Raw genomic sequence first — 56,852 nt, forward strand, 5'->3', positions numbered from 1 at the left:
GCTGGGCGGCCGGCCCGACACCGCCTCGTAGGCGTAGAACACAAGGTGGCCGCCATCCAGCACCGGAACCGGAAAGAGGTTCAGCAGGCCCACGGCGGTGGACAGCACCGCGATGAACCAGATGAAGCTGGCGGTGCCCTGGCTGGCCATGTCGCCCGAGGTTTCGGCGATGCCGATGGGTCCGGACAGGTTGCAGGTGCTGATCGCGCCGGTGGCCATGTGCCACAGGCCCGAAAGCGAGCCTTCGATGATCCGGCCGACCTGGGTGAACCCGCCGCCGAGCGCGTCGAGAAAGCCCATCGACTCGGTCGCCGGCTCAAAGGCGACGCCGCCGACGATGCCGATGCGGTACACGGTCTGGAACCCGCCGCCGTCGACCGGCTCGTCGATGCGGCGCGGGGTCATTTCCTTTTGCAGGATCTCGCCGTCGCGCCAGACGGTCAGCGCCAGCGCGGCGCCGTCCGACCCTTCGACCTTTTCCTTGAGCTGTTCAAAGGCATGAATCGGCGCACCGTCGACCTCGATGATGACGTCGCCCGCCTGCAACCCGGCATCCCCCGCGGCTGAGCGCGGCGCGATCTGGGTCGCCAGCGGCGGATAGGTAAAGGGACCGGCGACGGTGATTTCCTGCCCGTCCCGTTCGACGGTATAGTCCAGCTGCGCCTGCCGCGGCAGGGCGGCGAAATAGGCGGTCAGCGTCTGCTGGTCGTCCGAGCCGGGCAGCGCCTGCCCCTCGATGCCCAGGATGCGGTCGCCAGGCCGGATCTGCTGTTCCACCGGCAGCGGGCGCAGTTCGCCCACGGTCAGCGGCTCGGCCATCTCGCCGCGCACCATCATGACGCCGGCAAAGATCGCGATGGACAGGACAAAGTTGAACAGCGGACCGGCGGCAACGGTGGCGGTGCGCGCCCAGAGCGGCGCGCCCGACATCGTCGAGCGTTTCTGACGCTCGTTCAGCCCGGCCAACGCCGCCTCGTCGATCCCGCCCGAGGCATTGGCGTCACCGCGGAACTTGACGTAGCCGCCAAAGGGAATCGCCGCGATCTGCCATTTCGTGCCGTCGCCGTCGACGCGCGACCAGATCACCGGCCCGAATCCCAGCGAAAAGACCTCGGGGAAGATGCCGGATTTCTTGCCCACGATGTAATGGCCGTACTCGTGCACGGCGATGATCACCGACAGGGCGATCACGAAGGCTACAACGGTCCAGAGCGCGCCGCCGAACTGCGGAATCAATGACAGTGGGTCCAAGGCTCGCGTGCCCCCTCTATTTTTTCGTTAACCGAGAATGCTCCGGTCGGCCTCTCCCCGAGCCAGATGGTCTGCCTGGGAGACCATATCAAGGGTAATCCCGGCAGCATTGTGACCCGCCTGCGACGAAAGGCGTGAGAGCACCTCCTCGACGACACCCGCCATGCGGGTAAACGGGATGCGCCCCTCGATGAAGGCATCGAGCGCGCGTTCCTTGGCGGCGTTGAACACCGCGCCCATCAAACCGCCCGCCGCCATGACCTCGCGCGCCAGCCGCAGCGCCGGCCAGCGCGTCTCGCACGGGGCGCGAAAGGTCAGCTGGCCCAGCTTGACCAGGTCCAGCCGTTCCACCGGCAGCGGCTTGCGGTACGGGTGATGCAGGGCAAAGCCGATGGCGTGGCGCATGTCCGGCGGGCCGACATGCGCCATCAACGCCCCGTCCGTAAAGCCCACCAGCGCGTGGATCATTGATTCGGGATGTACCACGGTCTCGATCCGGACCGGGTCGAGACCAAAGAACTCTTTGGTCTCAATCAGTTCCAGCGCCTTGTTGAACATCGACGCAGAGTCGATGGTGATCCGCTGCCCCATCGCCCAGTTGGGGTGCGTGGCGGCCTGCGCCGGGGTCGCCCTGGCCAGATCCTCCAGCGGCCAGTCGCGAAAGGCGCCGCCGCTGGCGGTGATGATGACCCGTTCGACCGCGGCGATATCCTCGCCGATCAGCGCCTGGAAGACGGCGGAATGTTCGCTGTCCACCGGCAGGATCGTCGCATCGTGGGCGCGCGCCGTGCGCAGCATCAGCGCCCCGGCGCAGACCATGCTTTCCTTGTTGGCCAGCGCCAGGGTCGCGCCCTGCTCCAGCGCGCGCAATCCGGGCTCCAGCCCCGCCGCGCCGACGATGGCCGACATCACCCAGTCCGCCGGGCGGGATGCCGCTTCGATCAGCGCGGCGCGGCCTGCCGCCGCCTCGACGCCCGATCCGGCCAGCGCCGCGCGCAGGTCCTCCAGCCGGGTGTCGTCCGCCGTCACCGCCAGCCGGGCGTTCAGCCGCCGCGCGTCCCGCGCCAGTTGCGCCACGTTGGCGCCGCCCGTCAGGGCGATCACCTCGTAGGCGTCCGGGTCGCGCGCGATCAGGTCGATGGTGTTCTGCCCGATCGAGCCGGTGGCGCCAAAGATCGAGACCCGCCGCCTGCCCGCCGTCATCCCGCCCCCGCCGGGAACCCGGTCACCTGGCCGGCGATCACGATGAAGACCGCCGCGCCGAGCATCCCGTCGAACCGGTCCATCAGCCCGCCATGGCCGGGCAGCAGGTTGGAGCTGTCCTTGACCCCGGCCCGCCGCTTCAGCGCGCTTTCGGCGATGTCGCCGATCTGCGAGGCCATGCTGACCGCGATCGACACGCCGATCAGCCCGGCCCCCTGCGCGGTGAACCCGGCAAAGATCGCGCCGACAATGGCCGCGCCGATCCAGCCGGCCACCGTGCCGGACCAGGTCTTTTTCGGGCTGACGCGCGGCCAGAACTTCGGCCCGCCGATCAGCCGTCCGGCGAAATAGCCCGCCACGTCGGTGACCACCACGGTCACGATCAGCCACAGCATCCAGACCAGGCCGAAATCGTCGCGCAGCCCCATCATGGCGTAGCCCGCCAGCAGGATCAGCGCCGCGTAAACGGCATAGGTCACGCCCTTTTCGTGGATCTGCGTCAGGCCCAGCAACGGCACCAACAGCAGCAGCGGCAGCGCAAAGGCCGGCGGCAGCTCGATCGCCAGCATCGCCACGACGAACCCCGCGGCGCCCAGCAGGATCGGCGTGCGCGGCGTGCCGGGGTCGCAGAGGGTGACCAACTCCCAGATCATCACGCCGCAGACCGCGGCAATGGCAAAGTGGAACCACAGCCCGCCCAGCCAGAGCGTCAGCGCCGCCACGCCGATCATCGCGACCGCCGACAGCAGCCGCGGGGCCAGATCGTCCCAGACGCCCGCGCTCATGCCTTCACGGCCCCATAGCGCCGGTCGCGGCGCCCGAAGGCGGCGCAGAGCCGTCCCATTTCCTCGGCCGTGAAGTCGGGCCAGAGCGTGTCCACGAACTCGTACTCCGAATAGGCGGATTGCCAGAGCAGGAAGTTGGAGATCCGCGCCTCGCCGCTGGTGCGGATCACCAGGTCCGGGTCGGGCAGCACGTGGGTGTCGAGGTAGCGCGGCAGGGTTTCCACGTCGACCTGCGCCGGATCCAGCTTGCCGGCCTGCACGTCCTCGGCCAGCCGCCGCGCGGCGCGCGCCACCTCGTCCCGGCCGCCGTAGTTCAGCGCGATGGTCAGGTTGACGCCAGTGCAATGCTTGGTGAAATCCTCCGCCTCGTCCATCAGCGCCTGAAGCTTGCGGTCCAGCCGCGGCCGGTCGCCGATGAAGCGGACGCGCACGTTCTCCTTCACGAAGCCTTGCATCTCCTTCATGATGTAGCGTCGGAACAGGCTCATCAGCCCGGCCACCTCGACCTGCGTGCGCTTCCAGTTCTCCGTCGAAAAGGCGAAGATGGTCAGGTACTTGACGCCGAAGTCGGGGCAGGCCTCGACGACCTCGCGCACCCGGCGCGCGCCGGCGTGGTGCCCGAACAGGCGGGGCCGGCCGCGCATCGTGGCCCAGCGGCCGTTGCCATCCATGATGATGGCCACATGCTTCGGGCCCGCGATGTCAAGGATGGGGCGGGTCATGCATTTCCTTCCGAAGCGACGCGCGCGGTCACGCCATGACTAGCTGAGCACGACCCGCGGTCCAAGGCAATCGTCTCACATAAAGGCATAGTCGAAGATGGCAATAAGCGAAAGCCGACCGGCGCAAAGCCGCGGGCGGCTGCCGCGGCCCCGCTCCGTGACGTGCCGGGTTTCAGACCTGCATGATTTCCTGCTGCTTGGCGTCCAGCGCCTCGTCCACCTTCTTGATGAACCTGTTGGTCATGTCCTGGACCTCGGTTTCCCAGAGCTTCTGGTCGTCCTCGGACATGCCGTCGGCCTTGGCCTTCTTGATCTGGTCCATGCCGTCGCGGCGGATGTTGCGGATCGACACGCGGGCGTGCTCGGCATATTGCGCGGCGACCTTGGTCAGTTCGCGGCGGCGCTCTTCGTTCAGCTCGGGAATCGGCAGCATGATGATGGTGCCGTTGAGCTGCGGGTTGATCCCCAAGCCCGACTCGCGGATCGCCTTCTCGACCTTGCCCACCAGGCCACGGTCCCAGACGTTGATGGTGACCATGCGGGGTTCGGGGACGTTGACGGTGCCCACCTGGTTGATCGGCGTCATCTGCCCGTAGGCGTCGACCATGACCGGCTCGAGCATCGAGGCCGAGGCGCGCCCGGTGCGCAGCGAGGCGAATTCGGTGCGCAGACTGGCCATCGCGCCATCCATGCGGCGTTCAAGATCGTCGGTATCCAGTTCGAAATCGGCGGACATCTGGGGGCCCCTCTTTGATAAGCTGTGCTCGGGTAGCACTGGTTAGCCCGACCTTTAGCGCAGATCAATCGCGATTGGCCAGAGGGCCGGCCGCCGTGCGCCCCTGTCGGCCGCTCGTCCCGCCCGGTTTCTCTGGTCTGAAAATACCCCGGGGAGTCGCCGCAGGCGACGGGGGCAGCGCCCCCGCGCCCTGTCGGCCGGCGTTTCAGGTGCGCGCGGGGCCCGGGCGGTCGAGGTGCGGGCGCGGCGCATCGCCGGACACGCGGGTATAGGTCCCCTTCCCGGCCAGGATGCCGCGAAAGCCGCCCGGTTCGTCCAGCGAAAAGACGATGATCGGCAGGTCGTTGTCGCGCGCCAGCGCGATGGCCGAGGCATCCATCACCTTGAGGTTCTTGCCCAGGCAGTCGTCGTAGGACACCCAGTCGTAACGCACGGCGTCGGTGTGCTTCATCGGGTCCTTGTCGTAGACGCCATCGACCTTGGTGCCCTTGAAGATCGCCTCGCAGGCCATCTCGTTCGCGCGCAGCGTGGCGGCGGTGTCGGTGGTGAAATAGGGGTTGCCGGTGCCGGCGGCAAAGATGCAGACGCGCTTTTTCTCCAGGTGGCGCACCGCGCGGCGGCGGATGTAGGGCTCGGCCACCTCGTCCATGCGGATTGCGCTGATCACCCGGGTGAAGACGCCCAGTCCCTCCAGCGCCGACTGCATTGCCAGCGCGTTCATCACCGTGGCCAGCATGCCCATGTAGTCGGCCGTGGTCCGCTCCATCCCCTGCGCGCTGCCCGCCAGCCCGCGAAAGATGTTGCCGCCGCCGATCACCATGCAGATCTCGACGCCCATGTCGTGCACCGATTTAACCTCGCGCGCGATGCGCTGCACTGTCGGCGGGTGCAGGCCAAAGCCCTGGTCGCCCATCAGTGCCTCGCCCGAGATCTTGAGCATCACGCGATTGTAGGTGGACTTCGGGGTACCGGCCTCGGTCATGTTGCGCTCCGTCACGGGGGGGATATGATCGCGGGCATATGTGGCGGAAAACCGGTTGGGCTGCAACGCCCGATCGGCCGCCCAAGAGGCAGCACCCGGGACAGGCCCTGCGCATGACGGACACCACGGCGATCGCGGCATGCCTCGCGGCCTGCGACCCGGCACGCCCCGTGCTGATCGCCGGGCCCACCGCCTGCGGCAAGTCGGCGCTGGCGCTGGCCATCGCCGAGGCGCAGGGCGGCGTGATCGTCAACGCCGACGCGATCCAGGTCTATCGTGACTGGCGCGTGCTGACCGCCCGCCCCACGGCAGCGGACGAGGCGCGCGCGCCACATGCCCTCTATGGCCATGTGCCAGGCGACCGGGCCTACAGCGTGGGCGACTGGCTGCGCGATGTGGCGCCGCTGCTGTCGGGTGACGCGCGGCCGATCATCGTCGGCGGCACCGGGCTATATTTCACCGCGCTGACCGAAGGCCTGGCCGAGATCCCGCCCACCCCGCCGGCGATTCGTGCCGAGGGCGAAACCCTGCTGGCGACGCGCGGCCTGCCCGCGCTGACGGCCGAACTGGACCCGCTCACCGCCGCCCGCATCGACCTGAACAACCCCGCCCGCGTCGCGCGCGCCTGGGAGGTGCAGCGCGCCACCGGGCGCGGCATCGCCGACTGGCAGGCCGACACGCCGCCGCCGCTGCTGCCGCTGTCCCGGGCGACCGCGCTGGTCGTCGAGGCGCCCAAGGCCTGGCTGACCCCGCGCATCGAGACCCGCTTTCGCGCCATGGTGGCGGGCGGCGCGCTGGACGAGGCGCGCGCCAACCGGCCCGGCTGGACCCCGGACCGCCCCTCGGCCAAGGCAATCGGCGCGGCCGAGCTGATGGCCCACCTGGACGGAGAGATCACGCTGGAGGAGGTTATCAGCCGCGCCACGATCCTGACCCGGCAATTCGCCAAGCGCCAGCGCACCTGGTTCAAGGCTCGCATGTCGGCCTGGCAGCCGGTCCAGGCAGAGGCGCTGGCGCGATGACCCGGCCCGGTTTCCTGCGCAACCCGATGCCGCCCGCCCCCGCGCGGCCCAAGGGCGTTGTGCGCTGCGGCTCCTACGGGCTGGAATTGCAGGGCGCACCGTGGAAATTCACCCTGCTGCACGACCGCGAGGAAGACGTGCTGATCTGGGTCACGCGCGGCCAGGGCAAGGTGATCGTGAACGGCATCCGGCGCGGGTTTTCCATGAACAACGCGCTCTATCTGCCTGCGGGAACACTGTTTTCCGTCGAGACCCAGACCGGGACACAGGCGCTGATCCTGCGCAGCCCGCAGGGCATGAACCCGCACCAGCCGCAGTCGCCCCTGCTGCTGCGGGTGCGCGAAAGCCATGCCCAGATGGAACTGACCGGCCACATCGACAACATGAGCCGCGAGTTACACGGCACGCGGCCGCTGGCGCAGGAGGCGATCGCCGCGCATGTCGCACTGGTCGCGGTCTGGTTGCAGCGGCAGGTCCGCGCGGGGGCCGCCGACACGCCGCCCGAAACCGCGGCGCAACGGCTGGTGCGGCGGTTCGCCGAGGCGGTGTCGCGGGATTTCCGCACCCCCGCGCCGATGGCGGACTATGCCGAGGCGCTGGATGTCACGCCGACCCACCTCAGCCGCACCTGCCGCATCTGCTGCGGCAAGACCGCCGCCGACATCCTGACCGAACGCAAGCTGCACGCCGCGCGCATCGCGCTGGAAAGCCCGCGCCCGGCGGTCAAGGATGTCGCGCTGTCACTCGGCTTTTCCTCGCCGGCCTATTTCACCCGCTTCATCCAGACCCACACCGGGGCCTCGCCGTCCGCCCTGCGGGCAGCGGCGCAGCCCTCTCCGACCCGGCCCTGAACCCGTTACGACGGGGAATGTCATGCGGAAGTGACTTGCATCCCGGGCCGTGTCGCTTTTGAATGCTGAAACTGTCGGTTTCGGTTCACAATACGGCGAAAGCGGACGTTGACGGAACAGGCCATCTCGTGCGGAATGGCCATCAACGAGAGGCGGTGTCCGGCAACGCGGACCGGACCTCTCGATCACACCGGGGCCCTCGCCCCGGCAAGACAACGATATGTCACAGGGAGAAACGAATGACATCGATGGACAACATGCGGCCGGTGCATCCGGCGGCAGAAATGTACGCGCGCGAATTCAAGCAGGGCCTGATGGACCGCCGCGAATTCCTGACGCGCACCACCGCGCTGGGCGTCACCGCCGCCACGGCCTACGCGCTGGGCGGTCTCGGCAGCCCGGCGCAGGCTGCGGCACATGCCCAGGCAGGCGGCACCTTGCGCATCCAGCAGGAAGTGCGCGCGCTCAAGGACCCGCGCACCTTTGACTGGACGCAGATTTCCAACGTCACCCGCGGGTGGCTGGAATACATGGTCGAATACAACCGTGACGGCAGCCTGCGCGGCGTCCTGCTGGAAAGCTGGGAAGCCAACGACGACGCCACCGAGCTGACGCTGAACGTGCGTCCCGGCGTGACCTGGAACAACGGCGACGCCTTCACCTCGGCCGACGTGGTGCGGATGTTCGAATACTGGTGCGACAAGAACGTCGAGGGCAACTCGATGGCCGGCCGCATGGCCACGCTGATCGACCCGGAGACCAACAAGCTGCGCGAAGGCGCGGTCACGGCCACCGACGACCTGACCGTCAAGGTCATGCTGCCCAACTCCGACATCACCATCATCGTCGGCATGGCGGACTACCCGGCCGCCGTGGTGCACGGCTCGCATGATCCGGCCACCATGCTGGACAACCCGATCGGCACCGGCCCCTACCTGCCCGAGACCGTCGAAGTCGGCGTCAAGGCCGTGCTGGTCAAGAACACGAACCACAGCTGGTGGGGCGCCGAGGCCGAGGGCTTTGGCGGAGCCTACCTCGACCGGATCGAGTTCATCGACTACGGCACCGACCCCGCCTCGTGGATCGCGGCGGTCGAATCCGAAGAAGTCGACATGCTCTATCAGAACGTGAACGAGTTCATCGAGATCGGCGACGCCATCGGCTGGGAGAAATCCGAGGTCGTGACCGGCGCCACCGTCGTGCTGCGCTGCAACCAGCAGACCCCGGTCGGCGACATCGTCCCCTATGCCGACGTGCGCGTGCGCAAGGCACTGCAGATGGCGGTCGACAACAGCGTCTGCCTCGAGCTGGGATATGCCGGCCTGGGCGTGGTGGCCGAGAACCACCATGTCGCCCCGGTGCACCCCGAGTACGCCGACATCGGCCCGACCGAGTTCAATCCCGCGGGTGCCGCGGCGCTGATGGCCGAGGCCGGCATGGCGGACTTCGAGCATGAGCTGATCACCCTCGACGACGGGTTCAACAAGAACACAGGCGACGCGGCGGCGGCGCAGATGCGCGACGCGGGCCTGAACGTCAAGCGGACGGTCCTGCCCGGCTCGACCTTCTGGAACGACTGGGCCAAGTATCCGCTGTCGATCACCGAGTGGAACCACCGTCCGCTGGGTGTGCAGGTGCTGGCGCTGGCCTATCGTTCGGGTGAGGCCTGGAACGAAGCCGGCTATGCCAACCCCGAGTTCGACACCAAGCTGAACCAGGCCATGTCGATCGCCGACGCCGACAAGCGGCGCGAGGTGATGGCCGAGATCGAGAAGATCATGCAGGACGACGCGGTGATCATCCAGCCCTACTGGCGGTCGCTCTACCGCCACTACCGGCCGGGTGTGATCGGGGCCGAGATGCACCCCTCGTTCGAAATCCACGTCTACAAGCTGGGCCTCGCCGCCTGAGCCGATGACGCCGGGCCGCCGCGATGACGCGGCGGCCCTTTTTTCCGGACACGTCCGGACCGGCAAGAAGACGGGGTCCACCCCGCTTTGAGAACGACAGGGGCTGACATGGGACTGTTCATACTCCGGCGTTTGTGGGTCATGCTGCTCACCGCGCTGTGCCTGACCTTCATCGTCTTCTTTCTGACGAACCTCTATCCCAACCTCGAGAAACTGGCGAAATCCGAAGGCAACTTCCGGATGACCGACGAACAGGTGGAAACCTGGCTGGGCAACCGCGGCTACACCGCCAACGTCTTTTCCAAGTACGGCCAGTGGCTGGGCGTACTTCCCGGCTACGTGATCGAGGGCACGGACGGCACGGTGCGGGCGCGCTGCCAGGTGCCGGGCGAGCCGGTCGAGGAGGCCCCGACCTTCTGCGGCGTGCTCCAGGGCAAATGGGGCCTGTCGACAGTGTTCAAGGTCTCGGTCGGCCAGAAGGTCGGCGAAAGCCTGGCCCTGACCGGCAAGCTGATGTTCTGGGTCATGGTCCTGATGGTGCCCTCGGCGCTGATCCTGGGTGTCCTGGCCGGGATGCGCGAGGGATCGGCCACCGACCGGGCGCTGTCGACCGTGGCGATCACCACGACGGCGACGCCGGAATACGTCTCGGGCGTCATCTTCATCGCGGTCTTCGCCTCCACGGCGGTGGGGCTGCAATGGTTCAAGGCCACGGCCACCTCGGCCATGGACAGCGCCAACTTCGAGAACTTCTTTCTGCCGGTGCTGACCATCTCGCTCTACGGGATGGGCTACATCGCGCGGATGACGCGGGCCTCCATGGCCGAGGTCATGACCGCGCAATACATCCGCACCGCGCGGCTCAAGGGCGTCAGCTTTCGCAACATCGTGGTGAAACACGCGCTGCGCAACGCGCTGATCGCGCCCTTCACCGTGATCATGTTGCAGTTTCCCTGGCTGCTGAACGGCGTCGTCATCGTCGAGACGCTGTTCAACTACAAGGGCTTCGGCTGGACGCTGGTCCAGGCCGCGGGCAACAACGACATCGAGCTGCTGCTCGGCGTGTCGGTCGTGTCGGTCTTTGTCGTGCTGATCACCCAGCTGATCTCGGACATCGGCTACGTCTATCTCAACCCGCGCATCAGCGTCAGCTAAAGGGAGGCCGACATGGAAGAACTCTCCTGGGGGGCCATCATCCTCCGCGTCCTCGCCCAGTTCACGCCTGTGTGGATCTCGCTGGTGCTGGTCTTCGTCGTCTCGATCATGTTCAAGCGGCGGCTGGGCCTCTACGGCAAGCTGTTCGACAGCCTGATCGGCATGATCGGCTTTGCGCTGGTGATGTTCTGGGTCTTTGCAGGCGTCTACGGCGCCTTCGACCTGATCGTCACACACGACAGCCTGAGCCAGATCGCCGGGATGAAGAACAAGCCGCCGGGCACGCCGATCTCCGGCGCGGCCGAGGGGCTGTATCCCTATTACCTGCTGGGCGGCGACAACCTGGGCCGCGACGTGTTCTCGCGCATGGTGGACGGCGCCTGGGTTGTGGTGCAGATCGCGCCGCTGGCCACGGTCTTTGCCTTCATGGTGGGGATCACGCTGGGCCTGCCGGCCGGCTTCTACGGCGGCAAGCTGGACACGGCGCTGAGTTTCCTGGCCAACCTGATCCTCGCCTTCCCGGTCATCCTGCTGTTCTACCTGCTGGTGACACCCGAGATCATCGCCACCGGCATCCCCAACTACATGGCGACCTTCCTGTTCGTCTTTCCGCTGATCTTTGCCGCGGTCATGCTGAACTCGCGCTATCACACCCGTCCCCGGCTGCGCACGCCGCTGATGATCGGCGTGCTTGGCACGCTGGGCTGGCTCTACCTGTCGCTGGTGTCCGAGGTGGGATCGAAGGTGCACCTGATCCCGGGCTTCGCCGACCTCTTTGACGTGCCGGGCGGGATCCTGGTGGTCTTCGTCTCCGTGGTCTTCGTGAACTCGCCCACGGTGTTCCGCATCGTGCGCGGCCTGACCATGGACATCAAGACGCGCGACTACGTCGCCGCCGCGCAGACCCGCGGCGAGGGCCCGTGGTACATCATGCTGTGGGAGATCCTGCCCAACGCGCGCGGTCCGCTGATCGTCGATTTCTGCCTGCGCATCGGCTACACGACGATCCTGCTGGGAACGCTGGGCTTCTTCGGCCTGGGCCTGCCGCCGGAAAGCCCGGACTGGGGCACCACGATCAACGACGGCCGACGCCTGCTGCGCATCTACCTGCACCCGGCGCTGGTGCCGGCCTTCTCGCTGCTGACGCTGGTGCTGGGGCTGAACCTGCTGGCGGACGGGCTGCGCGAGGAATCGCTGCGCGATTGATTGACTGCGGGACCGGGGCGCTGCCCCGGACCCCGAGGTATTTTCGGCCAGAAGAAACCATCAGCGGTTCGCGGCCGCTCCGAACGGGAGAGACGACATGAAAGACGGCTACGAAGGCCCGATCCTCGAGATCGACAACCTGTCGATTTCCTTCTTCACCCGGCTGCGGGAAATCCCGGCGGTGATGGATTTCTCGGTCAGGGTGCGGCCGGGCGAGGCGGTGGGCCTCGTCGGCGAATCCGGCTGCGGCAAGTCCACCGTGGCGCTGGGGGTGATGCAGGACCTGGGCAAGAACGGCCGCATCGTCGGCGGCTCGATCAAGTTCAAGGGCCGCAACCTCAACGAGATGAGCCAGGAACAGCTGCGCCACATCCGCGGCTCCGAGATCGCCATGATCTACCAGGAGCCGATGGCCTCGCTGAACCCGGCGATGAAGATCGGCCGCCAGCTGATGGAAGTGCCGATGATCCACAAGGGATCGTCGGAAAAGGAGGCCTTTGACCGCGCGCTGCAGGTGGTCACCGACGTCAAGCTGCCCGACCCCAAGCGTATCCTGGACGCCTATCCGCACCAGCTGTCCGGTGGCCAGCAGCAGCGCATCGTAATCGCCATGGCGCTGATGGCCGAACCGGCGCTGCTGATCCTGGATGAGCCGACCACCGCGCTGGACGTGACGGTCGAGGCCGCCGTGGTCGACCTGGTCAAGGAACTGGGCAAGAAATACGGCACCTCGATGCTGTTCATCTCGCACAACCTCGGGCTGGTGCTGGAAACCTGTGACCGGATCTGCGTGATGTACTCCGGCGAGGCGGTGGAAACCGGCAGCATCGAGGACGTCTTTGACAAGATGCAGCACCCCTACACCCAGGCGCTGTTCCGCTCGATCCCGCTGCCCGGCGCGGACAAGAACGCGCGCCCGCTGGTGGCGATCCCCGGCAACTTTCCCCTGCCCCACGAACGCCCGGATGGCTGCAACTTCGGCCCGCGCTGCGACTATTTCAAGGCCGGGACCTGCGACGCCGTGGAGCGTGTCCCGATGCAGGACATCGCCGGCAACGAACGGCACCGCTCGCGTTGCCTGAGGATCGACGAGATTGATTGGAACGCGCCGCTGGCGGCGGTCAAGACCAACCTCAAGTCCGAACCGGGCCGCGTCGTGCTGAAGATCGACAACCTCAAGAAATACTACGAGGTCTCGGCCAACGCCCTGTTTGGCCGGTCCGGCGCGACCAAGGTGGTCAAGGCCAACGAGACGCTGAGCTTCGAGGCGCGCGAATCCGAGACACTGGCCATCGTCGGCGAATCCGGCTGCGGCAAGTCGACCTTTGCCAAGGTGCTGATGGGGCTGGAGACGGCGACCGACGGGCAGATCCTGCTCGACAACCGCAACATCGAACAGATCCCGATCGAAAAGCGCGATACCAAGACCATCGCCGACGTGCAGATGGTGTTCCAGAACCCCTTTGACACGCTGAATCCCTCGATGACCGTGGGGCGGCAGATCATGCGCGCGCTGGAGATCTTCGGCGAAGGCAACTCCGAGGACGAGCGGCGCGAGCGAATGCTGCGCCTGCTGGACCTGGTCAAGCTGCCGCGCGCCTTTGCCGAGCGGATGCCGCGCCAGCTGTCCGGCGGGCAGAAACAGCGCGTCGGCATCGCCCGGGCCTTTGCCGGCGGGGCGCGGATCGTGGTGGCGGACGAGCCGGTGTCGGCGCTGGACGTGTCGGTGCAGGCGGCGGTGACCGACCTGCTGATGGAAAGCCAGCGCGAGCAGAAGACCACGCTGCTGTTCATCAGCCACGACCTGTCCATCGTGCGCTATCTCAGTGACCGGGTCATGGTGATGTACCTGGGCCACGTGGTGGAACTGGGCACGACCGACCAGGTGTTCTCGCCGCCCTACCACCCCTACACCGAGGCGCTGCTGTCGGCCGTGCCGATCGCCGACACCAAGGTGCAGAAAAAGCACATCGTGCTGGAGGGCGACATCCCCTCGGCGATGAACCCGCCGTCGGGCTGCCCGTTCCAGACGCGCTGCCGCTGGAAGGACCAGGTGCCGGGCGGGCTGTGCGAAAAGGAGGTGCCGCCAGTGCGCGTGATGGCCGATGGCCACCAGATCAAGTGCCACCTGTCGGACGAGGCCATGGCCAGCATGGAGCCGGTGATCAAGGTCGCCGCGGAGTGACCTGCCGCCGCGCCTGACCGGGGGCGCGGCCCTGCACGGGCTGATCCTGGCGCTCGTCTTTTCCCGGAAGTTCCGGATTACAACCAGTTGCAGGGCAACCTGGTGCGAGAGGCGTCCGCCATCGCCAAGATCTACAACGACATCCACCGATACGATCCCGACCGGCCGGAGGCGATCCAGACCGCGCTGTCGCCCTGGGCACGGGTGGTGATCGACGAGGAGTGGCAGCAATTGTCGCAGAGCCGCGCTGAGCGGCGAAGGTTGGCGCCTGCGCGGGGTCGGGTACCTTGCCGTGCTGGACCTCCTACTGCAAGCCCCGCGCGAAGGGTCATTGCGGGCGCATATGCTGGACAAGGCGCAGAAGATCGCCGAACTGCGGCAAGAGCGCGAGAACACCGCCCCCTACCGCATCAGCCCGCTGTTCTGGTTCGCGGCGGTGACGGGCATCGTGCTGGTGACGGTGCCCTGCTTCATCTTCGCCCCGACGCGGCTGCACCTGGCGCTTGTGTCGGTCCATGGCGGGTTCGCCGGGTTGATCATGTACGTGATCTTTGCCTTATAGAACCCGTTTGGCGAGCCCGGCGCGCTGGAAACGGCCGCCTTCGAACCGCTGGAGGCGGCCGGGATCGGGATCGGGTCCTGAGGCTTTCCGGTGGCGGACCATCTTGATCCGCGCGCAGGTCGCGCCCTCGGGTGGCACAGGGCCTGATTTTCCGCCTCCCGGGTGGACGTCATGGCCCCTGCGGCCCAGCCGGCCAGCTTGTCTGGTCAGGCCCGCGCTTTTCCCGGGCGACCTCCAAACCATCGAAGCTGCGGCAGCCTCTGAGACCCGAACGGTCTGTAGTAGGCACGGCGCCTGTGACGCGTGACTGCGCCACCGGGTCTCACTGTTCCTGTCCCACGATGGAGTCCGTCACCGCCGTCCCGCCATCGCGCGACTTGCGGATGTAGTAGGGCGAAATCGTCGAATGCTCCAGCAAGGCGCGCTGCTGCTTGAGGGTCAGCGGCCGGTCGAACCGGAAATCGGTGACGGTGTCGTAGATACCGCTGCACCGCACCGAAAGCGCCGTGTCCTCCACCTCGATCCGGGCTTCGCCGCCGCGCAGGTCCGACAGCGCCTCGTCGAAGGCGACCACGTTCAGTGGATGGAACCGGCACCCGCCCTTGCCCAGGGTCAGGACCAGCCCGTCGATTCGGCGGCTGCCGACGTGCAGGCAGGCCGGAATTCGGCAGGCCTTGCGGTTGTAGAGCAGCGCCATGGCCCAGCGGTAGCCGGTGTCGATCAGCATCAGCACGGCGATGAACACCGTCATGACGGCGACGACCGCCCCGGCGGCAAACAGCTTGTCCTCCTCGGCGCGGCGCTCGACCTCGGACCAATTGAAACCCGAACCGGATAGGAACCCGCCTGTCCGGCCTTGCTGGATTTGCTGGAAAATCGCAGAGCCGGTTTCGACGCAGGCCAGCGTGCTTTGCTGGTCGAACTCGCTGAGCATGGCGCGGATCCGTGCCGGGTTGTAGCTGCCGCCGCTTCCGATACGCTCGGCCTCGGCCATCAGGTCGACGGCGATGGTCGAGACGCTGTCCAACCCGTTGTCATGCAGCGTCCGGACGACTCGGGCTTCGGACAGGCCGGCCATCTGCGCCGCCAGCCGGTCCGTCATGACGGCAGGCACATCGGCCCCTTCGGACGGCAGGGCGGCCAGCGTGCGGGCCAGCGACATAAGGTCCGCCGGGACCTGGCAGGACTGCGCCTGCACCCCACGCGGCGCGGCAAGGCACACAACGCACATCACGGCCAGCGCGGTCAGCTCGGCCCGCGCCCGTCGCCGGTACGAAGTCATGAACATGGCCGCCGCTCCCGTGCATGGGCATCACGGTGCGCAGTCTTGCAGCAAAGGCATAAGCAAAGCTTAAACGGCGCCCGAAGGCGGTGCGTCAGCCGCCCCAGATTGTCTTGACGTAGTTGCGGGTTTCACGGAAGGGCGGTACGCCGCCGTGTTTCTCGACCGCGCCGGGCCCGGCGTTGTAGGCCGCGAGCGCGAGCTTCCAGCTGCCGAATTTCTGGTATTGCTGCTTGAGATAGCGCGCGCCACCTTCCAGGTTCTGAACCGGGTCGTGCGGATCGACGCCCAGCAGGCGCGCGGTGTCCGGCATCAGCTGCGCCAGCCCGATGGCGCCCTTGTGCGACAGCGCCTTGGGGTTGAAGCGCGACTCCTGGTTGACCAGCCGCAGGAACAGGTCCTCGGGGATGCCATGCTTGCGCGCGGCGGTGCGCGCCATGTCGGCATATTGCCCCTTGTAGCGGCCCCGATAGGCCGGCAGGTCGCCGTCCGCGGTCGTGCCCCACTTGGTGGGTGTCACCACCTTGGGTGGCTGCAACCGGACCGAATCCTTGTACTGCCGGGCGGCGCGGTTATCGAGCACCTTGGTCTGGTTGGAAAACAGCAGCGCCCGGTTCTTGGTGGACAGAACCTCGGCCGCGGCGCCTTGCGCCAAGCCAACCGATAGCAGAACGATCACCGTTCCGCGCAAAAAGCCGCGTCTCATCAAACTGTCCCCGTCGTCCAATTTCCTGACTGACCCGCGCACTATACGCAATTGGAGGAAAATCGCCAGACCCACGGACCGCGACCCTTCACCGTGGTTCCATGGATGGTATAGGGTCGGCGAACACGCGCCGAAGCTGAGATTCGAAAGGGAGAGACATGGCAGGTTCCGTCAACAAGGTGATCCTGGTGGGCAACCTCGGCCGCGACCCCGAGGTGCGGACGTTCCAGAACGGCGGCAAGGTCTGCAACCTGCGGATCGCCACGTCGGAAAACTGGAAGGACCGCAACACCGGGGAGCGCCGCGAGCGGACGGAATGGCACTCGGTCGCCATTTTTTCGGAACCGCTGGCCCGCATCGCCGAGCAGTACCTCAAGAAGGGGTCCAAGGTCTACATCGAGGGCCAACTGGAAACCCGCAAGTGGCAGGACCAGAGCGGCCAGGACCGCTACAGCACCGAGGTGGTGCTGCGGCCCTACCGGAGTGAGCTGACCCTGCTCGACAGCCGCGACGGCGGTGGCGGCGGCAGCTTTGGCGGTGGCTCCTCGGGCGGCTATGACGATCCGGGCCAGGGCGGCGGCTACGATGACCGCGACTATGGCAGCAGCAGCCGGTCCGGCGGCGGCTCGGGCCCGTCGCGGGCCCCGGCGCGCGACATCGACGACGAAATTCCGTTCTGATCCCCTTGCGGGACAAGTGAAACAACGGCGCGGGCCGTCGGATCGCAGGATCCGGCGGTTCGTTTGCCTTCCAGCCGCGCCATGGGCCATCGGGCGCCCGATTGCCGCGCCCGGTAGCACCGCGCCGCGACAAGGCTTATGTCCGACACGTCACCCCGCAGACAGGAGGGCCCTGCATGACCTGGACCATTCGCCTCGGCACGCTTCTGGGCTCGGAACTGCGGGTGCACGCCACCTTTTTCCTGCTGCTGGCCTGGGTCGCCGCGGCGGCCTGGGCCGAAAGCGGCCCGGCGGCGGCGCTGGACAACACGCTGTTCATCCTGGCGCTGTTCGCCTGCGTGGTGGCGCATGAATACGGCCACGCCCTGACCGCGCGGCGCTACGGCATCCGCACGCCGGACATCACCCTGCTGCCGATCGGCGGCATGGCCCGGTTGGAACGGATGCCCGAGAAACCCGCGCAGGAGATCGCCGTGGCGCTGGCCGGGCCGGCCGTCAACGTGGTGATCTGGGCGGTACTGGTCGGCTTTGGCGCCACGACACAGCTGGAGGCGCTGGCCGACCCGTCGAACCCGCAGGACTTCCTGGGGCGGCTGGCGGCGGTGAACCTGTTCCTGGCGGTGTTCAACCTGATCCCGGCCTTTCCGATGGACGGCGGGCGGGTGCTGCGGGCGTTGCTGGCGATGGGCACGGACCGCGTGCGCGCCACGCGCATCGCCGCCACGGCGGGGCAGATCGTGGCCTTTGTCTTTGGCTTTCTCGGCCTGACCTCGGGCAACCTGATCCTGCTGCTGATCGCGCTGTTCGTCTTCATGGCGGCCCACGCCGAGGCGCGCGACGTCGAGGCGCACGACTTTGCGCGCGGCCTCTTTGTGCGCGACGCGATGATCACCAGTTTCGAGCGGCTGGCGCCCACGGACCCGATGCATGTCGCGGCGCAGACCCTGATCCGCACAACGCAGCACGAGTTTCCGGTGCTGGACCGCGACGGTCGGCTGCTGGGCTTTCTGACCCGGACGGCGCTGTTCCGGGCGATGGCCGAAGGCCACAATACCCTGCCCGTGGCCGAGGCGATGGAGAGCGTGCCCGCCCTGCCCCTGACCGCGCCGCTGGCCCAGGCGCTGGACGCGCTGCAAGGCGCGCCCGCCGTCGCGGCGACGGACGCGGGCGGGCATGTGATCGGCTATGTCACCGCCGAGAACCTGGGCGAGCTGATGCTGTTGCGCGGTCGGCGCTGACGCGCGCCATCAGCGGGCGGCCAGCTGATCCGAAAGCAGCCGCAACACGGCCTCACGCGGCACGTCGGAGGTGACAAAGGCCTGGCCGATCCCGCGCGCCAGGATAAAGCGCAGTTGCCCGTCGATCACCTTCTTGTCCTGCCCCATGAGGTCCAGCAGCGACTCGGCGCCGGGCAGATCGCCGGGGATGTCGGCCAGGTCGCAGCGCATCCCGCTGTCCTTCAGGAGTGCGCGCACGCGGCTGGGGTCTTCCTGCGCACAGAGGCCCAGCCGGGCCGACAGTTCAAAGGCCAGCGCGCAGCCGATCGCCACCCCTTCGCCGTGCAGCAGCCGGTCGGAATAGCCGGTGGCGGTCTCCAGCGCGTGGCAAAAGGTATGGCCCAGGTTCAGCAGCGCGCGGTCGCCCTGCTCGGTCTCGTCGCGCAGCACGATCTCGGCCTTCATCTCGACCGAGCGTTTCACCGCCTGTGCCCGCGCGGCCCGGTCGCCGGCGGCGATCCTCGGGGTGTTCTCTTCGAGCCAGGCAAAGAACGCCGCGTCGCCCAGCAGCCCGTATTTCACCACCTCGCCGTAGCCAGCAAGAAAGTCGCGCGGCGGAAGCGTGTCCAGCACGCCGATGTCGGCCAGCACCAGCGCGGGCTGGTGAAAGGCGCCGATCAGGTTCTTGCCCTGCGGCGCGTTGATCCCGGTCTTGCCACCGACCGAACTGTCGACCTGCGCCAACAGCGAGGTCGGGATCTGCACGAACCGCACCCCCCGGCGCAGCACGGCGGCGGCAAAGCCGACAAGGTCGCCGATCACGCCGCCGCCAAGGGCTATCACCACGTCGCGCCGTTCGACCTTCTGTTCCAGCAGCCATTCCACCGTGCGGGTGAACTGCGGCCAGCCCTTGGTGGATTCGCCCGGCGGCAGGGTCAGCGCGACGCAATCGATGCCTTCGGACGCCAGCGCGGCGGTGAGCGCGGGCAGATGCGCGCGGGCCACCGTTTCATCGGTGACCACGGCGACGCGCGGACGTTTCAGCAGCGGCGCGATCTCGGCCCCTGCCCTTGCCAGCAGTCCCTCGCCGATGCGCACATCGTATTCGCGCCCCGGCAGGGGCACCGACACCGTTTCGATCATTCCACTTTCTCCAGAACATCGGGCCGCCGCGCCAGCAGGGCCTGGGACACGCGGCGCGCCATCTGGTCCAGCGACAGGCCCGGCACCGAGACGACCTCGATATCCGCCTTGGCGTAGACCGGCACCCGCGCCTCGTAGAGCGCGCGCAGGGTGCCCTTGGGATCGGGGGTGCGCAGCAGGGGCCGGGTGTCCTTGTGCCGGACCCGTTCCCACAACAATTCAAGGTCGGCATTCAGCCAGACCGAGACCCCCATGCGCGAGATCATCGCGCGGTTGGCCTCGGACACGAAGGCACCGCCGCCGGTGGACAGCACGCCCGGTTCACCCTCCAGCAGGCGTTCGATCACCTGGCTTTCCTTGCGGCGGAAAAAGGCCTCGCCATCGCGCGAGAAGATCTCGGCGATGGTGCGGTTGGCGGCTTCCTCGATCTCGTGGTCCGAATCGCGGAACACGACGCCCAGCTGCGCCGCCAGAGTCCGCCCGACCGCTGTCTTGCCGGCGCCCATCATGCCGACAAAAACGATAGTCTTGTGCAGGATCAAACCCTTGTGAACCGCCGCGTCGGCCATCCTTCGCCCATCTCTTACCTGTTGCGTGAATGACGTGAACGCGGGAAAAAGGCTAGGTATAAGTTCAAAAAACTGAGGCAGGGGCATTCCACCATGGGCTGGTTGATCAAATGGCTGTTCTATCTGCTGATCCTGGCCGGGTTGGTGCTTGTGGCGTATGCCTATGTCGGCCCCTACTTCGGCGCCGACTTCAGCCCGCCGCAATCCGAACGCCGTCTCCCGGTAGAGCTCGATGGCGGTTGAGCGGACGCAGGGGCGCGCGACGATGACAGGCTCGGCGCTGCGACTGCTGGTCGCGGCGGCGCTTGGCATGGGGTCCATGGGTGCCGATGCACAGACCGATCCGGTTGCGTCCAGTGCCGCGCCGCCGCGGGTCGAGGCGGCCCCGCTGGAGGCGATGAACGCGGGCGCGGCGGGTCTTTTGTCGCCGCGGGTGACCGGCCTGCCCTTTTCGCTCTGGGTCGCGTCCGAGCCGCGCACGCTGGACAGCCTGACCCGGACGCTGGACCTGCCGGTCCCCGCCCTGCGCGCGCAGATGCGGGTGATGATGCTGGCCGAGGCCGATCCGCCCAGGGGCGACCGTGACCTGGCGCATCTGACCTCGCGGCTGGCCTGGCTCAAGGAACAGGGCCATGTCGAAGAGGCGCTGGCGCTGCTGGACATCACCGGGGTGCAGGATCCGCACCTGTTTGCCGCCTGGTCCGACCTCGCCCTGTTGCTGGGCCAGGTCGAGCCGGTGTGCCGCGCCCTTCAGACACAGCCCACGCTGAGCGACGACCTGGCCTTGCGCATCTTCTGCGCCGCGCGCAGCGGCGACTGGCCGCGCGCCGCGCTGACCCTGCAAAGCGCGGTGACGCTGGGCGACCTGCGCGGCCGGCAGGCGGAGCTGCTGACACGCTTCCTCGACCCGGAACTGGCGACCGATGCGCCGCTGTTGCCGCCGGTGCGGCCGACACCGCTGGAATTCCGCCTGTTCGAGGCGCTGGGAGAACCGCTGCCCACCGCCCCCCTGCCGCTGCATTACGCGGTGCTGGACCTCGGCGGCGACAACGGCTGGCGTGCGCAGGTCCAGTCGGCCGAACGGCTGGCAAGGGTCGGCAGCCTGCCGGCCAACCGGCTGCTGGGCATCTACACGCTGCGCGAACCGGCGGCGTCGGGCGGGGTCTGGGACCGGGTCGCGGCCTTGCAGGACTTTGAACGCGCGGTGGCGCGGGGCAGCGCCAACACCGGGCAGGAACTGGTCCGGGTCTGGCCACAGATGGCCTCGGGGCGGCTGCTGGTGCCCTTTGCCGAGCTGTTTGCCGAACCGCTGGCGGCGCTGCCGCTGGAGGGGCGCGCGGCGGGGCTGGCCCGGCGCACCGCCTTCCTGTCGCCCGCCTACGAGAGCCTGGCCGCCGCCATGACCGACGACAGCGCCGAAACGCGGTTCCTGACCGCCATCGCGCGCGGGCAGACCCCGGAGCGGATCGCCGACCTGCCGCATGCCGAGGCGGTGGCCGCCGCTTTTTCCGGCGCGGCGATGCCGCAGGACCTGCGCGGTTACCTCGCCGAGGGCAAGCTGGGCGAGGTCATCCTGCGCGCCATGGCGCTGTTCGGCAGCGGGGCTGCGGGCAACGGGCAGGACCTGACCGACGCCATCGCCACCTTTCGCACCCTTGGTCTGGAAGACCTGGCGCGGCGCGCCGCGCTGGAGCTGATGATCCTCGACGCCGAAAGGGCGCGGCGGTGACCCCGTCCCGCTGGGTGCCGCTGTTCCTCGAGGCGCTGGCCGCCGAACGCGGCGCCGCGGCCAACACGCTGGCCGCCTACGACCGCGACCTGGCCCATGTGCAGGACTGGATGTCGGGCAAGGGGCTGGACCTGGCGGATGCCACGCAGGCGGACCTGGAATCCTACCTGGTGTTCTGCGATGCGCAGGGCCTGTCCCGCGCCACCCGCGCGCGCCGCCTGTCGGCGCTGAAACAGTTCTACCGCTTTGCCTTCGAGGAAGGGTTGCGCGGCGACAACCCCGCCATCCAGATCACCGGCCCCGGCCGGGACAAGCGCCTGCCCAAGACGCTGTCGGTGCCGGAGGTGGACGGGCTGCTGGAGGCCGCCGAAGGCCATGGACGGACCGAGGCGGACCGCCAGCGCAACACCTGCCTGATGCAGGTGCTTTATGCCACAGGCATGCGGGTCAGCGAGCTGGTCTCGCTGCCGCTGGCGGCGGCGCGGGGCGATCCGCGGATGCTGCTGATCCGCGGCAAGGGCGGCAAGGAACGCATGGTGCCGCTGTCGCCGCCCGCGCGGGTGGCTCTCGCGGCCTGGCTGGCGGTGCGGCAGGCGCAGGAGGACGCGGCGCGCACCCAGGGCAAGCCGGCCTCGGCCTTCCTGTTCCCGTCGCGCGGCAAGGCCGGGCACCTTTCGCGCCACGCCTTCTACATGCTGATCAAGGAATTCGCCGTGGGCGCCGGGGTATCCCCGGACAAGGTGACACCACACACCCTGCGGCACGCCTTTGCCACTCACCTGCTGGCCAACGGCGCCGACCTGCGCGCCATCCAGACGCTGCTTGGCCATGCCGACGTTGCCACGACCGAGATCTACACCCACGTGCTGGAAGAGCGCCTGCGCGACCTGGTGCTGGAGCACCACCCGCTCGCGCGCGACGACTGAAACGTCTCAGGCCGCCTCGGAGGCGGGTGGCCGCACCTTCAGCTTGGTGATGCGGTTGTTCTCGCGCGCCATGACCTCGAACCGGAAGCCGTGAAAGCTGAACACCTGGCCCACGGTCGGGATCATCTGCGCCTCGTGGATCACCAGGCCGGCGACAGTGTTCGCCTCGTCGTCGGGCAGCGACCAGTCGGTCGCGCGGTTGAAATCGCGGATCGTCATCTGGCCGTCGATCAGGTAGTGCCCGTCCTCGGCCTTGCGGATCGGGTGTTCGGCATCGGGGTCGAACTCGTCGGTGATCTCGCCCACGATCTCCTCGAGGATGTCCTCGAGGGTGATCAGCCCCTGAAGCGCGCCGTATTCGTCCACAACCAGCGCGAAATGCGTCCGGCGGCGCAGGAATTGGCGCATCTGCTCGTCCAGCGCGGTGGTGTCGGGGATGAAGTAGGGCTTCATCGCCACATCGGTGATGTTGAACCCGGCTATCGCACCGGCCATGGTCTGGTCTTCGTCCACCAGCTTGTACATGGCGCGCAGCAGGTCCTTGGCGTGGATCACGCCGACGATGTTCTCCGGGTCGTCGCGGAACACCGGCAGGCGGGTGTGGCTGCTTTCAAGGCATTGCTCGAGGATCTCCTGCGGCCGCGCCCTGGCGTCGATCATCTCGATCTTGGATCGGTGCAGCATGATCTCCTCGACCGTGCGTTCGCCGAGGTCGAGCGCGCCCAGGATGCGGTCGCGGTCCTCCTTCTGCACCACGCCCTCGGAATGGCCCAGCTGCAACGCGCCTGCGATCTCCTCGCGCACGGCCAGGATGTGGCTGTCGGGGTCGGTCTTGACCCCGAAAACGCTCAGCACCGCGCGCACCAGGACCCGCACCGCCGTGACCACCGGCGAAAACACCAGCACGATCACGGTGATCGGCCCAGAGACCTTCGCGGCGGCGTCTTCGGGGTTGGTGATGGCGTAGGTCTTGGGCAGCACCTCGGCAAAGATCAGCACGACGCAGGTCATCACCAGCGTCGCCAGCGCCACGCCGGATTCGCCGAACGCGCGGGTGAACAGCGCCGTCGCCAGCGAGGTGGCGAGGATGTTGACGATGTTGTTGCCCAGCAGGACCGAGCCGATCAGCCGCTCGTTGTCCTCGGTGATCTTGAGCGCGCGTTTGGCCCCGACCGATCCCTTGTCCGTCGCGGCGCGCAGCTTGCCGCGCGAGGCGGCGGTCAGCGCGGTTTCGGACCCCGAGAAGAAGGCCGACAGCATGATGAGGCCGAGGATCGACGCGGTCGTGATCCAGAAGGCGGCGTCCAGCGTGCTTGTATCTGCTTCCATGAGATCGGGATTCCTCTACACTCCGCTGGGTTATGGGGGCCGCTGCGGCGGCATTCAAGGGGGCGGGAATGATCGTCACGGAACTGGGCGGAATCAGCGGCAGGCTGCTGGTGTTCGGAGGGGTCTACTCGAACCTCCAGGCCTTGCGCGCCTTGCGCGCCTATGCCGACGCGGCGGGCATTGCCCCGGCGCAGGTGATCTGCACCGGCGACGTGGTCGCCTACGGCGCCGATCCGGCCGCCTGTGTCGACCTGGTGCGCGACTGGGGCGTGACGGTGGTGGCGGGCAACGTCGAGCGGCAACTGGCGGCAGGCGCGATGGACTGCGGCTGCGGCTTTGACGAGGGCAGCACCTGCGACCGGCTGTCCGCCGGCTGGTACGCCCATGCGGATGCGGGTTGCGATTCGGCGGCGCGGGGCTGGATGGCGACGCTGCCCGATTTCGTGACCTTCCGGCACGGCGACCGGCGCTGCGTGGTGCTGCACGGCGGAGCCAGCGACATCGCGCGGTTTCTCTGGCCGGTGTCGCCGGAGGACGAATTCGCCGCCGAACGCGCCGTGCTGGAGCGGCTCTGCGGGCCGCTGGACCTTGTGCTGGCCGGGCACAGCGGGCTGGCCTTCACGCGGCGCGTCGGCAGCATGGACTGGGTCAACGCCGGGGCGATCGGCATGCCGCCGAACGACGGCGCGCGCGACACCCGCTTTGCCCTGCTCGACGAGGACGGCACCGTCCACCTGGAGCGGCTGGCCTACGATGCCGAGGCCGCAGTGGCGGCGATGCGGGCGGCGGGGCTGACGCAGGGCTACGACCGGGCGCTGCTGAGCGGCTGTTGGCCGTCCGAAGACGTACTGCCCGAGGCACTGCGGCGCGGCGCCGGGGCGGTGCCGGCATCCGCCCTTCCCTGACCCACCATGAAATAAAACTCAAATCAATGGCTTGTCGGCCGGTTCTCATGCCACCGGCGCGGTCCTGAACCACCTCCTCCTGCCTTGATCTGTCTCAAGGCCGCGACGCCCCTGCCTGCTACCCTGTCTGTCATCGAGGATCAGGAGACGCGCCCGGCCCGCGATGGGGGGAACCGTGAGACGAGGTTGGATCGGAGCAATGCGGCTGGCGGTGCTGAGTGCCGCACTTGGCCCGTCTAGCGCACAGGCGCAGGGGCTGGACATCAACGACCTGCTGCGCGGCGGCACCGGCGATACGCCGGAGCGCACGGTCCCTGCCCCGGTCGATCCCGGCCTGACGGACAGGCTGCGCGGCGCGCCGCCGTGGCAGGCCGAATCCGCCGCCGACTCGCCGCTGCTGCCCGCGCCGCCCGTCCTGCCCTTTGCCGAAACCGCGCTGGCCGGTCGCTGGACCGGGGTCGGCGCGCAGTGCGCCGGGCAATACCTTGACCTGACCGCCACCGACGGCGGCTACGCGGGCACTTTCCAGCGGCGGAACGCGCGCAGCGGCAGGCAGGTCGTGACCCGCATCGCAGCACAGCCCGACAAGCCCTGGCAGGGTGCGCCGCATCCGCTTCAGGACGGCGCCTTTTTCAGCTTTGCCCGGCAATACGCCGCGCAGGTCACTCCGCCCGCCAGCACCGCCCCGGTCCCCGAGGGCGGCTGGCCGCTGACGCTGATCCTGGCGCGCGAGGCCGAAACCGGCGCCCTGACCCTGCGCTTTCTCGAGCCGGTGACGGTCTGCGCCTTTGCACGGGAGGGCGGCTGATGCGGGTCTGGATGCTTTTCGGGATCGGCGCGGCGTTGGCGCTGCTGATCCTTTCCACGTCAGGCACACGGGCCGAGACGGCGGCCGAGCTTGAACGCCAGGTCAGCCAGATCCGCGCGAACCTCGACGATGCCAAGGCCCTCATGGGGGAACGCAACGTCGAGCTTTTCGCGGTCCGCGAGTTTCTCCGCCAGGCGCGCAACGACTGGATCAACGCCTGGGTCATCAACGAGGCGGCGATCCGCCGCGACCAGGCGGAAATCGAGGCGCTGCGGCGAATGGGCGTGTTCAATCAGAACTCGCGCGACCTGAACGACAAGATGCGCGCGCTGCTGGCCGAGCGTGCCCGGCTGGAGCGGCTGGACGGGCAGCGGATCGAAGAATGCGACCCGCCCTGCACCACCATGGCGGACCTGCTGCGCGCCTACAACGCGCGGCGCGACCGCGAACAGGCGCTGACCCGGGGCATCGCCGACCTCGACGACTGGCGCAACCAGCTTTTTGACGAGCTGGCGGCGCTGAAACCCCGGCTGGCGGCCAGCCGCAAGGCCGAAACCGCCGCGTTGCAGGCCGAACTGGAGCGCCTGCGCGACAGCCGCAGGCGGCAGTCGGGACTGCTGAGCGACGGGGAGACCTTCCTGCTGCCCGACCTGGACGGCACCGGCTGGCCGCTTGTCCTGACCAAGCAAGAGCTGATCCAGGAGGTGATGGGCACCTATTTCGTGACCGGCACCTCGACCGACGTCGACAGCGAGACCTTCCGCAGCGAGATCGCGGCCATCGCGCGGACCCTCCTCGCGCAGTCCGAAAGCCTGAAACGCCAGGCGCGGGCCAACCTGGCCACGCTCGACGCCGACATCGCTCAGCTTGAACGCCGCCTGGGGGGCAACGCGGACGGGCAGCGCCCCGTGGCGGCGGACGGCACGGCCACCAATTGCCCGCCGCGCAACCCGGACCCCGCCAGCCGCACCCACCGCATTCCCGCTGATGCCCGGGACAGCTACCTGTCCTGCGCCTATTTCCCCGGCGACGACGGCCCGATACAGGCGCAGGTCCGCTACGAGGACGGCAAGGAAACCGGCATCGCGGCCTATTTCAGCCTCGACGGCGGGCACCACCTCGACAACATCCACAACACGCGCGGATCGCGGCAGGCGGGCGCGGACTGCCGCTATCATTCCGCCAGCGCGATCCGCGAATATCACCTTTACGGCGATGACGGGACAGAGGTGGCAGCGTTCTGCGAACCGGACGGCACCCTGGGCCGCTGCGATTTCATCACCCATGACGGGCAGGCGCGCAACTGCCGGATGCCCTGCACCGACCAATGCGCCGATCAGCGCCGGGCGATCGGCTGGCCGCCGATGCAGTGACGCTCAGGCCCGCAGGCGCACCCCCTCCGGGTCAAACGGCGGCGCGGCCAGGATCTCGGCCCCGTGCGGGCGGCCCAGCACCATGACCTGCACCCGGTCGCCCGGCTCGGCCATGCCCGCCTTGACGAAACCCAGCGCAAGGCTGCGGCCGACCGAGTAGCCGTAGCCACCCGAACTGACGCGCCCCACGCCCTGCCCGCCGCGAAAGATCGGCTCGCCCCCGGTGGCATCGGCACCCGAGGCGATGACCGCGTCCTCGTCCAGCGCCAGGATCACTATCGTCTCGCGCGCCGGCAGGTCGATCACCTTGAGCAGCGCGTCCTTGTTGAGGAATTCCTTGTCCAGCTTGCACAGCCGCGCCAGACCCACCTCCTGCGGCCAGTACTCGGGCGAATACTCGCGGCTCCACGAGCCATAGCCCTTTTCGAGGCGCAGGCACATCAGCGCCCGGCTGCCCACCGGGCCGATGCCCATGCCCTGCCCCTCGGCCAGCAGCGCCGCGTAGAGCCGCGCCTGGTCCTGTGCCGCGCAATGCAGCTCCCACCCCAGGTCACCGGTAAAGGATACGCGGAGCGCCAGCACCCGCACCCCCGCCAGGTCGATCCAGCGTGACGCCATGAACGGAAACTCCGCCGTCGCCAGCGCGGCATTGGTCAGCCGCTGCAACACCTCGCGCGATTTCGGCCCGGCGACGTTGAAGCCGCACATCGCCTCGGTCATCGACTCGAACGTTGTGCCTTCGGGCAGCGGCACCTGCCGGAAGAACCGCGCATGGTAACGCTCGGCCATGCCCGAACCGATCACCCAGAATTCCTCATCACCCAGCCGCGTGACGGTGAAATCCCCGGCGATCCCGCCCCGCTTGCCGATCAAGGGCGTCAGACAGGAGCGGCCCACGACACGCGGCATCCGGTTGGCAAAGACCGCGTTCAGCCAGGCCTCTGCTCCCGGCCCGGTCACGCGGTACTTGGCAAAGTTCGAGATGTCGATGATCCCGCCGCTGTCGCGCAGCGCCCGCGCCTCGCGCCCCACGCTGTGCCACCAGCCCTGGCGGGTGAACCCGGCGGTGTCGGGCGTCTCGGCGTCGAAATAGGCGGGATGCTCCCAGCCGTAGTTGAGGCCGAACTTTGCCCCCATCGCCTGTTGCGTCTGATAGACGGGGCGTGTGCGGACGGGGCGGCCGGCCTCGCGCTCCTCTCCCGGGAAATGGATGGAAAAGCGGTGCGCGTACTGGTTCCTCACCCGCGCCTTGGTGAACCGGGAATCCGCCCAGGCGCCAAACCGCGCCATGTCCCAGGGGAACATGTCGTACATCATCTCGCCCTCGACGATCCACTGCGCCGCCATCAGCCCCATGCCGCCCGACTGCGAAAAGCCGGGGATGATCCCGTTGCAGCAGAAATAACCCGGCAGTTCCGGCACCGGCCCCATCAGCACGTTGGCGTCGGGCGACCAGATCATCGGCCCGTTGATCACCCGCTTGATCCCCGCCGTGCCGACCACCGGCACCCGGTCGATGGCGCGCAGCATGTTGGCTTCGATCCGCTCCAGGTCATCGGCGAACAACTCATGCGCAAAGTCGAGCGGCGTGCCGCCCTCGGCCCAGAGCCGCACGTCGCGCTCGTAGGCGCCGATCAGCAGGCCCTTGCCCTCCTGGCGCAGGTAATACTCGCCGTCGCGGTCCGCGACCGACGGCAGGCGGCGGGTCATGGCGGCGATCTGGGCAATCGTCTCGGTCACGAAATACTGGTGCTCGGTCGGTTGCAGCGGCAGCGTCAGTCCCGCCAGTGCCGCCACCTCGCGGCCCCAGAGCCCGGCGGCGTTGACCATCCAGGGCGTGGCGATGTCGCCCTTGGGAGTGCGCACGATCCACGACCCGTCCGCCTGCCGTTCGGTCGCGGTGACGGGGGTAAAGCGGTGGATCTCCGCCCCGCGCGCCCGCGCCCCTGCCGCGTAGGCCGCCGTCACGCCGGAGGGATCGACGTTGCCGCCGTCGGGCTCGTACATGATGCAGCGGATGCCGTCGAAATCCACCAGCGGGTGCAGGCGTTCGGCCTCATCCCGGCTGACCTCGTGAAAGTTCATGCCGTAAAGCTTGGCCTTGGCCGCCTGTAGCCGCAGCTGGTGCTCGCGGTTCTGGGTCTGCGCCAGGTACAGGCTTCCGGGCTGGAACACCCCGCAGCTTTGCCCCGTCTCGGCCTCCAGCTCCTTGTAAAGCCGCATGGTGTAGTGTTGCAGGCGTGAGATGTTGGTGCTGTCATGCAGCCCGTGGATGTTCGCCGCCGCATGCCAGGTCGACCCGGAGGTCAGCTCGTCGCGCTCCAGCAGGACAACCTCGGTCCAGCCGAGCTTGGCCAGGTGGTAGAGAATCGAACATCCGATGACGCCGCCGCCGATGACGACGGCCTGTGCATGGCTCCGCATGGGGTCCTCCGCAGAATTGACCTCCAGCCTGCACCGCGGCCGTGACGCCGAATTGCCCGTTCCCGACACGTCGCGTCGCCGTGGTGCAAGTCATGCGGGCTTGTTCTCTTTTCAAATACGCAAAAATCACCCCGTCGCGCAGGGAGCGCCAGCCATGAAATCCACCACCCGCGTTGTCGTGATCGGAGGCGGCGTCGTCGGCGCTTCGGTCCTCTACCACCTGACGAAACTGGGCTGGTCGGACGTGATGCTACTGGAACGGTCAGAGCTGACCTCCGGCTCCACCTGGCACGCGGCGGGCGGGTTCCACACGCTGAACGGCGACACCAACATGGCCGCCCTTCAGGGCTACACCATCCGCCTCTACCGCGAGCTGGAAGAGCTGACCGGCATGTCCTGCGGGCTGCACCATGTCGGCGGCATCACCCTGGCCGACAACAAGGACCGCTTTGACATGCTGCTGGCCGAGCGGGCCAAGCATCGCTACATGGGGCTGGAGACCGAGATCGTCGGCCCCGAGGAAATCCGCAAGATGGCGCCGATCGTCAACACCGACGGCATCCTCGGCGCGCTGTACGATCCGCTCGACGGGCACCTCGACCCCTCGGGAACGACCCACGCCTACGCCAAGGCCGCGCGCATGGGCGGGGCACAAATCCACCTGCATACCAAGGTGTTGGAGACCAACCCTCGCCCCGATGGCACCTGGGACGTGGTGACGGACAAGGGCACCATCCACACCGAACACGTCGTCAACGCCGGCGGCCTCTGGGCGCGCGAGGTCGGCGCCCTGGCGGGCGTCTACCTGCCGCTGCACCCGATGGAACATCAGTACCTGGTGACAGAGGAAACCCCCGAGATCTACGAGCGTGACACCGAACACCCCCACGTCATGGACCCGGCCGGCGAAAGCTACCTGCGGCAGGAGGGGCGCGGCCTCTGCATCGGCTTTTACGAACAGTTCTGCCGGCCCTGGGCGGTCAACGGCACGCCTTGGGATTTCGGCCACGAACTGCTTCCCGACGACTTTGACAAGATCGAGCACAGCATTGAATTCGCTTACAAACGTTTCCCGGTACTGGAGCGTGCGGGGATCAAGTCCGTCATCCACGGCCCCTTCACCTTTGCCCCGGACGGCAACCCGCTGGTCGGGCCGATCCCGGGGATGCGCGGCTACTGGTCGGCCTGCGGCGTCATGGCCGGGTTCAGCCAGGGCGGCGGCGTCGGCCTGATGCTGGCGCAGTGGATGGTGCACGGCGAATGCGAACGCGACCCGCGCGCGCTGGACGTGGCCCGCTTTGGCGACTGGACCTCGCCCGGCTACACCCTGCCCAAGGTGATCGAGAACTACCAGACGCGGTTCTCCGTCAGCTACCCGAACGAGGAAAAGCCCGCCGCGCGGCCCAACCGCACAACGCCGATGTATGACATCTTTGACCGCATGGGCGCGGTCTGGGGCCAGCAATACGGGCTGGAGGTGATCAACTACTTCGCCGAAGAGGGCGAACCGCGCTACGAAACGCCCTCCTTCCGCCGCTCCAACGCTTTCGAGGCGACGCGGCGCGAGGTCATGACCGTGCGCCAGGTCGCCGGCATCAACGAGGTGCACAACTTCGGCAAGTACCGGGTCAGCGGCCCGAACGCGCGCGCCTGGCTGGACCGGATCATGGCCGGGCGGATCCCGAAACCCGGGCGGCTGGCGCTGAACCCGATGCTCGCGCCTTCGGCGCGGATCATCGGCGATTTCACCGTCAGCTGCCTGAGCGAGACCGAGTTCCGCCTGACCGCCTCCTACGGCGCGCAGGCCTGGCACATGCGCTGGTTCCTGCAACATGCAGAGCCTGGCGTAACCATCGAGAATATCAGCGATACCTCCACCGGCTTCCAGATCGCCGGGCCGAAGGCGCGCGAGATCCTCCAGGCCTGCACGCGGGCCGATGTGGCGGCGATGCGCTTCATGGACGTGGCGCGGATGACCGTGGGCATGACAGATTGCCTGGTGCAGCGGGTCTCTTACACCGGTGACCTCGGATACGAGATCTTCTGCGATCCGATGGCGCAGCGGCAGCTGTGGTCGGTGCTCTGGGCCGCCGGCGAACCGCTGGGCATGAAACCTTTTGGCATGCGCGCGATGATGAGCCTGCGGCTGGACAAGTTCTTTGGCTCCTGGGGGCGCGAGTTCTCGCCGGACTATACCTCCGCCGAAACCGGGCTGGACCGCTTCATTTCCTGGGACAAGGCGGAGTTCATCGGCCGCGAGGCGGCGCTGGCGGAACGTGCCGCACCGCCGAAACGGACGCTGGCGGTTTTCAAGGTCGAGGCCGAGGATGCCGATGTTCAGGCCTATGAGCCGGTCTGGATCGACGGCAAGGTCGAAGGCTTCTGCACCTCGGGCGGTTTCGCGCATTTCACCGGAACATCTGTCGCCATGGCCTTGATTCCCCATGATAAAGCTCTGTCCGGCCTGGAAGCGGAGATCGAGATCCTGGGCCAGAGGCGGCGCGCGACCCTGATCACCGAACCGCTGTTCGACGGCGACGGCGCGCGGATGCGGGGGTGATGCGGCACCCGCAATGACGCGCCGCAGCATCTTGCTGGATACAGCAAATGCTGTGCGTAAAGTTGCGCATCCGGAGCAAGAAATGACACAAGGTTGCGCAACCTGTGCTATCGTCTGCGCCATGCTGGATATTGCGATTCTCATCCCCGCCGCAGGCGCCTCTTCCCGGATGCGCGGACGTGACAAACTGGTCGAGGAGGTCGACGGCACGCCGCTGTTGCGCCGCCAGGCGCAGCGCGCCATGGCGACCGGGGCCCATGTGGCCGTCACCCTGCCGGCCCATGACCATCCCCGCGCCGCTGTGCTGGCCGGTCTGCCGGTGCAGGTGATCGAGGTGCCCGACGCCGATCAGGGCATGTCCTCGTCTATCCGGCGCGGCGTCGGTCACTTGCCGCGGGACATCAAGGCGCTGCTGATCCTGCCCGCCGACATGCCCGAGATCGAAACCGCGGACATCCGCAGGCTGATCGACGGGTTTTCCGCCATGCCGATCCCGATGTTGCAACAGGCCACCGCCGAGGACGGCACGCCGGGTCATCCGGTGCTGTTCCCCAGGGATTGTTTCATGTCGCTTCAGACTCTCACCGGAGACAAGGGCGCGCGCGACATCCTGCGGGACAACGCCCACCGCGTGCGGTTTGTGCCGCTTCCGGGCCGCCGCGCGCTGACCGATCTGGACACCCCCGAAGCCTGGAGCGCCTGGCGCGAAACGCAGCAGGCCTGCCTGACCGGCTGACCACCGCCATCCGGCCGCGAGACGCCCGCCTAATGCAGGCAGGCGTGTTTCTGCACGATCCGGCGGACGGACGCGCCCACGAATTCGCGTTTCGACCAGACCTCGCAGACCTGGGCGGCCTGTGCCTTGGCGTACATGAAGGGCGAGGGAAAATCGCTGACCAGCACAACAGGAATGCGGCACATCCGGCTGTCTGCGGTCATCTCGGCCAGCAGGTCGATCCCCATGCCATCCGGCAAGGCGTTGTCGAGAAACAGGATACTGACGTTGCGCTCGGCCAGCCGGGCGCGCGCCTCGGTCAGGGTGCGGGCCACCACCAGCGGCATGTCTGGACAGGTCCTGGCAAGGACACGCCGCATCATGCGGCGGTCGAATTCCACGTCATCGACGATCAGGCAGACATTGTCCCGTGACATGCACGCACCCCAAGCAGTTTCGCCTGCACACTGGCACCGCAGGCTTACCAAAAGGTAAAGCTGCGCATTTGCCTCAAGTCGTAACCCATTCACGAAAAACATGAAAACGGGGCGACCATGGGGCCGCCCCGTTTCCGTTGTCTCCGGTCCGGGCGCAAGGGTCTTTGCGCCGGAACGGGGCTGCATATTCCGTTCCGGCAAGGCGCTCAGTTCGTGAGCAGCGCCGCCTCGTGCTTTTTCAGCGAGCGGCGGGCCGAGGCATAGGCCTTGATCCCTTCGGCGTGCTCAAGCTCGGGGAACAACTCGAGGATTTCCTGCCGCTGCGCGTTGCCGATGCCCTTGAGGCTGTAGTCGCCGGGCTGGAAGCTTTCGGTCCAGGCGCCGTTCGACAGGATCACCTCATGGCTGTCGAACATCACGTGGATGTAGGCCACGCCGTTGACCTCGACCTCGTCCACACCGTCGAGCCCGACCAGGTGCTTGGCCGCGACCAGGACTTCGCGCTCTTCGAAGTAGAGCGCGGTCTTGTCGTTGGCCACCAGCACGCGGTGGTTCGGCGACACCAGCATGTCATGCTCGGGGAGGTTGTTCCCCAGCGCGCCCTGCTGGATCAGGATCGGCTTGAAGTGCGGCTTGCGCGCCAGGTCAAAGCCGGTCAGGTCCTTGCGGCCGACCCACTTGATCTCCTGGATGCCGTTGTCGCGGGTGATCACCCGGTCGCCGACCTTGAGATCCTCGACCAGCCGTTCGCCTCCGGGGGTGGCGATCAGCGTGCCGGGGGTAAAGCAGGGCACGATTTCCTCGATTTCGAAGAAATCCATCGTGCCGGTCACGTCGCCCGCGGCGTTCAGGAACTCGATGGTGCCGTCGATGCCGTTGCCGTTGCTGTCGGTCACCGTGTTGACGATGCGCCAGTCGACGTCCTGCGCGCCGACTCCGGACAGGTCGAGGATGTCGTAGTCCTGGTTCGGCGGATCCTCGGGGTTTGCCTGATCGACGAAACCGCCCGAACCGCCGTCGACGGTGTCGCCGATCCCATGCGCCGCGCTGTCGACGATGATCACGTCGCGGTCGGACCCGCCCATGATGCTGTCCATGCCGGCGCCGCCGTTCAGGGTGTCGTTGCCCTGCCCGCCCATCAGCACGTCATCGTCGCCGCCACCCATCAGGAGGTCATCGTCGATGCCGCCGTCCAGCGTGTCGTTACCCGATCCGCCCATCAGCGTGTCGTCGTCGTCGCCACCGATCAGCAGGTCGTTGCCAAGGAAGCCCTGGAGCAGGTCGCGGTCGTTTTCGGTGTTGGGGTCGATGTCGTCGGTCAGTTCCAGCGCCGCAACGTTGGAGCCGTCGAGCGTGTCGTTGCCCTGCCCGCCGTCCAGCGTGTCCGAGCCGTGCCCGCCGATCAGCAGGTCATCGCCCTGGCCGCCCATGATGAGGTCGTCGTCGATGCCGCCGTCCAGCGTGTCGTTGTCGCCGCCGCCGTCGATGGTGTCACGGTCATCGCCCGTGGCGATGTAGTCGTTGCCCAGGTTGCCCTCGACATAATCGCGGCCGTCCTCCTGGTTCGGGTCGCGGGTAAAGCCGAGACCGTTCAGGACGGTGCCGGGCGCAAAGGCCGGATCGTCGCCTTCGTAGTCCGAGAAGGTGTCGGTGCCGGCGATGATGCTGTCGTCGCCCGAGCCGCCATAGATCGTGTCGGCGCCCTGCACGTCAAACACGGTGTCGTTGCCGCCGCCCAGGTAAACCAGGTCATTGTCGATGCCCGGCCGCACCACGTCGTCGCCGCCGCCGGCGCGGATGGTGTCGGCGTCGTCGCCGGTCTCGATGGTGTCGGCCCCGCTGGTGCCGGTGATGTCGTCGAGGTCGTCCAGCGGATCGGGATCCTCGTCAAGCCCGTCCAGCGGGTCCAGCCCCTGCAACGAAGGATCGACCGGAAACACGTCGGTGTCGATGCGCGGAACGCCGTCGTCCTCGGTCACGGTGACGGTGATCACGCCGGTGTCGCTGCCGCCGTCGGGGTCGACCAGCTGGTAGGTAAAGGTGTCGGTGCCGATGAAACCGGGGTTCGGCGTGTAGCTGACGGTGCCGTCGCCGTTCAGGACGGCGGTGCCGTTGGACGGGTCGGTGATGCTGCCCACGGTCAGCAGCGCGTTGTCGCCGTCCGGGTCGTCATCGTTGGCCAGCGGCACGATCGTGACGGTTGTGTCTTCGTCGGTGGTGGCGCTGTCGTCGAAGGCGGTCGGCGGGATGTTGGCGGGCGGCGTCACCGTAAAGGTGATCGTCGCCGTATCCGTCGAGGTGCCGTCGGTGATCGTGTAGGTGATCGTGTCGGTGCCGGTGAAACCGGCATTGGGGGTGTAGGTCACGGTGCCGTCGCCGTTCAGCATGGCGGTGCCGTTGGTCGCCGGGGTGATGCCGGTCACGGTCAGCGGGTCGCCATCCGGGTCCGTGTCGTTGCTGGTCGGGTCAAGCGTGACCGGCGTGCCGACAGTGGTGGAGACAGCGTCGTCCACCGCGTCCGGGCTGCCGTCCTCGACGTCGACGGTCGAGAACGCGACGTCGGAAATGATCACGCCCTGCTGGCTGACGCCACCGTTGGCGTGTTCGATCCGGATGCTGGACACCGGACCCGCGATCTCGACCAGGACCGAGGTGGTCGCATCCTCGAATCCGGTCTCGGCCGAGCCGGTCAGGTTGCCCGCGGTGTTCGTCACGGCCGACCCGAGCGTCAGGGTGACCGGCACCGGATTGCCGCCCGCGTCCAGTGCGACAACGCGGACGATGTCCTCAAAGCCGCCGCCGGCCTCGAACAGGTCGCCGCCGGCGCCGGTGTCGATGTCGTTGATGCGGAAGGACACGTTCTGCACGCTGTCGGTGTAGAGCGAGGAGTCGGTCGAGCGGAAGTCGAAGGTCGCAACCGAGGTGTCGGAAGGTGCGGCCTCGCCGTCGTCGAACAGCTTCAGGAAGGAGTTCGACGGAAAGGGTTCACCCGGCGCCACGTACCCCGGTGCGTTGAAGGTAAACGCCGAAGCCCCGGCCGCCAATGCGTCGTAGGAAATGTCGACGGCCACGCCGCCGGTGTCCACCGTGGCGGAAACGCCGCCGTTTCCGTCCACCAAGGTCGATCCGAACGGACCCAGTGCACCCCAATTCAATACCAGATCAGCCATGTTCGACCCTCTTTCACTCCAATATCAGGGGCATGCCCCTGCGCTTGCGCGCCGACAATGCGCGCAGCACTGCCCGTTCATCCGCGTGCCCGGCATGCCTGTCGAATTGCGAAGTGTTCGCGTCGCCTCTTGCCCACGGCTTGCGTGAACGAAGAACTCCATCGCGGCATGGACGGATTCTCCGTCCTCGCTTCACTTCGCATCTCAATGGATACGAGCTGTTCAGCGGCCGCCCCCGTGGCCAGCAGTCTTCACCCCCCAGATGGGCTTGCAGAAATTAATACTTTGAAGCCATTCGTCCGGGAAGGAGAAAATGGCATAAACGCGTCACCGGCTGCCATGTTAACGCCGGATTTACCACGAATTGTGGCACAGTCCGGCAGCCCGCAGCTGTCCATTCGGCGCGATCCGGAAACACTCTCCTGCTACATCTGGTAGGTTTTCGCCGCGTGGGCCCCACCAGAGGCAATCGCGGCAAGATGACCCACGACACTGTTCCGGATCGGGCAACAATCCCGCCCCCAACGGTTGCCCAGATTGGCCGGCCCGCGCCCGGGGGCATTGTGGCAGGAACTGTCCAAGCGCGCTCACCAATCCGGCAACCTCTGCGGGATTGGCCAAGCCAGGGACCCGAATTCGCTGAGACAATGGTGAACGGGACGCGAATCATTCGAGACAAAACCGGATCGAATCCGACGCACCCGCGTCTTTCCGGCCGCGACACAGCAATTCTGCGGAATTGCCCTAGTTTGGCGCCCGCGCATGGGTATCGTTCCGGCATGCCCTATTCCGATCTGCCGCCCCAAGCCTTCTGGCGCTCCTGCCGCGAAACCGCCGATTTCCGGCTGGACGCGCTCTATGCGCCCAGGGTGCGCCTGACGCCCGGAATGCGGCTGGCCACGGCGGGCAGCTGCTTTGCCCAGAACATCGCGACCCACGTGCGCGCCTCGTCCCTGCACCTGGTCGAGGCCGAGCCCGCCCCCGCGCTGATGCCGCCCGAAGTCGCGCGCCGATATGGCTACGGCCTCTTTTCGGCGCGCTACGGCAATGTCTACACCGCACGCCAGCTGCGCCAGCTGCTGGAGGATGCCGAGGACGCGGCCCTGCACGAAGAGGCGTTCTGGACCCGTCCCGACGGCCGCTGGATCGACGCGCTTCGCCCGAATGTAGAGCCGGAGGGCTTTGCCAGCCTCGAAGAGGCCTGCGCCTTTCGCCGCGATCACCTGCGCCGGGTGCGGGCGATGTTCGACGCGATGGATGTCTTTGTCTTTACCCTGGGCCTGACCGAATGCTGGGCGGACCGGGCGACAGGCCGGGTCTTTCCCGTCGCCCCCGGCGTGCTGGGTGGCAGCTATGACCCGGCCCGGCACGTCTTTGTCAACCAGGGGATCGCCGAGGTCCACGAGGACCTGACCGAGGCCATCGCCCGGATGCGCCGCTGGGCGCCGGGGCTGAAGGTGCTGCTGACCGTCTCGCCGGTGCCGCTGACCGCCACCGCCTCGGGACAGCACGTTCTGACGGCAACGACCTTGTCCAAATCCGTGCTGCGTGCCGTCGCGGGGGACCTGGCCGCGCGCGATCCCGACATCGACTACGTGCCCTCCTACGAGATCATCACCGGCACGCCGTTCCGGTCGCGGTTCTACAACGACAACCTGCGCACCGTCACCGCGGAGGGGGTCCAGACCGTCATGTCGGTGTTCTTCGGCGCGCATCCGGCGTTGGGGGGCGTGCCGCGTCCGGACAACCTGCACGCCCTCCCCGCCGCAAGGCTGGACGAGGACGGCGGCGACATCTGCGAAGAGGCGCTGCTGGACGCCTACGCGGAGCCGCGCCCGTGAAGATCCTCCTGATCGGCAATTCCCATGCCGCGATGCTGATCGCCGCCCACCGCGCCGATCCGCGCGGCGAGACGCTGACCGTCTTTGCCAAGCCGGGGCTGGAGGCGGACGATATCGTCCTGGACGGCCCGGTCCTGCGCGCCGCCTCACCCGAGATGACGGAGCGGCTGGTCCTGCTGGGCACGCCGCCGCAGGTGGACCTGGCGCAGGCCGACGCCGTGGTGATCGCCGGGCTGGCGCCCTCCGTCTTTGCCGCTGTACGCTTGGCGCAGGGGCACAGCGTCGTCGGCTGGCCATCGGGTCAGGCAGCCATGGCGCGCGCTTTGCAGCCCGACGTCGCGGCGCCGAAACGGCCCTTGATGAGCCGCGCCGCCTACCGCGCGGCGCTGGCGGCGCTGACGGAAACCTCGCTAGCCGCCCGGCTGTTGCGTGGCCTGAGGGCGGTTTCGGACGCGCCCGCCGTCTTTGTGCCGCAGCCCTACCCCTCCGAGGCGGTGCTGACCACCGATGGCAAGTACCCGGTGTTCCGTCGCATCGCGCAGGGCGGCGACGGCGGCGCGCTGGCCGAGGACCTGGCCGGGGCACATGCCGCCGTGCTGGGCGCCCTGCCCGGCGTCACGGTGCTGTCGCAGCCCGCCGACACACTGCGCCACGGCTGCCTGACCGCCGAGGGCTGCATGCGCGCCGCGCCCCGCCTCAGCGACAGCTCGCAGCAGGACGTGGGCGACGTGCTGCACGGCAACGCGGCCCTGGGCGCGCAGTTGCTGTCCGGGATTCGCGCCGCGCTGGACTGAGGCGTCCGCGCGCCGACATCGACAAGGCCCCTCAAATCCTCCGGAATTACCCGACCGACCCAAAGGCCGAATTAAGAAACGACCGTCACCGTCTGTCCCGTGTTAGGACAGGAGGTGGGACTTGGGCACGCCCATTGTCATTCTGGCCGGTCAAAGCAACGCTGGCCGGATCTCAAGCGAAGTCGTCGATGCGCTGGACACGGCCTACGGCGCCGGTAACTACGTGCTGGTCAAGGCCTGGGCGTCGGGCGCGCCGCTGACCAGCGCGCGGGACGGCAAGGACGACTGGGAAACGCCTGGCGAATTGCGCACGCGCATCGTCGATGACACCGCTTCGGCCTTGCGGGCCACGCCGGACGGCTATGTCGCCGGGATCATCTGGGTGCAGGGCGAAGGCGACACCGACAGTTCCGGCACGCCGTCGGACTACGTCGCCGACTTTCGCGCGCTCTTTGCCGAGGTGCGGGCCGGGGTCGCCGCGCAACTGCCCGGCCGCGCCACGGGCATCGACACCGCGCCGATCGTCATCTCGGGCCTGTCGAGCAACGCCCCGGCCGCCGCCACGCGGCAACACTGGGGCGCGATCCAGTCCGAACTGATCCGCCTCGGCGCCGAGGACCCGGGCATCGTCACCGTGTCGCCCGACGCGCTGGCCACGGCGGCGGGCCTCGCCGGCAGCCAGATGTTCACCGACGGGTTGCATTACTCCGACGCCGCCAGCATCGCCCTGGCCGAGGGGCTGGTGGCTGCGCTGCGGACGCTCACCGCGATCGGCTCTGCCGGGGCGGACAGGCTGGTCGGCACCCCCGGCAGCGATGTCTTTGTCGTCGATCACCCCGGTGACACCATCATCGAGCCCGAGAACGGCGGCATCGACCTGGTGCAGTCCTCGATCTCCTTTTCGCTGCGCGACTACGGGCTGGTGCTGGAGAATTTGACCCTGACAGGGCGCGGCAACATCAATGGCACCGGCAACGGGGTGAACAACATCCTGACCGGCAACGCCGGCAACAACCTGCTGAACGGCGCCTGGGGGGACGATGTGCTGTACGGCATGGCGGGCGACGACACGCTGCAGGACACGCGCGGCAACGACACGCTGGTGGGTGGTCCGGGCAACGATGTCTACCATGTCGACTCCGAGCTGGACGTGGTGATCGAACGGGCCGGCGAAGGGCATGACCTGATCCATTCCTCGGTGTCCTTCCGGCTCTGGGCGGACGCGCCGGAGGTCGAGGACCTGATCCTCACCGGCAGCGCGGCGATCGACGGCATCGGCAACGGTCTGGACAACCGGCTGATCGGCAACGGCGCCGCCAACCGCCTCGACGGCGCGCGCGGCCGGGACTGGCTGGAGGGCGGCGGCGGCGACGACACGCTGATCGGCCAGGCGGGTGCCGACACCCTGCTGGGTGGCGCCGGCGATGACCAGTTGCACGGCGACCAGGTGGGCGGTGCCACCATGACCTACGCCTGCGGCCAGGCCTTCCGCCTCTACCAGGCGACGCTGGACCGGGCGCCGGATGCGAAAGGTTTCTACTACTGGTCGGAGCAGCTGCAGGCGGGCGCGAATTTCTTCGACGTGGTCGGCGGGTTCGTCACCAGCCCCGAGTTTCGCGCCGTCTACGGCCCGCTCAGCGACGCCGATTTCGTCGAACTGCTGTACAACAACGTGCTGGACCGCGCCTCGGACGCCAGCGGCAAGACGGTCTGGATGGGGCACCTGGCCAATGGCCAGTCGCGCGAATACGTGGTGACCCACTTCGCCGAAAGCCCGGAATTCCGCGCCATGACGGCTGGTACGCAAGAGGCCTGGATCCGTGCGCGCGGCGTGGATGACATCCTGGACCCCGGCGCGGGCAACTCCACGCTGACCGGGGGCGAGATGTCGGACACCTTCGTGTTCCGCCCGGACTCGGACGGCAGACACGTGGTGCAGGATTTCGAATGCTGGGACACGCTGGACCTGCGCGGTTTCGGCTATGCCGACGTCTCCGAGGCGCGCGCGCATTTCCTGCAAACGGGCAATGACCTGGTCTTTGCCGACGAGGGCGTGACCGTGGTGCTGCAAGGCACCACGATGACCGAGGTGTCGGACCTCGCCCTGATGGTCTGAGCGCTGCCCCTGGTGGCGGGTGCCAAGGCCTTTCGAAAGGCCTTGGACAACGCACTTGCAAGCGCGTTTTGAAAGCGGTTTGCAAACCGCTTGACCCAAGCCGCTTCGAAGCGGCTTGGCGCCCGGTCCATCCGCCCCGCCCTGATCCGGCAGGCGCGCCCGCAGGACCTGGCGGATGCGCAGCAGATCCCTTTCGCCCGGCGACATTAGATCAGCGACATGGTCATCCGCTCGCGCGATGCGAAAGAGGACGGGGCGGTGCCAACCTGCCAATCGGTCTTCAGCCCCATCTCCACCAGCTGCGGTGCTGCCCCGCTGCCCGCACCGGGCCGCTTGAAGGTCCCCGGGCCAGCCGCAGGCGGGCGGTCTTGCCCGCGCCTCGACAAAACCGTCGAGGAATTGCGACACCCACACCTGCAGGACCGCCGCCGCGACCTCGGACAGCAGGTGGATGAGCGGGGGCTGTGCGGGCGGTGGTGTCCGGCGTGGCCGACCCGGCCGTTCACGATGCCATGTGGCAGTGCACCGCCTGCGCCGCCCGGCGTCCGCGCCGCGCGGGATGCTCACCGGCTTGTCGCAATGGCGCTTGTGCGCGCCCAGCTTGCCATTTGGGATCCTCGACCAGTTCCATCTCGGCCGCCACCTTGGACACCAGCGCCAGCGCCCTCTCGGCGGTCGTGTCGATGGCCTTGCGCTCCAGCCTTAAACGGTGATGAGGTTGCCCTGATACTCGCGCGCGGCCTTCACTTCGGCGCGCCACACCTGCCAGCTGCCGAGGCCTATGTGTCCCGGTTTCTTGACCGGCACCACGGGCAGCGGAGTCGCGTCGAATCCGGGCGTGAAGGGCATCCGCTGGTCCAGGACCTTTTCATGGATGTCGGCACGGCGGTCGATATCCTCGATCCCGATCGTTATTCGACCTGCATTCCACGATCCCGCGCCCGCAGACACAGCCGAGGGAAGGATCCCCGACGACAATCACCCGCACCCAGCCGGAGGAGCACACGTGCCCCACCGCGTGGCCAATCTGGTTGAACGGCTTTTCCAGCTTCGCCGAGGTGCTATGGACGTCACCCGCAATGCACAGCGTCATCTGTTCGCGCAGGTCCGCCGCCTTTGCGCAGGTGCAAGGCGTGTGCAGCGCCGGGACCCGCCGCAGTGCCTGCGGGCCAAAGCGGCTGCCCGGGACCGTGGCCTCAGAATCGCCCACCTCTTTCCCGTCTTCGGCGCAGGTCGCGCCGGGAAAGCTGTTGATCCCCGCGCAATGCACCAGCGCGCCCCGCGCGGAGATCGGGATAGACTTGTCCTCGATCCCGTGGGCCCCGGTCAGGCCGATGTGCCGCGCCAGCGGCGCCCCTCCTTCCGGCTGCCCTCGGGCAAGTCGACCTCGACCGTCAGGCTGCGCCAGCCTTGCCGGCGGGACAGGTCCGGATGGTGCGCGCCGCACGGTGTGGCACGCGTCCGCCGGGTGGGACCTTCTGGCGCCGCTCCCTTTTCGGGTTGGGTCAGCCCGGGGCCGCCTGCGTGGTCTCCGGCAGAACATAATGGATGCGGTGCGCCTCCCAGGCTTCGGGCGGCTCGAGCTTGCGGGCGAGATTGTCCAGCACGTCCTGCGGCACCACGGCCTCGCGGTCGCGATTCTGGCGCGACAGGCGCGTGGGCGGCACCTCCAGGTAGACGATCTCGACCCGGGCGCCATAGGCGCGCGCCAGCGACAGCGGCTTGGCGCGGACCTGCCGGGTGATGTTGGTGGCGTTCCAGACAAAGTCCCGCCCGACGCGCAGGTGCTCCCTGGCGCGTTCGCGCGCGGCCTCGATCACCGTGCCCTGATTGCCGGTTGGGCTGACGCCCATCTCGTCGCGCAGGGCATCCAGGCTGATGACCGGGACGCCGGGCATATGCGTGCCGATCCAGGTGTCCTTGCCCGATCCCGGCAGGCCCGACAGCAGCGTGACGGTGCATTTCGGCTCTTCCCAGGCGGCGAAGTGCGGATCGCGGTCGTCCCGCTCGAAAAAGGCGACGCGGCTTTCGTCGTTGGCAAAGGCGAAAGGCTGCGCCAGGCACTCCTGCTCGGCAAACATCTCGCGCGCCAGGTCCGCGTTCATCACGATGTTGTCCACGTCCTCGGCGATGCGCCCGCGTGCATCGGCCCGGGCGTGCAGGCACAGCAGGTCCGGCCGGCAACACCAGGACAGGCGGATCGCTTCGCGCGCCGGGTCGTCCCGCTCGATCAGCCAGAACGGCACCTGGTGGACGGCGATCAGACCGCACAGCGCCTCGCGCCAGTCGAACGGCGCCTCGAGGTCGCGCAGCAGGGACCGCGCCATCAGGGAGCCCCGGCGCGAATGGCCGGGGGCCTTGATGCGGCCGTCCTCGGTGACGGTGGTGCCGGGCTTGCCCACGTCGTGCAGGACGGCGGTCCAGAACAGCAGGTCCCGGTCCGGATCGGGCAAGGCGCGCCAGTCCGGATCGGCGACCAGCGCCTCCAGCACCATGCGGGTATGCGTGCCCACGTCGCCCTCGCCATGGTGGACGGGGTCCTGCGGGCAGGCATCCAGCGCCCGAAGCTCGGGCCAGAGCATGCGGATGGCGGCCCAGTCGAGCCGCCAGTCCGGCGCCGCGGGAACCAGCGACAGCAGGTCAGAGAAGACGAGACCACGCATCACACCCCCTCCGCGTCATAGGCGCCGGGCAGGCCCAGCACATCGGCAAAGATGTCGACACCCTCGGCCAGCCCGTTTTCCAGGATCGGCCGGTCATGCCAATGCCCGTCCGACGCCTCGATCGCCTGCTTGAAGCCCGCGCGCACGTATTTGTAACGCTCGGCCACCACGCCGTCTCGCTCCAGCTTGACATACAGCCCTTCGGCCAGGTCGCTGCGCTCGGTCTGCTTTTCGACCATCTCCAGCCGGCTGCCCGAGGCACAGGCCGCGCGCTCCAACGCCGCCTCCCAATCGGGCGTGCGGTAGAGCGACCGGGTGATCAACCCCTCGACCTGCTTGACGCTGTGCAACTCGCCCACGTGCAGGACCGGCACCGGCATGACCGGCAACCCGCCCAGCAGCGCGCGCCGCCCCTCGGTGGAGAGAAAGACGCCGGCGTCGCGGTCATAGACGTCGAACTCCATGAAGTAGTGCGGCAGCGCGTCGTAGAACTGGGTGTGCTTGGCCAGCAGCCATTCGCCGTACATCACGTAACGGCTGCCCAGCCGGTCCCACAGCCGGGGCGCATGGGTCGCGGCCCAGGTCTTGAACAGGCCAAAGTGGCGCTCGCGCCCGCCGCCGGTCAGGTAGTGACCGCGGCTTTGCAGCAGCAGGGTGCCGTCCCGGTCAAAGGAGACGCCGCTGTTCGCGCCGTCGACCTTTTCCTCGACGATCAGCGCCTCACCGGCCAGGTCCTTGAGAGGTTTGTCATCCGCCAGATCGCCCACCTGGAGGCGCGAGCCTTCCAGATGGCGTGTCCGCGGGTATTTCAGAATATCCATTTGTCCATGTCCTGTCGGGGCAGCGCGGGAGATCCCGCGCACCACATGCCACATCGAACCGGCACCAGCCCCCCACAGGGGCGGTGTCGCGGCGGTTCGTATCGGCGTGCGCATTACATGGCGGATCCTCCTTTCGGCCGTCATAGCCGCCCCGGCCGCTCGGGCAAAGTGGGGTTTTCCCGCCCTGCCCCGCACGGATCGGCGAGGAACAACGACTTTGGTAAGGTCTGGTACGGGGGTGCGTTGACGCGGGCATCGAAGTCACCGGGGATGGTGGCCGCGTGTTTCCCGGTGTCCGCTTCGTCCCTGGTCCGCGGCGATCGGGAACAGCCAGACCGATCCCGGCGACAGCCGCAGCGATCCCGGCAGCCGCGGCAGCACCTGCGAACGACCACGCCCAGGAACAGCCGTTGCAAGTCGGCCAGCATGTCCAGCCAGAACAGGGTGTCGCCGGACGGCTTGTCCGGCCCGGTCAGCAGCCGGACGGCGGTGTTCGGCAGGATCGAAGGCGCCGGCAACAACCGGTCCTGCGGGTGGACGGAGAGCCACCTTTCCGAGCCGACCATTTGGGCGGCCCGCGCCGCGATGACAGGCACGGCCACCAGCACCGTGGCCAGAACGGGTCCCGGCTCTTCCATGGTGGACGAGACCAACGCTGCCTCGGCGCCAAGGGCGGTGAAGGCGGCGATCATGTCGGCGTCCGAGGGGGTGATGACGGCGGACAGGCCCCCCTGCCGCAGAATTGCGCCATCCAACGCTCGCGCCAGAAGGCAATGCGGGACGGACAGTTCCAGCAGGTTGACCGGCTTGCCGCCCAGGTCGGTCAACCTGCCTTTGCCCTTGAGGATGACGGTGTCATCGCCGATGGAAAAGCCGCCGCCTCGACCGCTGGGGATCGACGCGCTGCCCCACGCGGGCTACGATGTGACGGGTTGCGCGCTGTGCGGCGCCGGAAAACCGCAGAGTCCGCCACGCCGACAGTCGTACGCCCTTGGGGCCGGCGCGATCCATGACGGGGCGCTGATCCGGGAGGGTCCCGGCATGGATGTTGCCGCCTGTGCCGACCCGCTGCCACGAGATCACCGATATGTACCTCGCGCTGTGCGAGGGTATAGGCGGACAAAGGGCCTTGGAAGGCCCTTGAAAGCGGCTTGCAAGCCGCTTGAACGCTTTTCCAAAAGCGTTCCCGCGCGGGATGGCCAGCGTCCGAAGACGTCCGCTGCATGTCAGTCCAGCGCCGCAGCGGCGGTATGGTGCGGCGGTCGGCCCGTCCCACGCTGCCGTCCCATGGACCAAAGGCATGGACCTGCAAGGACTTGCCGGGGGATCCCGGTTGCGCCACCCCGCCACCGGCCCGGTCGGACCGGTGCGCGCGCTGGACACCTCCGCCCGACCGACACCAAAGACAAAACGCCGGCCATCTCCGCCCGCAGGTGCAGCGCGGCTGGTCATTGGTGCGGTCCATAGCTGCGGGCAATCGCCAAAGTCGGGCGCCGCGGTGGTGTGCTGCGCCGGGTCGGCAAAGACCGGGACCGCCGCGCAGGTGCCGGAAGCCAGACGCACAACAGCAGCGTTCAGCCGAGCAACGGCCGCCGCGATCACCGCGCGCTTCACGACGACTTGAGCAGCGCCGGCGGGCCTGAGCTGTGGGACAGCCGGAACACCGACCTGGCGGCAAGCCAAACGCGACGGCCGCATCTGCGCCAGCAGGAACGGCACCACCCAGGGCATCAGGAAAACAGCGGCCAAAACCACGGCAGCCCCCGCCCCGGTGTCAGCCGCAACGCTGCGCGCTCGACCGCCGTCATACCATGGCCACCCTGCACGGGGTCGCCCCGGTCAGGATCAGAAAAGACGCAGCGCCTCGGGCGGCAGGCGCATTTCCTCCTGCAAGCTTTCGCGCAGCTTGGCCGTCAGCGCCGACATCTGCTCATTCATTCGAAACTTCCGGCGCCTGCGCCAACGCCCGCGCGATGGCGCGGGCAGGCGGACCGCTGACCGATGCAGCCAATCGCCTCGCCGGCCGCCTGGGTCCTGGATACGCCCGATATCTGCAGCGCATGGGCGACGTCGTCACGCACCGTCAGCTACAGAAACCTGGGCAGATTTCCGGAACACCCAGCCGAACTTGCGCCCGTGCGCGGGCAGCCCGGCAGGATCACGCCGCAGGACGGCACCCCTCGCCTCCGGATGAGCATTGCCCAGCACGTCTGGACCGTGGCACCGCCGATCCCGGGCTGTTTCGTGGTCGACATCGGCGACATCGTCGAGACCCGGCCGCGCGGGCGGTTCAGGTCCGCCCGGCACCGCGTCGCGAACCCGGGGCGGGAAAGATACCCCTTTCCCCTGATCTTCGGTCTGGACTACGGTGCCAAAGTGGAGCCGCTGGACAAGTTCCGCCCCCGAGGTCGTGGAGACATATCCGCCCATGAAAGCTGGTGAGCACCTGATGCGCATGTCGAACTATGTCATGGCGGATGCGCGGGCCAAGCGCGCGCTGACGCCCGACGACGAGGTGCCCAAGGGCAACCCCCGCAAGCGCGCCGCGAAAGACCGTGGTTAAGATGCGCGGACACCCCGATTTCGTGCCGAACCCCCTGCCCCGCAGCGCCGCGCTGCCGGGCTTTGACCTGGCGCCCCTGACCCCGGCCGAGGTCGAGGAAGATTTTGCCGCCGTCACGGGATCGGCCCACGTGCTGGAGGGGCTGTTCGGCGACTGGCCGCAGGGCCTGACGCTGGAAGACAACCTCTACGATCTCGCCTGGCACGACCGCGAATTCGATTTGGCGCGCTCCTTCGCGTGGATCGTGCGGGACAAGGACGGCACCTACCTGGGCTGCGCCTACCTCTTTCCCGAGATGGGCCAGCGTGGCACGGCCAACGGCTTTCTCTGGGTGATCGACCACCCCAACCGGCAGGTGCTGATGGACCAGTTGCAGGCCGAGTTGCTGGCCTTCTTCGCCGAACGCCTGCGCCACCCGGTCGTCATTTCCTGGCACCGCCCGCAGGTCTGACCCCCGCCGCCGCATTGCCGCTTGTTCGCCGCGCGCCCGCCTGCGAAAACCTCAGTGGACGATGGGGAGGACGGGCATGACGGATCTGGGAACCTATGACTATGTCATCGTGGGCGCCGGCAGCGCGGGCTGCGTGCTGGCCAATCGTCTCAGCGAGGATCCGGAAACCCGCGTCCTGCTGCTGGAGGCCGGCGGCAGCGACAATTACCACTGGATCCACATCCCCGTCGGCTATCTCTACTGCATCGGCAACCCGCGCACCGACTGGGGCTTCAGGACCGCGCCCTGCGAGGGCTTGCAGGGCCGCTCTCTGCTCTACCCGCGCGGCAAGGTGCTGGGCGGCTGTTCGTCGATCAACGGGATGCTCTACCTGCGCGGCCAGTCGGCGGACTACGATTTATGGCGGCAGATGGGGCTGACCGGCTGGGGCTGGGACGATGTTCTGCCCTACTTCATGAAGTCCGAGGATTACTACGGCGGCGGCGACGCGATGCACGGCGAGGGCGGCGAATGGCGGGTCGAGGAGCCGCGCGTGCGCTGGGAGATCCTGGATGCCTGGAAGCAGGCTGCCATCGCGGCGGGCATCCCCGCCAGCGACGACTTCAACCGGGGCGACAATTTCGGCGTCGGCTATTTCAAGGTCAACCAGCGGTCCGGCTGGCGCTGGAGCACGGCCAAGGGCTTTCTCAAGCCGGTCCGCAGCCGCAAGAACCTGACCGTGATGACCCATGCCCGCGCCGAACGGCTGCTGTTCGACGGCCGCCGCGCCACCGGCCTGCGGTTTCGCCGCGACAACGCCCCCTTTACCGTGCACGCCCGGCAGGAGGTGATCCTTTCCTCGGGCGCGGTGGGCACGCCGCAGATCCTGCAACTGTCCGGAATCGGTCCCGGCGCGCTGCTGCAACGGCACGGGATCGACGTGCTGCTGGACCGCGCAGGCGTCGGCGCGAACCTTCAGGACCACCTGCAGATCCGCTGCGCTTACAAGGTGCAGGGCGCAAAGACGCTGAACACCATGGCGAATTCGCTCTGGGGGCAGGCAAAGATCGGGCTGGAATACCTGCTGACCCGCTCCGGGCCGATGTCGATGGCCCCTAGCCAGCTGGGCGCCTTTGCCTATTCCTCGCCCGACGTGGCGACGCCCGACCTCGAATACCACGTCCAGCCGGTGACGCTGGACGCTTTCGGCCAGCCGCCGCATGATTTCCCGGCGATCACCGCCAGCGTCTGCAACCTGCGCCCCGAAAGCCGGGGGCATGTGCACATCACCTCGCCCGATCCGCTGGCCCACCCCGAGATCCAGCCGAACTACCTGTCGACCGAAGGCGACCGGCAGGTCGCCGCCCGCGCCATCCGTCTGACCCGACACATCATGGCGCAAGAACCGCTGGCAAAATACCGCCCCGAAGAGTTCAAGCCCGGCCCTACCTTCCAGAGCGACGCCGAGCTGGCGGAGGGGGCCGGCATGATCGCGTCGACCATCTTTCACCCGGTCAGCACCGCCCGCATGGGCACGGACGACGCCGCAGTCGTCGATGGCAGGCTGCGGGTCAAGGGGATCGACGGGCTGCGCGTGGTCGATGCCTCGGCCATGCCGCGCATCACCTCCGGCAACACCAATTCGCCCACCATCATGATCGCGGAAAAGGCCGCCGACATGATCCGCGAGGATGCGCGCTTGGCACTGATGGTCTGAAGCGCGTCAGGCGTTCCAGCGCACCTCGCCCAGGTCGGCCACGTCATAGCCGCCATAGGCCGCCGCCTTGTGGCGAAAGGCCTCGCCCTGGCAGAAGGCCATGAACCGCCGCATCGGCGGGTCGAACCAGGCCTTGCGGTCGACCAGAAGGGCAAACTCCTCCTCGACCACCGGCGCGAACTCCAGCCCGTAGCTGCGCGCCACCGCCTCCAGCCCGAAAGCCACGTCCGCCTCGCCCCGCCGCACCGCGCCCACGGCGTCATCCTCGGTGCGGGCGACGGCGGTCAGGGTGACGCGGGACAGATCCAGCCCCTCGGCGCGGGCGAGATCGGCCAGCAGCCCGTGGGTGCCGGATTCCGGCTGGCGCGGGACCATGCGCAACCCGGCCAGGTCGGCCAGCCGTTGCGGTGCCGCCCCGCCGGACGCATAAACCAGCCCCCTGCGGCGCCGGGCAAAGGCGATCAGCACGGCGTTCTGATCCGAGGCCGCCGCGCTCACCGCAGGTACGTTCCAGTCCCCGCGCCGCGCGTCGCGGATGTGCAGGCCGGTGGCCACGCCTTCGCCCCGGACAAACCGCTCCAGCCCGTCCAGCGAACCGTCGAAATAGCTGGCCATGCCGCTGCGCGATTCCCGAATGGCCCAGTCCAGCAGCGGGTCATGGCTGCCCAGAACGACGGCGGGACGATCCACCCTGGCGGCCGCACCCGGCACACCGCCGGACTGCGCCTGCGCGATCCAGGCACGGATCTCGTCCGCCGGGAACAGCAGCTTGCCGGTGGCGCGCGAACAGGGCACCTGACCCGAGGCGGCCAGGTCATAGACCTTGCGTTCCTTCAGGCGCAGCAACTCGGCCAGTTCCTTGACCGTCAGGTATTCGTGATCGGGAAAGGGGGTGTCGGTCATCGCGCTGCCTGTCTCGGGGCGGCCACTATGGGCCGCCCCGGACAGAGTATCAATCCTGCGGCGCGTTGGGGAAGAACAACTGCTGATCGTTGATCTTGTAGCCGGCGATGGCGGCCTGGCCTTCTTCGGACACCAGCCAGTCGGCAAAGGCCTGCGCCGGTTCGGCCTTGACCGAGGGACATTTGGCCGGGTTGATCGGGATCACGCCGTACTGGTTGAACAGGTCCTCGTCGCCCTCAACCGCGATCGTATAGTCCTGCTTGTTGCCAAAGCTGATCCAGGTGGCGCGGTCGGTCAGCACATAGGCGCCCATGCCGATGCCGGTGTTCAGGGTCGCGCCCATGCCCGATCCGGTCGAGCGGTACCAGTCGCCCGAGGCGGTGGCCGGGTCGACGCCGGCGGACGTCCACAGCTCCAGCTCCTTCTTGTGGGTGCCGGAATCGTCTCCGCGCGAGGCAAACAGCGCGCCACCCGCGGCGATCTGCGCCATGGCTGCCTGCACATCGGTCATGCCCGCCACGCCGGCCGGGTCACCGGCCGGGCCGACGATGATGAAATCGTTGTACATCAGGTCGGTGCGTTCGGTGCCGTAGCCTTCGGTGACGAACTTCTCCTCGGCGGGTTTCGCATGCACCAGCAGAACGTCGCCGTCGCAGTTCATCGCGTTGTTGATCGCCTGCCCGGTGCCCACGGCGACCACGTTGACGGTGATCCCGGTCTTGTCCTTGAAGATCGGCAGCAGGTAGTCGTACAGCCCCGAGTTGGCCGTCGAGGTGGTGGACTGCACGAGGATCGACACATCCTCGGCCCATGAAGGGCCGGTCAGCGACAGGGCGAGGACGACAGAACCGGCGAGTTTCTTGATCATGTGGTTTCTCCTTGAAGTGAATCGGTCAGGCATAGGCCTGTCGGGTGGCGCTGAACCGCAGGCTCTGGACGGCGGCATTCACCCCCAGCGCGATCACCAGCAGCACAAGGCCGAGGGCCAGTGCGAGAGCCAGTTCGCCCTTTGAGGTTTCCAGCGCGATGGCGGTGGTCATCACCCGCGTCAGGTGGTCGATGTTGCCACCGACGATGATGACGGCCCCCACCTCGGCCACCGCGCGGCCAAAGCCGGCCAGCGCCACGGTCAGCAGCGAATAGCGCGCGTCCCAGATCAGCGCCTGCACGGTCTGGCGGCGCGTCAGGCAGAGCGAGCGGAACTGTTCGGCGTATTCCGTGTGCAGGTCCTCCAGCACCTGCCGCGACAGTGCGGCGACGATGGGGGTGATCAGGATGGTCTGGGCGATGATCATCGCGGTCGGGGTATAGAGCAGCCCCAGGAACCCCAGCGGGCCGGAGCGTGACAGGTGCAGGTAGACCAGCAGACCAACGACGACCGGCGGCAGCCCCATCAGCGCGTTCATGAACACCAGCACCGCGCCCCGCCCCCGGAACCGGCCGATCGCCACCAGCGCCCCCACCGGCAGGCCCAGCAGCAGCGCCAGCAGCGTCGCCGTGATGCTGACCCGCAGCGACAGCAGGACAATTTCCACGAGGTCGGCATCGCCGGAAAACACCAGCGCCATGGCGAGCGAGAAGGCGTCTCCCAGACTGTGCAAAATCTCCCTCCCGCCGAAACCTGTGCAGCGCACTCTAGGCGGGGATTGGAGCGGGTTTCAAGTCATGCCGGAAAAACTTGACCCTAGACCAAAGTCTGAGGCGGACGCGTCAGGCTAGTGACTGCATAATTTTCGGAGACACACACAATAAATCGGGCCGCGCCCGGCAAACGGACGCGGCCCGCTTTTCCACTCGGCGGCAGATCAGTCCGCGCCGACCATCACGTCCGAGGCCTTGATGATCGCATGGGCCGTCTTGCCCACCGCCAGGCCAAGGTCGTCGACCGAGGCATTGGTGATCATGGCCGTCACGATGACCGCGCCGCCCAGGTCGATCTGGACGGTGGAATTCACCGCGCCCCGCTCGATCCCCATCACGGTTCCGGTCAGCTTGTTGCGTGCACTCAGTTTCATGGTCCTGCTCCTGTTCTTGTTTCAAGCGCCCTTGTCCCTCATAAGGTGGCCGGGGTCCAGTGTCGTCGCTCAGGCGCGCTCCTTTTCGTCCAGCCAGGCGCGGATGATCTGCCGGTGGCGCGCGCCGTCGTAGCTGGGAAAATGCCCGCCATGCACCACCCGCACCGGAAGGTCATGCAGCCGCACCATGGAACGGTGATAGTCGGCGGCGTCGGAATGATAGATGTCCTCGATCAGCGGGCCGTCATAGACGATGTCGCCGGAAAACAGGATGCCGGTCGCCGCCTCCCACAGGGCGATGCCGCCGGGGGAATGGCCGGGGGTGTGGATCACCTCGAAGTGCCGGTCGCCCAGGTCGACCATGTCGCCGTCCTCCAGCAGACGTGTGGCCGGCGCGGATTTCACCTCGTAGGACGCCGAGGCATAGGGCAAGGGCGGCAGGGTGTCGAAGATCCCGTCCGTGACGCAGGGATCGGCCAGCGTGGCGGCGCGGGTCGGATCGGCGAGGATCTCCGCCTCCAGCCGGTGCACGCAGCGGTCGTCGAATTCGTGGTGACAGCCGATGTGGTCGAAATGCGTGTGGCTGGCCACCGCCGTCAACGCGCGTTCGGTGACCAGCGGCACCCATTTGCGCAAGGAGACCACCCCCATGCCGCTGTCCACCAGCATGTCGCGGTCGCGCCCGCGCACGTGCCAGACGTTGCAGCGGTAGAATTCCTGGATGAACGGCTCGTCGATCAGGGTCACGTCGTCGCCTTTGCGGCGGACACGATACCAGTCTTCGGGGCGGGCGCGGGTCGTCATGGTCTGTCTCCGGGAAAAAGGCGCAGGGCATCGGGATCGGTGGCGAGCGTCAGGCGCTCACCGGGTTGCGGCAGGCGGTCGGGCGGCAGGTGCACGGTCAGCAGGGTGCCATCCTCCAGCGCCACATGCGCCCGCACATGAGTGCCGAAAAACGCCGCGTCACGCACCGTGGCGGCACCCAGGGTCACCGGCGCCGGGGTGGTGCGGATCGCCTCGGGGCGCAGGCAGAGCACGGCCGGCCCCTGCGCCAGCGCCGGGCAGGGCAAGGCGCCAAAGGGCGTATTGGCGCGATTCGCCCGCACCTGCACGGGCATGTGGTTCATCTCGCCCATGAAATCGGCGGTGAACAGCGTGGCGGGCTGGCGGTAGACACGGTCCGGCGGGCCGACATCCTCGATCGCCCCGGCGTTCATCACCACGATTCGGTCGGCGATGGCCATGGCCTCTTCCTGGTCATGGGTCACGTGCACGAACGTGGTGCCCACCTTGCGCTGGATCGCCTTCAGCTCGTCCTGCATGGCGCGGCGCAGCTTGAGATCGAGCGCGCCCAAGGGCTCGTCCAGCAGCAGCACGTCCGGCTCTACCGCCAGCGCGCGGGCCAGCGCCACGCGCTGCCGCTGTCCGCCGGAGACCTCGTGCGGGCGCTTGTCCCCTGCCCCGGTCAGCCCGACCAGCGCCAGCTTGGCCTCCGCCGCCTCACTCCGGTCGCGCCGCCCCATGCCCGCCATGCGCAGGCCGAAGGCCACGTTGTCGCGCAAGGACATGTGCGGGAACAGGGCGTAGTCCTGGAACATCGTCGTCGTGGGGCGCTTGGCCGGCGGCACGCGGGTCATGTCCCGGCCGCCGATGGTCACGCTGCCCGCGTCCGGCGCGATGAAGCCGCCCAGCACCGACAGCAGCGTGGTCTTGCCACAGCCGGACGGCCCCAGCAGGGCGATGTATTCCCCGGCGGCGATCTCCAGCGAGATGGCTTTCAGCGCGTGGTACGGGCCGAAATGGTGGTCGATGGCGCGCAGGCTGACAGGGGCGGTCATGGGCGTTTCCGAAAGACAAGGAGTTCGAGCAGGATCACCGCGCTGACCGAAACGAGGAAGACGAGGCTGCCGATGGCGTTCAGACGCGGCGACAGGCCCGAGCGCAACAGCGACCAGATCTCCACCGGCAGGGTCACGTCGAAACGGGTCAGCAAAAAGGCGATGATGAATTCGTCCCAGGACAGCGTGACCGACAGGAAGAAGGCCGCCGCCAGCGCGGGCGCCAGCATCGGCAGGGTGATCAGCGTGATGACCTGACGCTCATTTGCGCCGAGGTCGCGCGCGGCGCGTTCGGCGGACATCTGCTGCCCACCCATCGAGGCGTAGAGGATGGCAAAGGCCAGCGGCAGGTTGATGACCACATGCCCGATCCCGGCGGTCCACAGCGACAAGGGCAGGCCAGCCCGCGTCAGCACGATCAGCAAGCCCAGCCCGACGATCAGGTAGCTGACCGTCAAGGGCGCGATCAGCAGCCCCCGCACCAGCGCCGACCCCGGCAGGACATGGCGCGCGAGGCCGTAGGCCGCGAGGAACCCCAGCGCCACCGCCACCAGCGACGATCCGATGCCCACCAGCGCCGAGTTGCGCAGCGCCTGCATCATGTCGCGGTCGCCCATGATCTCGGCGTACCAGCGCAGCGAGGGGCCGTTGAAGGGCGGCACCGGCAGGCTGCCCTCCTGAAAGGAGAACAGAACCAGCGCCGCCACCGGCAGGTAGATGAAGACAAACGCAACGCCGAGGTAGAGCCAGGCCAGGTGCCTCATAGCCGGTCGATCCTCAGCCAGCGCGCGCAGGCGAGATAGGCCAGCGTCACGATCCCCATCAGCACGATCGCCAGCGCCGAGGCCAGCGGGAAATCCGCGCGTCGCCCCAGCTGCACCATGATCACCTGCGGCACGGTCAGTTCGGTGTTGCCGCCCAGGATCTGCGGCGTGACGTAGTCACCGATGCACAGCACAAAGGTCAGGAAGGCCCCGGTGACGATCCCCGGCAGGGTCAGCGGCAGGATGACATGGCGGAACGTCTGAAAGGCGCTGGCGCCCAGGTCCATCGCGGCGCGGCGGTAGTTGGGCGACAGCTGCACGAGGTTGGCGTAGATCGTCAGCGTCAGCAGCATGACGAAGAAATGCACAAAGCCGGTGATGGTGGCAAAGCGCGTGTTGGCCAGCGTGATCGGCTCCGCGATCAGGCCGAGGCCGATCAGGGACTGGTTCACCACGCCCTCCTTCGCCAGAACCAGCAGCCAGGCGTAGGAGCGCACGACGTAAGACGTCCAGAACGGCAGGATCGCCAGCAGCAGCGCCAGCCGCTGCCAGCGCTTCGGCACGCGAAAGGCGATGATCCAGGCCAGCGGATAGGCCAGCAGCACCGACACCAGGGTGACGGTCAAGGTAATCTCCAGCGAGACGACGACCGCCCGCCAGAGATAGGCCTTTTCCGCCAGTTCGGCGTAGTTGGCCAGCGACAGGCCCCAGATCACCTCGCGCCGCTCCAGCGTGGCAAGGCTCATCGCGCCCATCACCACGAAGGGCACGATGAAAAAGGCTACAGTCCATATCAGGGCCGGGGCGACATAGCCCCAGCCCCGCGCGCGGTCGCTCACTGTTGCAGCACGTCGAGCCAGAGGTCCTGCATGTCGATGTCCAGATCGGCGTCAGGCGCAGGATACAGCTGCGTGCGCGTCAGGTAGTCACCCTGCTGGTCCCAGCGCAGCGCCGCCTTTTGCGCGTCGGTCAGGAAGGCGCCCGCCTCGGCGTTGGCGGGCATCCCCCAGAAGCACGAGGAGGTCGCCAGCCGCGCCTGCCCTTCGGGGCTGACGATGTATTTGACGAATTCCATCGCCAGCTCGGGCTTTTCGGTGCCCGCGACCACGCCGATGGACTGCGCCCAGCGGACCGCGCCTTCGGCCGGGATGGTCCAGGTCAGCTCCGGCTGCTCGGCCGCCAGCACGGCGGTCAGCCATTCGCCACCGCCCACCACGATGTCGACCTCGCCGGTCGCCAGCGCAGTCTGCGCCGCCACCACGCCCGCGACCGAGGCGGCGCGCGACCGCATTTCGGTCAGCACCTCGCCGATGGGCGTCAGGTCGTCGGCGCCGATCTCGGCGGTGGGGATGCCCTTGGCCAGCGCGGCCAGCCCCATCACCGGCAGGTAATAGTCGTAGATCGAGATGCGGCCGGCGTATTTCTCGGACCAGACGGTCGACAGGCTCTGCATGTCGGCCTCGTCCACCTTGGACGCGTTGTAGGAGATGGTGTTGTAGCCGAATTTCTCGGTCACCGCGTAGGTCGTGCCGTCGACCACGTTGTTGTCCGTCATGACGACCTGCGGAAAGAAGGCGTCAATCGGCAGCTCGGCTTCGGTCAGCGGGGCGAGGTAGCCCGCATCGACCGCGCGGAACACGTCGATGCCGTCGATCACCAGCACGTCCCAGTCGCCCGGGCGCGACTGGTCCAGCAGCGCCAGCGCCGCGCCGGTGCCCTCGTATTCGCGCAGGTTGACCTTGACGTTGTGCGCCTGCTCAAAGGGCTCGATCAGCGCGGGGTCGGTGTGGTCGCACCAAACCAGCGCGTTCAACTCCTCCTGCGCCTGCGCGGTCCCCAGCGTC

At 67.8% G+C, this 56,852-nt stretch carries 53 protein-coding genes (2 of these 53 running past the window's edge); 25 read left to right on the forward strand and 28 right to left on the reverse strand.

Annotation, left to right across the window (positions count from 1 at the left end; genetic code table 11):
* The 6 genes from rseP to pyrH form a co-directional block, all read right to left on the reverse strand.
* Positions 1-1,251, reverse strand: partial view of an RIP metalloprotease RseP gene (gene rseP, locus MAA8898_RS03060; protein ID WP_094019518.1) — the 5' portion only. 93 nt of this gene lie to the left of the window's left edge; 1,251 of the gene's 1,344 nt are visible here — the first part of the coding sequence; the start codon lies at positions 1,249-1,251; its stop codon lies off the left edge, out of view.
* Between the two features lie 27 nt (positions 1,252-1,278).
* Positions 1,279-2,454: a 1-deoxy-D-xylulose-5-phosphate reductoisomerase gene (dxr, locus tag MAA8898_RS03065; RefSeq protein WP_094019519.1), complete on the reverse strand. Its 1,176-nt coding sequence runs from the start codon at positions 2,452-2,454 to the stop codon at positions 1,279-1,281.
* A complete protein-coding gene (locus MAA8898_RS03070; RefSeq protein WP_094019520.1) occupies positions 2,451-3,239 on the reverse strand; it encodes a phosphatidate cytidylyltransferase in 789 nt (262 codons plus the stop codon). The genes dxr and MAA8898_RS03070 overlap by 4 nt, the downstream gene beginning before the upstream one ends.
* A complete protein-coding gene (uppS, locus tag MAA8898_RS03075; protein WP_094019521.1) occupies positions 3,236-3,961 on the reverse strand; it encodes an undecaprenyl pyrophosphate synthase in 726 nt (241 codons plus the stop codon). The genes MAA8898_RS03070 and uppS overlap by 4 nt, the downstream gene beginning before the upstream one ends.
* A 172-nt stretch (positions 3,962-4,133) precedes the next feature.
* Positions 4,134-4,697: a ribosome recycling factor gene (gene frr, locus MAA8898_RS03080; RefSeq protein WP_094019522.1), complete on the reverse strand. Its 564-nt coding sequence runs from the start codon at positions 4,695-4,697 to the stop codon at positions 4,134-4,136.
* Positions 4,698-4,902: 205 nt separating this feature from the next.
* The gene (gene pyrH / locus MAA8898_RS03085) at positions 4,903-5,679 is read right to left on the reverse strand and encodes a UMP kinase (RefSeq protein ID WP_094019523.1); all 777 of its coding nucleotides are present in this window, start codon (positions 5,677-5,679) and stop codon (positions 4,903-4,905) included.
* A 113-nt stretch (positions 5,680-5,792) separates the two neighbouring features.
* On the opposite strand from pyrH, the gene miaA reads away from it, so the two are divergent.
* The 7 genes from miaA (at position 5,793) to MAA8898_RS03120 (ending at position 14,570) form a co-directional block, all read left to right on the forward strand.
* Positions 5,793-6,701, forward strand: a complete 909-nt coding sequence (gene miaA / locus MAA8898_RS03090) for a tRNA (adenosine(37)-N6)-dimethylallyltransferase MiaA (RefSeq protein ID WP_094019524.1) — start codon at positions 5,793-5,795, stop codon at positions 6,699-6,701.
* Entirely contained in the window at positions 6,698-7,552 is an 855-nt protein-coding gene (locus MAA8898_RS03095) for a helix-turn-helix domain-containing protein (protein ID WP_094019525.1), read from the forward strand. Before miaA ends, MAA8898_RS03095 begins: the two co-directional genes overlap by 4 nt.
* A gap of 239 nt (positions 7,553-7,791) precedes the next feature.
* Positions 7,792-9,462, forward strand: coding sequence for an ABC transporter substrate-binding protein (locus MAA8898_RS03100; RefSeq protein WP_094019526.1), 1,671 nt, complete (start codon positions 7,792-7,794; stop codon positions 9,460-9,462).
* 108 nt (positions 9,463-9,570) lie between these two features.
* Positions 9,571-10,617, forward strand: coding sequence for an ABC transporter permease (locus MAA8898_RS03105; protein ID WP_094019527.1), 1,047 nt, complete (start codon positions 9,571-9,573; stop codon positions 10,615-10,617).
* 12 nt (positions 10,618-10,629) lie between these two features.
* The gene (locus MAA8898_RS03110; RefSeq protein ID WP_094019528.1) at positions 10,630-11,823 is read left to right on the forward strand and encodes an ABC transporter permease; all 1,194 of its coding nucleotides are present in this window, start codon (positions 10,630-10,632) and stop codon (positions 11,821-11,823) included.
* Between the two features lie 97 nt (positions 11,824-11,920).
* Entirely contained in the window at positions 11,921-14,008 is a 2,088-nt protein-coding gene (locus MAA8898_RS03115) for a dipeptide ABC transporter ATP-binding protein (RefSeq protein WP_094019529.1), read from the forward strand.
* Positions 14,009-14,300: 292 nt separating this feature from the next.
* Positions 14,301-14,570, forward strand: coding sequence for a bestrophin-like domain (locus MAA8898_RS03120; RefSeq protein ID WP_141194780.1), 270 nt, complete (start codon positions 14,301-14,303; stop codon positions 14,568-14,570).
* Between the two features lie 322 nt (positions 14,571-14,892).
* Here MAA8898_RS03120 and MAA8898_RS03125 read toward each other — a convergent pair whose 3' ends face one another.
* Both MAA8898_RS03125 and MAA8898_RS03130 read right to left on the reverse strand, forming a co-directional pair.
* Complete coding sequence (locus tag MAA8898_RS03125) at positions 14,893-15,858, reverse strand: hypothetical protein (RefSeq protein WP_094019531.1); 966 nt, start codon at positions 15,856-15,858, stop codon at positions 14,893-14,895.
* An 88-nt stretch (positions 15,859-15,946) separates the two neighbouring features.
* The gene (locus MAA8898_RS03130; protein WP_094019532.1) at positions 15,947-16,558 is read right to left on the reverse strand and encodes a lytic transglycosylase domain-containing protein; all 612 of its coding nucleotides are present in this window, start codon (positions 16,556-16,558) and stop codon (positions 15,947-15,949) included.
* Positions 16,559-16,716: 158 nt separating this feature from the next.
* Between MAA8898_RS03130 and ssb the strand changes: the two genes are divergently transcribed.
* Positions 16,717-17,238 carry a single-stranded DNA-binding protein gene (gene ssb / locus MAA8898_RS03135; RefSeq protein ID WP_094019533.1) on the forward strand — a complete coding sequence of 174 codons (522 nt, stop codon included), beginning with the start codon at positions 16,717-16,719 and terminating at the stop codon, positions 17,236-17,238.
* Between the two features lie 176 nt (positions 17,239-17,414).
* Positions 17,415-18,476 (forward strand): site-2 protease family protein, encoded by a 1,062-nt coding sequence (locus MAA8898_RS03140; RefSeq protein WP_094019534.1) that lies wholly within the window; start codon positions 17,415-17,417, stop codon positions 18,474-18,476.
* Positions 18,477-18,485: 9 nt separating this feature from the next.
* On the opposite strand, the gene aroB is transcribed toward MAA8898_RS03140, so the two are convergent.
* Together aroB and MAA8898_RS03150 are read right to left on the reverse strand one after the other, a co-directional pair.
* Positions 18,486-19,598 (reverse strand): 3-dehydroquinate synthase, encoded by a 1,113-nt coding sequence (aroB, locus tag MAA8898_RS03145; protein ID WP_094019535.1) that lies wholly within the window; start codon positions 19,596-19,598, stop codon positions 18,486-18,488.
* Positions 19,595-20,167, reverse strand: a complete 573-nt coding sequence (locus MAA8898_RS03150) for a shikimate kinase (protein WP_094019536.1) — start codon at positions 20,165-20,167, stop codon at positions 19,595-19,597. The genes aroB and MAA8898_RS03150 overlap by 4 nt, the downstream gene beginning before the upstream one ends.
* 93 nt (positions 20,168-20,260) lie before the next feature.
* Between MAA8898_RS03150 and MAA8898_RS26130 the strand changes: the two genes are divergently transcribed.
* From MAA8898_RS26130 to MAA8898_RS03160, 3 genes are read left to right on the forward strand one after another with little or no spacing between them, the layout of a single operon-like run.
* The gene (locus tag MAA8898_RS26130; RefSeq protein WP_176445051.1) at positions 20,261-20,410 is read left to right on the forward strand and encodes a hypothetical protein; all 150 of its coding nucleotides are present in this window, start codon (positions 20,261-20,263) and stop codon (positions 20,408-20,410) included.
* Between the two features lie 22 nt (positions 20,411-20,432).
* On the forward strand, positions 20,433-21,896 hold the full coding sequence (locus MAA8898_RS03155; RefSeq protein ID WP_094019537.1) for a hypothetical protein: 1,464 nt from the start codon (positions 20,433-20,435) through the stop codon (positions 21,894-21,896).
* Positions 21,893-22,822: a site-specific tyrosine recombinase XerD gene (locus MAA8898_RS03160; protein WP_094019538.1), complete on the forward strand. Its 930-nt coding sequence runs from the start codon at positions 21,893-21,895 to the stop codon at positions 22,820-22,822. The genes MAA8898_RS03155 and MAA8898_RS03160 overlap by 4 nt, the downstream gene beginning before the upstream one ends.
* 6 nt (positions 22,823-22,828) lie before the next feature.
* Here the strand turns inward: MAA8898_RS03160 and MAA8898_RS03165 are convergent, their stop codons facing one another.
* A complete protein-coding gene (locus MAA8898_RS03165; RefSeq protein ID WP_094019539.1) occupies positions 22,829-24,151 on the reverse strand; it encodes an HlyC/CorC family transporter in 1,323 nt (440 codons plus the stop codon).
* A 68-nt stretch (positions 24,152-24,219) separates the two neighbouring features.
* Between MAA8898_RS03165 and MAA8898_RS03170 the strand changes: the two genes are divergently transcribed.
* The 3 genes from MAA8898_RS03170 (at position 24,220) to MAA8898_RS03180 (ending at position 27,237) form a co-directional block, all read left to right on the forward strand.
* On the forward strand, positions 24,220-25,056 hold the full coding sequence (locus tag MAA8898_RS03170) for a metallophosphoesterase family protein (RefSeq protein WP_094019540.1): 837 nt from the start codon (positions 24,220-24,222) through the stop codon (positions 25,054-25,056).
* 175 nt (positions 25,057-25,231) lie between these two features.
* Positions 25,232-25,864, forward strand: coding sequence for a hypothetical protein (locus MAA8898_RS03175; protein ID WP_141194782.1), 633 nt, complete (start codon positions 25,232-25,234; stop codon positions 25,862-25,864).
* Positions 25,864-27,237 (forward strand): coiled-coil domain-containing protein, encoded by a 1,374-nt coding sequence (locus MAA8898_RS03180; RefSeq protein ID WP_094019542.1) that lies wholly within the window; start codon positions 25,864-25,866, stop codon positions 27,235-27,237. The genes MAA8898_RS03175 and MAA8898_RS03180 overlap by 1 nt, the downstream gene beginning before the upstream one ends.
* Positions 27,238-27,240: 3 nt before the next feature.
* Here the strand turns inward: MAA8898_RS03180 and MAA8898_RS03185 are convergent, their stop codons facing one another.
* Complete coding sequence (locus tag MAA8898_RS03185; RefSeq protein WP_094019543.1) at positions 27,241-29,661, reverse strand: GcvT family protein; 2,421 nt, start codon at positions 29,659-29,661, stop codon at positions 27,241-27,243.
* 154 nt (positions 29,662-29,815) lie between these two features.
* Here MAA8898_RS03185 and MAA8898_RS03190 point away from each other — a divergent pair, with 154 nt between their 5' ends.
* Entirely contained in the window at positions 29,816-32,221 is a 2,406-nt protein-coding gene (locus tag MAA8898_RS03190; RefSeq protein WP_094019544.1) for a GcvT family protein, read from the forward strand.
* Positions 32,222-32,342: 121 nt separating this feature from the next.
* Positions 32,343-32,957, forward strand: coding sequence for a nucleotidyltransferase family protein (locus MAA8898_RS03195; RefSeq protein WP_094019545.1), 615 nt, complete (start codon positions 32,343-32,345; stop codon positions 32,955-32,957).
* A gap of 29 nt (positions 32,958-32,986) precedes the next feature.
* Here the strand turns inward: MAA8898_RS03195 and MAA8898_RS03200 are convergent, their stop codons facing one another.
* Together MAA8898_RS03200 and MAA8898_RS26655 are read right to left on the reverse strand one after the other, a co-directional pair.
* Positions 32,987-33,373 (reverse strand): response regulator, encoded by a 387-nt coding sequence (locus MAA8898_RS03200; protein WP_094019546.1) that lies wholly within the window; start codon positions 33,371-33,373, stop codon positions 32,987-32,989.
* 206 nt (positions 33,374-33,579) lie between these two features.
* The gene (locus MAA8898_RS26655) at positions 33,580-36,543 is read right to left on the reverse strand and encodes a Hint domain-containing protein (RefSeq protein WP_094019547.1); all 2,964 of its coding nucleotides are present in this window, start codon (positions 36,541-36,543) and stop codon (positions 33,580-33,582) included.
* Positions 36,544-36,687: 144 nt separating this feature from the next.
* Here MAA8898_RS26655 and MAA8898_RS25685 point away from each other — a divergent pair, with 144 nt between their 5' ends.
* The 4 genes from MAA8898_RS25685 to MAA8898_RS03220 all read left to right on the forward strand — a co-directional run bounded on the left by MAA8898_RS25685 (position 36,688) and on the right by MAA8898_RS03220 (position 41,294).
* Entirely contained in the window at positions 36,688-36,981 is a 294-nt protein-coding gene (locus MAA8898_RS25685) for a hypothetical protein (RefSeq protein ID WP_141194783.1), read from the forward strand.
* A gap of 341 nt (positions 36,982-37,322) precedes the next feature.
* On the forward strand, positions 37,323-38,384 hold the full coding sequence (locus MAA8898_RS03210; RefSeq protein ID WP_176445052.1) for a GSCFA domain-containing protein: 1,062 nt from the start codon (positions 37,323-37,325) through the stop codon (positions 38,382-38,384).
* Entirely contained in the window at positions 38,381-39,178 is a 798-nt protein-coding gene (locus tag MAA8898_RS03215) for a hypothetical protein (RefSeq protein WP_094019549.1), read from the forward strand. The genes MAA8898_RS03210 and MAA8898_RS03215 overlap by 4 nt, the downstream gene beginning before the upstream one ends.
* Positions 39,179-39,299: 121 nt before the next feature.
* On the forward strand, positions 39,300-41,294 hold the full coding sequence (locus tag MAA8898_RS03220; RefSeq protein WP_094019550.1) for a DUF4214 domain-containing protein: 1,995 nt from the start codon (positions 39,300-39,302) through the stop codon (positions 41,292-41,294).
* A gap of 702 nt (positions 41,295-41,996) precedes the next feature.
* On the opposite strand, the gene MAA8898_RS25690 is transcribed toward MAA8898_RS03220, so the two are convergent.
* From MAA8898_RS25690 to MAA8898_RS03235, 5 genes are all read right to left on the reverse strand, one after another.
* Entirely contained in the window at positions 41,997-42,272 is a 276-nt protein-coding gene (locus tag MAA8898_RS25690; RefSeq protein WP_141194784.1) for a hypothetical protein, read from the reverse strand.
* The gene (locus tag MAA8898_RS27255; protein ID WP_370738610.1) at positions 42,163-42,837 is read right to left on the reverse strand and encodes an arginase family protein; all 675 of its coding nucleotides are present in this window, start codon (positions 42,835-42,837) and stop codon (positions 42,163-42,165) included. Before MAA8898_RS27255 ends, MAA8898_RS25690 begins: the two co-directional genes overlap by 110 nt.
* Positions 42,800-43,957: an AAA family ATPase gene (locus MAA8898_RS03225; protein ID WP_094019551.1), complete on the reverse strand. Its 1,158-nt coding sequence runs from the start codon at positions 43,955-43,957 to the stop codon at positions 42,800-42,802. The genes MAA8898_RS27255 and MAA8898_RS03225 overlap by 38 nt, the downstream gene beginning before the upstream one ends.
* On the reverse strand, positions 43,957-44,778 hold the full coding sequence (locus tag MAA8898_RS03230) for an RNA ligase family protein (protein WP_094019552.1): 822 nt from the start codon (positions 44,776-44,778) through the stop codon (positions 43,957-43,959). The genes MAA8898_RS03225 and MAA8898_RS03230 overlap by 1 nt, the downstream gene beginning before the upstream one ends.
* Before the next feature lie 140 nt (positions 44,779-44,918).
* Complete coding sequence (locus tag MAA8898_RS03235; protein WP_094019553.1) at positions 44,919-45,605, reverse strand: hypothetical protein; 687 nt, start codon at positions 45,603-45,605, stop codon at positions 44,919-44,921.
* A gap of 1,363 nt (positions 45,606-46,968) precedes the next feature.
* On the opposite strand from MAA8898_RS03235, the gene MAA8898_RS26145 reads away from it, so the two are divergent.
* The 4 genes from MAA8898_RS26145 (at position 46,969) to MAA8898_RS03250 (ending at position 49,488) form a co-directional block, all read left to right on the forward strand.
* Positions 46,969-47,220, forward strand: coding sequence for a 2OG-Fe(II) oxygenase family protein (locus MAA8898_RS26145; RefSeq protein WP_176445053.1), 252 nt, complete (start codon positions 46,969-46,971; stop codon positions 47,218-47,220).
* Entirely contained in the window at positions 47,207-47,341 is a 135-nt protein-coding gene (locus tag MAA8898_RS27035) for a hypothetical protein (RefSeq protein WP_281252805.1), read from the forward strand. The genes MAA8898_RS26145 and MAA8898_RS27035 overlap by 14 nt, the downstream gene beginning before the upstream one ends.
* 1 nt (position 47,342) lies before the next feature.
* Positions 47,343-47,792, forward strand: coding sequence for a hypothetical protein (locus MAA8898_RS03245; protein ID WP_094019555.1), 450 nt, complete (start codon positions 47,343-47,345; stop codon positions 47,790-47,792).
* 76 nt (positions 47,793-47,868) lie between these two features.
* Positions 47,869-49,488 carry a GMC family oxidoreductase gene (locus tag MAA8898_RS03250; RefSeq protein WP_094019556.1) on the forward strand — a complete coding sequence of 540 codons (1,620 nt, stop codon included), beginning with the start codon at positions 47,869-47,871 and terminating at the stop codon, positions 49,486-49,488.
* Positions 49,489-49,494: 6 nt separating this feature from the next.
* Here MAA8898_RS03250 and MAA8898_RS03255 read toward each other — a convergent pair whose 3' ends face one another.
* The 9 genes from MAA8898_RS03255 to MAA8898_RS03295 all read right to left on the reverse strand — a co-directional run.
* A complete protein-coding gene (locus MAA8898_RS03255; RefSeq protein ID WP_094019557.1) occupies positions 49,495-50,391 on the reverse strand; it encodes a substrate-binding domain-containing protein in 897 nt (298 codons plus the stop codon).
* Between the two features lie 49 nt (positions 50,392-50,440).
* Complete coding sequence (locus tag MAA8898_RS03260) at positions 50,441-51,259, reverse strand: ABC transporter substrate-binding protein (RefSeq protein WP_094019558.1); 819 nt, start codon at positions 51,257-51,259, stop codon at positions 50,441-50,443.
* Between the two features lie 25 nt (positions 51,260-51,284).
* Positions 51,285-51,992, reverse strand: coding sequence for an ABC transporter permease (locus tag MAA8898_RS03265; protein ID WP_176445054.1), 708 nt, complete (start codon positions 51,990-51,992; stop codon positions 51,285-51,287).
* Between the two features lie 204 nt (positions 51,993-52,196).
* The gene (locus tag MAA8898_RS03270) at positions 52,197-52,406 is read right to left on the reverse strand and encodes a TOBE domain-containing protein (RefSeq protein WP_094019559.1); all 210 of its coding nucleotides are present in this window, start codon (positions 52,404-52,406) and stop codon (positions 52,197-52,199) included.
* A 69-nt stretch (positions 52,407-52,475) separates the two neighbouring features.
* Positions 52,476-53,210, reverse strand: a complete 735-nt coding sequence (locus MAA8898_RS03275; protein ID WP_094019560.1) for an MBL fold metallo-hydrolase — start codon at positions 53,208-53,210, stop codon at positions 52,476-52,478.
* The gene (locus MAA8898_RS03280) at positions 53,207-54,244 is read right to left on the reverse strand and encodes an ABC transporter ATP-binding protein (protein WP_094019561.1); all 1,038 of its coding nucleotides are present in this window, start codon (positions 54,242-54,244) and stop codon (positions 53,207-53,209) included. Before MAA8898_RS03280 ends, MAA8898_RS03275 begins: the two co-directional genes overlap by 4 nt.
* On the reverse strand, positions 54,241-55,008 hold the full coding sequence (locus MAA8898_RS03285) for an ABC transporter permease (protein WP_094019562.1): 768 nt from the start codon (positions 55,006-55,008) through the stop codon (positions 54,241-54,243). Before MAA8898_RS03285 ends, MAA8898_RS03280 begins: the two co-directional genes overlap by 4 nt.
* Complete coding sequence (locus MAA8898_RS03290) at positions 55,005-55,847, reverse strand: ABC transporter permease (RefSeq protein WP_094019563.1); 843 nt, start codon at positions 55,845-55,847, stop codon at positions 55,005-55,007. Before MAA8898_RS03290 ends, MAA8898_RS03285 begins: the two co-directional genes overlap by 4 nt.
* Positions 55,844-56,852 carry the 3' portion of an extracellular solute-binding protein gene (locus MAA8898_RS03295; RefSeq protein ID WP_094019564.1) on the reverse strand. Its footprint extends 47 nt past the window's final position, so only the last 1,009 of its 1,056 coding nucleotides appear in the window; the start codon falls outside the window, past its right edge — the gene reads right to left on this strand; its stop codon occupies positions 55,844-55,846. Before MAA8898_RS03295 ends, MAA8898_RS03290 begins: the two co-directional genes overlap by 4 nt.

Origin of the sequence: Antarctobacter aquimaris, from assembly GCF_900184945.1 — a bacterium.
Lineage (GTDB): Bacteria > Pseudomonadota > Alphaproteobacteria > Rhodobacterales > Rhodobacteraceae > Maliponia > Maliponia aquimaris.

Coding starts and splice junctions, on each gene's coding strand:
- dxr (WP_094019519.1), bottom strand. CDS start 2,454: ATGACGGCGGGCAGGCGGCGGGTCTCGATCTTTGGCGCCACCGGCTCG.
- MAA8898_RS03070 (WP_094019520.1), bottom strand. CDS start 3,239: ATGAGCGCGGGCGTCTGGGACGATCTGGCCCCGCGGCTGCTGTCGGCG.
- uppS (WP_094019521.1), bottom strand. CDS start 3,961: ATGACCCGCCCCATCCTTGACATCGCGGGCCCGAAGCATGTGGCCATC.
- frr (WP_094019522.1), bottom strand. CDS start 4,697: ATGTCCGCCGATTTCGAACTGGATACCGACGATCTTGAACGCCGCATG.
- pyrH (WP_094019523.1), bottom strand. CDS start 5,679: ATGACCGAGGCCGGTACCCCGAAGTCCACCTACAATCGCGTGATGCTC.
- miaA (WP_094019524.1), top strand. CDS start 5,793: ATGACGGACACCACGGCGATCGCGGCATGCCTCGCGGCCTGCGACCCG.
- MAA8898_RS03095 (WP_094019525.1), top strand. CDS start 6,698: ATGACCCGGCCCGGTTTCCTGCGCAACCCGATGCCGCCCGCCCCCGCG.
- MAA8898_RS03100 (WP_094019526.1), top strand. CDS start 7,792: ATGACATCGATGGACAACATGCGGCCGGTGCATCCGGCGGCAGAAATG.
- MAA8898_RS03105 (WP_094019527.1), top strand. CDS start 9,571: ATGGGACTGTTCATACTCCGGCGTTTGTGGGTCATGCTGCTCACCGCG.
- MAA8898_RS03110 (WP_094019528.1), top strand. CDS start 10,630: ATGGAAGAACTCTCCTGGGGGGCCATCATCCTCCGCGTCCTCGCCCAG.
- MAA8898_RS03115 (WP_094019529.1), top strand. CDS start 11,921: ATGAAAGACGGCTACGAAGGCCCGATCCTCGAGATCGACAACCTGTCG.
- MAA8898_RS03125 (WP_094019531.1), bottom strand. CDS start 15,858: ATGTTCATGACTTCGTACCGGCGACGGGCGCGGGCCGAGCTGACCGCG.
- MAA8898_RS03130 (WP_094019532.1), bottom strand. CDS start 16,558: ATGAGACGCGGCTTTTTGCGCGGAACGGTGATCGTTCTGCTATCGGTT.
- ssb (WP_094019533.1), top strand. CDS start 16,717: ATGGCAGGTTCCGTCAACAAGGTGATCCTGGTGGGCAACCTCGGCCGC.
- MAA8898_RS03140 (WP_094019534.1), top strand. CDS start 17,415: ATGACCTGGACCATTCGCCTCGGCACGCTTCTGGGCTCGGAACTGCGG.
- aroB (WP_094019535.1), bottom strand. CDS start 19,598: ATGATCGAAACGGTGTCGGTGCCCCTGCCGGGGCGCGAATACGATGTG.
- MAA8898_RS03150 (WP_094019536.1), bottom strand. CDS start 20,167: ATGGCCGACGCGGCGGTTCACAAGGGTTTGATCCTGCACAAGACTATC.
- MAA8898_RS26130 (WP_176445051.1), top strand. CDS start 20,261: ATGGGCTGGTTGATCAAATGGCTGTTCTATCTGCTGATCCTGGCCGGG.
- MAA8898_RS03155 (WP_094019537.1), top strand. CDS start 20,433: ATGACAGGCTCGGCGCTGCGACTGCTGGTCGCGGCGGCGCTTGGCATG.
- MAA8898_RS03165 (WP_094019539.1), bottom strand. CDS start 24,151: ATGGAAGCAGATACAAGCACGCTGGACGCCGCCTTCTGGATCACGACC.
- MAA8898_RS03170 (WP_094019540.1), top strand. CDS start 24,220: ATGATCGTCACGGAACTGGGCGGAATCAGCGGCAGGCTGCTGGTGTTC.
- MAA8898_RS03180 (WP_094019542.1), top strand. CDS start 25,864: ATGCGGGTCTGGATGCTTTTCGGGATCGGCGCGGCGTTGGCGCTGCTG.
- MAA8898_RS03185 (WP_094019543.1), bottom strand. CDS start 29,661: ATGCGGAGCCATGCACAGGCCGTCGTCATCGGCGGCGGCGTCATCGGA.
- MAA8898_RS03190 (WP_094019544.1), top strand. CDS start 29,816: ATGAAATCCACCACCCGCGTTGTCGTGATCGGAGGCGGCGTCGTCGGC.
- MAA8898_RS03195 (WP_094019545.1), top strand. CDS start 32,343: ATGCTGGATATTGCGATTCTCATCCCCGCCGCAGGCGCCTCTTCCCGG.
- MAA8898_RS03200 (WP_094019546.1), bottom strand. CDS start 33,373: ATGTCACGGGACAATGTCTGCCTGATCGTCGATGACGTGGAATTCGAC.
- MAA8898_RS26655 (WP_094019547.1), bottom strand. CDS start 36,543: ATGGCTGATCTGGTATTGAATTGGGGTGCACTGGGTCCGTTCGGATCG.
- MAA8898_RS03210 (WP_176445052.1), top strand. CDS start 37,323: ATGCCCTATTCCGATCTGCCGCCCCAAGCCTTCTGGCGCTCCTGCCGC.
- MAA8898_RS27255 (WP_370738610.1), bottom strand. CDS start 42,837: ATGTTCTGCCGGAGACCACGCAGGCGGCCCCGGGCTGACCCAACCCGA.
- MAA8898_RS03225 (WP_094019551.1), bottom strand. CDS start 43,957: ATGCGTGGTCTCGTCTTCTCTGACCTGCTGTCGCTGGTTCCCGCGGCG.
- MAA8898_RS03230 (WP_094019552.1), bottom strand. CDS start 44,778: ATGGATATTCTGAAATACCCGCGGACACGCCATCTGGAAGGCTCGCGC.
- MAA8898_RS26145 (WP_176445053.1), top strand. CDS start 46,969: ATGAGCATTGCCCAGCACGTCTGGACCGTGGCACCGCCGATCCCGGGC.
- MAA8898_RS27035 (WP_281252805.1), top strand. CDS start 47,207: ATGAAAGCTGGTGAGCACCTGATGCGCATGTCGAACTATGTCATGGCG.
- MAA8898_RS03245 (WP_094019555.1), top strand. CDS start 47,343: ATGCGCGGACACCCCGATTTCGTGCCGAACCCCCTGCCCCGCAGCGCC.
- MAA8898_RS03250 (WP_094019556.1), top strand. CDS start 47,869: ATGACGGATCTGGGAACCTATGACTATGTCATCGTGGGCGCCGGCAGC.
- MAA8898_RS03255 (WP_094019557.1), bottom strand. CDS start 50,391: ATGACCGACACCCCCTTTCCCGATCACGAATACCTGACGGTCAAGGAA.
- MAA8898_RS03260 (WP_094019558.1), bottom strand. CDS start 51,259: ATGATCAAGAAACTCGCCGGTTCTGTCGTCCTCGCCCTGTCGCTGACC.
- MAA8898_RS03270 (WP_094019559.1), bottom strand. CDS start 52,406: ATGAAACTGAGTGCACGCAACAAGCTGACCGGAACCGTGATGGGGATC.
- MAA8898_RS03275 (WP_094019560.1), bottom strand. CDS start 53,210: ATGACGACCCGCGCCCGCCCCGAAGACTGGTATCGTGTCCGCCGCAAA.
- MAA8898_RS03280 (WP_094019561.1), bottom strand. CDS start 54,244: ATGACCGCCCCTGTCAGCCTGCGCGCCATCGACCACCATTTCGGCCCG.
- MAA8898_RS03285 (WP_094019562.1), bottom strand. CDS start 55,008: ATGAGGCACCTGGCCTGGCTCTACCTCGGCGTTGCGTTTGTCTTCATC.